The sequence below is a fragment of the Neisseria sp. 27098_8_139 genome (assembly GCF_041433195.1).
In the GTDB taxonomy this organism is placed as follows: Bacteria; Pseudomonadota; Gammaproteobacteria; order Burkholderiales; family Neisseriaceae; genus Neisseria; species Neisseria subflava.
In genome coordinates, this window is record NZ_JAPWBA010000003.1 from 1 (window position 1) to 57,671 (window position 57,671).

The 57,671-nt window shown below is 49.6% G+C and carries 48 protein-coding genes, 1 tRNA gene, 4 pseudogenes and 1 CRISPR repeat array (1 of these 54 running past the window's edge); of the genes and pseudogenes, 27 read left to right on the forward strand and 26 right to left on the reverse strand.

What is annotated here, in order from left to right; translation table 11 throughout:
* Positions 1-146: 146 nt before the first annotated feature.
* Positions 147-1,090: pseudogene (locus O3660_RS04505) on the reverse strand (IS5 family transposase).
* Between the two features lie 63 nt (positions 1,091-1,153).
* Between O3660_RS04505 and O3660_RS04510 the strand changes: the two are divergent.
* Positions 1,154-2,104: pseudogene (locus O3660_RS04510) on the forward strand (sigma 54-interacting transcriptional regulator); the annotation flags it as partial.
* A gap of 102 nt (positions 2,105-2,206) precedes the next feature.
* On the opposite strand, the gene fghA reads toward O3660_RS04510, so the two are convergent.
* From fghA to pip, 14 genes are all read right to left on the reverse strand, one after another.
* The gene (fghA, locus tag O3660_RS04515; protein ID WP_049351734.1) at positions 2,207-3,034 is read right to left on the reverse strand and encodes an S-formylglutathione hydrolase; all 828 of its coding nucleotides are present in this window, start codon (positions 3,032-3,034) and stop codon (positions 2,207-2,209) included.
* Between the two features lie 8 nt (positions 3,035-3,042).
* Complete coding sequence (locus O3660_RS04520; protein ID WP_308887407.1) at positions 3,043-4,152, reverse strand: S-(hydroxymethyl)glutathione dehydrogenase/class III alcohol dehydrogenase; 1,110 nt, start codon at positions 4,150-4,152, stop codon at positions 3,043-3,045.
* 273 nt (positions 4,153-4,425) lie between these two features.
* Positions 4,426-7,569: direct repeats of the CRISPR family, unit length 32 nt; unit sequence GTTTCAACACACAGCCGCCTGAAGGCGGCTGG.
* Positions 7,570-7,758: 189 nt separating this feature from the next.
* Positions 7,759-8,052 (reverse strand): CRISPR-associated endonuclease Cas2, encoded by a 294-nt coding sequence (gene cas2, locus O3660_RS04525; RefSeq protein WP_003685729.1) that lies wholly within the window; start codon positions 8,050-8,052, stop codon positions 7,759-7,761.
* Between the two features lie 74 nt (positions 8,053-8,126).
* A complete protein-coding gene (gene cas1c, locus O3660_RS04530) occupies positions 8,127-9,140 on the reverse strand; it encodes a type I-C CRISPR-associated endonuclease Cas1c (RefSeq protein WP_049351740.1) in 1,014 nt (337 codons plus the stop codon).
* A 108-nt stretch (positions 9,141-9,248) separates the two neighbouring features.
* On the reverse strand, positions 9,249-10,124 hold the full coding sequence (locus O3660_RS04535) for a toll/interleukin-1 receptor domain-containing protein (RefSeq protein WP_053090739.1): 876 nt from the start codon (positions 10,122-10,124) through the stop codon (positions 9,249-9,251).
* Between the two features lie 85 nt (positions 10,125-10,209).
* Positions 10,210-10,860, reverse strand: a complete 651-nt coding sequence (gene cas4 / locus O3660_RS04540; RefSeq protein ID WP_049351743.1) for a CRISPR-associated protein Cas4 — start codon at positions 10,858-10,860, stop codon at positions 10,210-10,212.
* Positions 10,861-10,874: 14 nt separating this feature from the next.
* Positions 10,875-11,747: a type I-C CRISPR-associated protein Cas7/Csd2 gene (gene cas7c / locus O3660_RS04545; RefSeq protein WP_049351748.1), complete on the reverse strand. Its 873-nt coding sequence runs from the start codon at positions 11,745-11,747 to the stop codon at positions 10,875-10,877.
* 11 nt (positions 11,748-11,758) lie between these two features.
* Positions 11,759-13,540, reverse strand: a complete 1,782-nt coding sequence (gene cas8c, locus O3660_RS04550; RefSeq protein WP_049351751.1) for a type I-C CRISPR-associated protein Cas8c/Csd1 — start codon at positions 13,538-13,540, stop codon at positions 11,759-11,761.
* Complete coding sequence (gene cas5c, locus O3660_RS04555; protein ID WP_049351754.1) at positions 13,537-14,211, reverse strand: type I-C CRISPR-associated protein Cas5c; 675 nt, start codon at positions 14,209-14,211, stop codon at positions 13,537-13,539. Before cas5c ends, cas8c begins: the two co-directional genes overlap by 4 nt.
* Before the next feature lie 77 nt (positions 14,212-14,288).
* Entirely contained in the window at positions 14,289-15,728 is a 1,440-nt protein-coding gene (locus O3660_RS04560) for an SIR2 family protein (RefSeq protein WP_049351756.1), read from the reverse strand.
* 57 nt (positions 15,729-15,785) lie between these two features.
* Positions 15,786-16,283: a toll/interleukin-1 receptor domain-containing protein gene (locus O3660_RS04565; protein WP_049351758.1), complete on the reverse strand. Its 498-nt coding sequence runs from the start codon at positions 16,281-16,283 to the stop codon at positions 15,786-15,788.
* Between the two features lie 10 nt (positions 16,284-16,293).
* Complete coding sequence (locus O3660_RS04570; RefSeq protein ID WP_049351761.1) at positions 16,294-16,911, reverse strand: TIR domain-containing protein; 618 nt, start codon at positions 16,909-16,911, stop codon at positions 16,294-16,296.
* Positions 16,912-16,993: 82 nt separating this feature from the next.
* Entirely contained in the window at positions 16,994-19,282 is a 2,289-nt protein-coding gene (locus tag O3660_RS04575) for a CRISPR-associated helicase/endonuclease Cas3 (protein ID WP_049351763.1), read from the reverse strand.
* Between the two features lie 121 nt (positions 19,283-19,403).
* Complete coding sequence (gene pip / locus O3660_RS04580) at positions 19,404-20,333, reverse strand: prolyl aminopeptidase (protein ID WP_049328689.1); 930 nt, start codon at positions 20,331-20,333, stop codon at positions 19,404-19,406.
* Between the two features lie 124 nt (positions 20,334-20,457).
* Here pip and yciA point away from each other — a divergent pair, with 124 nt between their 5' ends.
* Positions 20,458-20,892, forward strand: a complete 435-nt coding sequence (gene yciA / locus O3660_RS04585) for an acyl-CoA thioester hydrolase YciA (protein ID WP_003680677.1) — start codon at positions 20,458-20,460, stop codon at positions 20,890-20,892.
* A 246-nt stretch (positions 20,893-21,138) separates the two neighbouring features.
* Positions 21,139-21,929: pseudogene (locus O3660_RS04590) on the forward strand (formate/nitrite transporter family protein).
* A gap of 157 nt (positions 21,930-22,086) precedes the next feature.
* Here O3660_RS04590 and O3660_RS04595 read toward each other — a convergent pair.
* Positions 22,087-22,163 (reverse strand) — tRNA-Pro (locus O3660_RS04595).
* A 154-nt stretch (positions 22,164-22,317) separates the two neighbouring features.
* On the reverse strand, positions 22,318-23,841 hold the full coding sequence (locus tag O3660_RS04600) for a fumarate hydratase (RefSeq protein ID WP_003746217.1): 1,524 nt from the start codon (positions 23,839-23,841) through the stop codon (positions 22,318-22,320).
* 854 nt (positions 23,842-24,695) lie between these two features.
* Here O3660_RS04600 and O3660_RS04605 point away from each other — a divergent pair.
* The 5 genes and pseudogenes from O3660_RS04605 to trkA all read left to right on the forward strand — a co-directional run bounded on the left by O3660_RS04605 (position 24,696) and on the right by trkA (position 31,667).
* On the forward strand, positions 24,696-25,334 hold the full coding sequence (locus tag O3660_RS04605; protein WP_003761810.1) for a 2Fe-2S iron-sulfur cluster-binding protein: 639 nt from the start codon (positions 24,696-24,698) through the stop codon (positions 25,332-25,334).
* Positions 25,334-26,961: pseudogene (locus O3660_RS04610) on the forward strand (FAD-binding protein). Before O3660_RS04605 ends, O3660_RS04610 begins: the two are co-directional and overlap by 1 nt.
* The gene (locus O3660_RS04615) at positions 26,958-28,211 is read left to right on the forward strand and encodes an NADH-ubiquinone oxidoreductase-F iron-sulfur binding region domain-containing protein (protein WP_049351771.1); all 1,254 of its coding nucleotides are present in this window, start codon (positions 26,958-26,960) and stop codon (positions 28,209-28,211) included. The pseudogene O3660_RS04610 and the gene O3660_RS04615 overlap by 4 nt, the downstream one beginning before the upstream one ends.
* A 496-nt stretch (positions 28,212-28,707) precedes the next feature.
* Positions 28,708-30,159 carry a DASS family sodium-coupled anion symporter gene (locus tag O3660_RS04620; RefSeq protein WP_049351772.1) on the forward strand — a complete coding sequence of 484 codons (1,452 nt, stop codon included), beginning with the start codon at positions 28,708-28,710 and terminating at the stop codon, positions 30,157-30,159.
* Positions 30,160-30,254: 95 nt separating this feature from the next.
* Positions 30,255-31,667 (forward strand): Trk system potassium transporter TrkA, encoded by a 1,413-nt coding sequence (gene trkA / locus O3660_RS04625; protein WP_049351774.1) that lies wholly within the window; start codon positions 30,255-30,257, stop codon positions 31,665-31,667.
* Between the two features lie 77 nt (positions 31,668-31,744).
* Here trkA and lgt read toward each other — a convergent pair whose 3' ends face one another.
* On the reverse strand, positions 31,745-32,605 hold the full coding sequence (gene lgt / locus O3660_RS04630) for a prolipoprotein diacylglyceryl transferase (RefSeq protein WP_003746206.1): 861 nt from the start codon (positions 32,603-32,605) through the stop codon (positions 31,745-31,747).
* Positions 32,606-32,679: 74 nt separating this feature from the next.
* Positions 32,680-33,810, reverse strand: coding sequence for a M14-type cytosolic carboxypeptidase (locus tag O3660_RS04635; RefSeq protein ID WP_049351776.1), 1,131 nt, complete (start codon positions 33,808-33,810; stop codon positions 32,680-32,682).
* 173 nt (positions 33,811-33,983) lie between these two features.
* Between O3660_RS04635 and argB the strand changes: the two genes are divergently transcribed.
* From argB to O3660_RS04665, 6 genes are all read left to right on the forward strand, one after another.
* A complete protein-coding gene (argB, locus tag O3660_RS04640; RefSeq protein WP_049351778.1) occupies positions 33,984-34,871 on the forward strand; it encodes an acetylglutamate kinase in 888 nt (295 codons plus the stop codon).
* A gap of 62 nt (positions 34,872-34,933) precedes the next feature.
* On the forward strand, positions 34,934-35,092 hold the full coding sequence (locus O3660_RS04645; protein WP_318250450.1) for a hypothetical protein: 159 nt from the start codon (positions 34,934-34,936) through the stop codon (positions 35,090-35,092).
* Positions 35,093-35,132: 40 nt separating this feature from the next.
* The gene (gene eno / locus O3660_RS04650; RefSeq protein WP_049328681.1) at positions 35,133-36,419 is read left to right on the forward strand and encodes a phosphopyruvate hydratase; all 1,287 of its coding nucleotides are present in this window, start codon (positions 35,133-35,135) and stop codon (positions 36,417-36,419) included.
* Between the two features lie 23 nt (positions 36,420-36,442).
* Positions 36,443-36,718, forward strand: coding sequence for a cell division protein FtsB (gene ftsB, locus O3660_RS04655; protein ID WP_003679613.1), 276 nt, complete (start codon positions 36,443-36,445; stop codon positions 36,716-36,718).
* Positions 36,719-36,819: 101 nt separating this feature from the next.
* Positions 36,820-37,311 carry a DUF1841 family protein gene (locus O3660_RS04660; protein WP_049351781.1) on the forward strand — a complete coding sequence of 164 codons (492 nt, stop codon included), beginning with the start codon at positions 36,820-36,822 and terminating at the stop codon, positions 37,309-37,311.
* Between the two features lie 111 nt (positions 37,312-37,422).
* Positions 37,423-38,130, forward strand: coding sequence for an SIMPL domain-containing protein (locus O3660_RS04665; RefSeq protein ID WP_049351783.1), 708 nt, complete (start codon positions 37,423-37,425; stop codon positions 38,128-38,130).
* Positions 38,131-38,203: 73 nt separating this feature from the next.
* Here the strand turns inward: O3660_RS04665 and O3660_RS04670 are convergent, their stop codons facing one another.
* From O3660_RS04670 to O3660_RS04680, 3 genes are all read right to left on the reverse strand, one after another.
* Positions 38,204-38,731 (reverse strand): single-stranded DNA-binding protein, encoded by a 528-nt coding sequence (locus tag O3660_RS04670; protein WP_371464603.1) that lies wholly within the window; start codon positions 38,729-38,731, stop codon positions 38,204-38,206.
* A 1-nt stretch (position 38,732) separates the two neighbouring features.
* Positions 38,733-40,115: an MFS transporter gene (locus O3660_RS04675; protein ID WP_049351630.1), complete on the reverse strand. Its 1,383-nt coding sequence runs from the start codon at positions 40,113-40,115 to the stop codon at positions 38,733-38,735.
* A 201-nt stretch (positions 40,116-40,316) separates the two neighbouring features.
* Positions 40,317-40,940 (reverse strand): lytic transglycosylase domain-containing protein, encoded by a 624-nt coding sequence (locus O3660_RS04680; RefSeq protein WP_036473028.1) that lies wholly within the window; start codon positions 40,938-40,940, stop codon positions 40,317-40,319.
* 173 nt (positions 40,941-41,113) lie between these two features.
* On the opposite strand from O3660_RS04680, the gene ppx reads away from it, so the two are divergent.
* From ppx to O3660_RS04700, 4 genes are all read left to right on the forward strand, one after another.
* Positions 41,114-42,622 carry an exopolyphosphatase gene (gene ppx, locus O3660_RS04685; RefSeq protein WP_049351631.1) on the forward strand — a complete coding sequence of 503 codons (1,509 nt, stop codon included), beginning with the start codon at positions 41,114-41,116 and terminating at the stop codon, positions 42,620-42,622.
* 87 nt (positions 42,623-42,709) lie between these two features.
* A complete protein-coding gene (gene rbfA / locus O3660_RS04690) occupies positions 42,710-43,081 on the forward strand; it encodes a 30S ribosome-binding factor RbfA (protein WP_003685554.1) in 372 nt (123 codons plus the stop codon).
* A 67-nt stretch (positions 43,082-43,148) separates the two neighbouring features.
* Positions 43,149-44,063, forward strand: coding sequence for a tRNA pseudouridine(55) synthase TruB (truB, locus tag O3660_RS04695; RefSeq protein ID WP_049351632.1), 915 nt, complete (start codon positions 43,149-43,151; stop codon positions 44,061-44,063).
* Positions 44,064-44,085: 22 nt separating this feature from the next.
* A complete protein-coding gene (locus O3660_RS04700; RefSeq protein WP_049351633.1) occupies positions 44,086-44,712 on the forward strand; it encodes an NAD(P)H-hydrate epimerase in 627 nt (208 codons plus the stop codon).
* 49 nt (positions 44,713-44,761) lie between these two features.
* Here O3660_RS04700 and O3660_RS04705 read toward each other — a convergent pair whose 3' ends face one another.
* Positions 44,762-45,121 (reverse strand): CrcB family protein, encoded by a 360-nt coding sequence (locus tag O3660_RS04705; protein WP_049351634.1) that lies wholly within the window; start codon positions 45,119-45,121, stop codon positions 44,762-44,764.
* A gap of 81 nt (positions 45,122-45,202) precedes the next feature.
* On the reverse strand, positions 45,203-45,880 hold the full coding sequence (locus tag O3660_RS04710; RefSeq protein WP_049351635.1) for an energy-coupling factor ABC transporter permease: 678 nt from the start codon (positions 45,878-45,880) through the stop codon (positions 45,203-45,205).
* 164 nt (positions 45,881-46,044) lie between these two features.
* Here O3660_RS04710 and O3660_RS04715 point away from each other — a divergent pair, with 164 nt between their 5' ends.
* The 4 genes from O3660_RS04715 (at position 46,045) to O3660_RS04730 (ending at position 50,882) form a co-directional block, all read left to right on the forward strand.
* Entirely contained in the window at positions 46,045-49,098 is a 3,054-nt protein-coding gene (locus tag O3660_RS04715; RefSeq protein WP_049351636.1) for a DNA translocase FtsK, read from the forward strand.
* Positions 49,099-49,440: 342 nt separating this feature from the next.
* Complete coding sequence (gene aqpZ / locus O3660_RS04720; RefSeq protein WP_371464604.1) at positions 49,441-50,136, forward strand: aquaporin Z; 696 nt, start codon at positions 49,441-49,443, stop codon at positions 50,134-50,136.
* 147 nt (positions 50,137-50,283) lie between these two features.
* Entirely contained in the window at positions 50,284-50,616 is a 333-nt protein-coding gene (locus tag O3660_RS04725; RefSeq protein WP_049351639.1) for a hypothetical protein, read from the forward strand.
* Positions 50,604-50,882, forward strand: coding sequence for an NF038104 family lipoprotein (locus tag O3660_RS04730; RefSeq protein WP_049351638.1), 279 nt, complete (start codon positions 50,604-50,606; stop codon positions 50,880-50,882). The genes O3660_RS04725 and O3660_RS04730 overlap by 13 nt, the downstream gene beginning before the upstream one ends.
* 59 nt (positions 50,883-50,941) lie before the next feature.
* Here the strand turns inward: O3660_RS04730 and radC are convergent, their stop codons facing one another.
* Together radC and O3660_RS04740 are read right to left on the reverse strand one after the other, a co-directional pair.
* Positions 50,942-51,616: a DNA repair protein RadC gene (radC, locus tag O3660_RS04735; protein WP_039863560.1), complete on the reverse strand. Its 675-nt coding sequence runs from the start codon at positions 51,614-51,616 to the stop codon at positions 50,942-50,944.
* Positions 51,617-51,653: 37 nt separating this feature from the next.
* A complete protein-coding gene (locus tag O3660_RS04740; RefSeq protein ID WP_371464606.1) occupies positions 51,654-52,307 on the reverse strand; it encodes an IS1595 family transposase in 654 nt (217 codons plus the stop codon).
* A gap of 508 nt (positions 52,308-52,815) precedes the next feature.
* Between O3660_RS04740 and O3660_RS04745 the strand changes: the two genes are divergently transcribed.
* The 5 genes from O3660_RS04745 to trxB all read left to right on the forward strand — a co-directional run.
* The gene (locus O3660_RS04745) at positions 52,816-53,940 is read left to right on the forward strand and encodes an ABC transporter ATP-binding protein (protein ID WP_003685445.1); all 1,125 of its coding nucleotides are present in this window, start codon (positions 52,816-52,818) and stop codon (positions 53,938-53,940) included.
* Positions 53,941-53,955: 15 nt separating this feature from the next.
* Positions 53,956-54,921 (forward strand): ABC transporter permease subunit, encoded by a 966-nt coding sequence (locus O3660_RS04750; RefSeq protein ID WP_049352799.1) that lies wholly within the window; start codon positions 53,956-53,958, stop codon positions 54,919-54,921.
* Positions 54,921-55,808, forward strand: coding sequence for an ABC transporter permease subunit (locus tag O3660_RS04755; protein WP_049332683.1), 888 nt, complete (start codon positions 54,921-54,923; stop codon positions 55,806-55,808). Before O3660_RS04750 ends, O3660_RS04755 begins: the two co-directional genes overlap by 1 nt.
* A 149-nt stretch (positions 55,809-55,957) precedes the next feature.
* Positions 55,958-57,253 carry an FAD-binding oxidoreductase gene (locus O3660_RS04760; RefSeq protein WP_049352800.1) on the forward strand — a complete coding sequence of 432 codons (1,296 nt, stop codon included), beginning with the start codon at positions 55,958-55,960 and terminating at the stop codon, positions 57,251-57,253.
* A 108-nt stretch (positions 57,254-57,361) separates the two neighbouring features.
* On the forward strand, positions 57,362-57,671 hold the 5' end (the start) of the coding sequence (trxB, locus tag O3660_RS04765; protein ID WP_003685652.1) for a thioredoxin-disulfide reductase. The gene runs 641 nt beyond the window's last position; only the first 310 of its 951 coding nucleotides appear in the window; it begins with the start codon at positions 57,362-57,364; its stop codon lies beyond the right edge, outside the window.

A 57,671-nucleotide genomic window follows, 5' to 3' on the forward strand; every position in this document is an offset into this window, starting at 1 on the left:
GACCTTTGCAAAAAAGTCCTTCCCCCAACAGCCGAAACCTAAACACAGGTTTTCGGCTATTTCCCTCCCCAAATCACTCCTAATTCTACCCAAATACCCCCTTAATCCTCCCCGGATACCTGATAATCAGGCATCCGGGCCGCCTTTTAGGCGGCAACAGACACACTTAGCCTGTTAGCCGCTTTCAACAGGTTCAAACACATCGCCTTCAGATGGCTTTGCGCACTCACTTTAATCAGTCCGAAATAGGCTGCCCGGGCGTAGCGGAATTTACGGTGCAGCGTCCCGAAGCTCTGTTCGACCACATAACGGGTCTTCGACAAATACCGGTTACGCGGCGATCTTTCAGATGTTGCCGGTTTTCCGTACTGTCATAGCCTTTGTCGGCATAGACGGTCGTGCCTTCGGCAATACCCTCCAACAAAGGGGACAGGTGGTTGCACTCATGGGTATTGGCGGGGGTGATGTGCAGTTTCTCGATATAGCCTTCCTCATCGGTACGGGTATGTTGTTTGTAACCGAGTTTGTAGAGACCGTTTTTCTTTGTCCAACGGGCATCGCTGTCTTTGCTCGGTGTGGTTTGGCCGCTGACTTGTCCTTCTTCATCGACTTCTATAGCCTGACGCTGTTTGCTGCCGGCAGTTTGAATAATGGTGGCGTCAATGACGGCGGCGGATGCCTTCTCTACTTTTAGGTTTTTTTCGGTCAGTTGGCGGTTAATCAGTTCCAGCAATTCGGACAGGGTGTCGTCTTGCGCCAGCCAGTTACGGTAGCGGCATAAGGTGCTGTAATCGGGAATGCTCAACTCGTCAAAGCGGCAAAACAGGTTGAAGTCGATGCGGGTAATGAGGCTGTGTTCGAGCTCGGGATCGGAGAGGCTGTGCCATTGTCCGAGCAGGACGGCTTTGAACATGGACAACAGGGGATAGGCGGGACGGCCGCGGTGGTCTCTAAGGTAACGGGTTCTTTGACGATTCAGGTACTGTTCGATCGGCTGCCAATCAATCACTTGATCCAACTTCAATAGTGGGAAGCGGTCGATGTGTTTGGCGATCATGGCTTGTGCGGTTTGCTGGAAGAAGGTGCTCATGGAAAATCCCCTAAATGTCTTGGTGGGAATTTAGGGGATTTTGGGGAATTTTGCAAAGGTCTCAAATCCATGCTGGCACGCAGGATTTTTGAATTGAAAAAAGCGCGCCATCTGATTAAAGGCACATTTGTCGATGTAAACTGCGCCACTCTTCGCAGCGACGGCGCAGCATCTGCCCTGTTCGGCCACAAAAAAGGCGCCTTTACCGGCGCCGCAGAAAAACGTGAAGGCTATCTGAAAACTGCCGACGGCGGCGTATTGTTTTTAGACGAAATCGGAGAATTAGGCTTAGACGAGCAAGCCATGTTGCTCAAAGCCATTGAAGAAAAACACTTTTATCCCGTCGGCAGCGACAGCGAAGTCAAAAGCGACTTCCAACTCATCGCCGGCACCAACCGCGATCTACGCCACGAAATCCGCGCCGGACGCTTCCGCGAAGACCTGTTCGCCCGCATCAACATCTGGAATTACCCACTACCCGCACTCGCCAACCGCCGCGAAGACATCGAGCCCAACGTCGAACACCAGCTCGCCCTAGCCTCGCAAGAACTCGGCCGAACCACCCGCTTCAACAAAGAAGCCCTAGCCGCCTACCTTGACTTTGCCCACTCTAACCAAGCACCATGGCGCGGCAACTTCCGCGACCTCGCCGCCAGCATCATACGCCTGGCCACACTCGCGCCACAAGGCAGGATACAGGTAGAACAAGTCAAAGCTGAAATTGAACGCCTCAAATGGTTATGGTCGGAAGAACCCTTTTCAGACGGCCTCCTACATAAAAGGCCGTCTGAAAAAACACAAGACTACCCCGATAAAGTCGATTGGGATACATTGGATTTATTCGACAAGCTACAACTGCAACACGTTATCGACGAATGCCGCAAACATCCCAATATGGCCACCGCCGGCCGTGCATTGTTCAACGTCTCCCGAACAGAAAGGGCAAAAGTCAATGACAGCGACCGATTGAGGAAATATTTACAGCGATTCGGATTAGAATGGGGAGATATTTAAGTAGAGTAGGCAAGCTAGCTCATTTTGATAGCATTATTTTCGTTAACATAAAAATTAACGCTCACTCCAACGTTTGATCGATTCACAAATCACTTCTTCGACTTACTTCAAAAATGCCGCATGATAGGCAATATGCTCACCAATAAAACTGGCGATGAAATAATAGCTATGATCGTAGCCTTTATGGAAGCGCACATTGATCGGCTGATTTGCCGCACGACAGGTTTCAATAAAATCTTCGGTACGCAATTGTGTTGGCAAAAACTCATCTTCCAAGCCCTGATCAATGCGCATACCTTGCACTTTATAGCCTTGTTGAATGAGCGAGCCAGCATCATATTGCTGCCATTTTTCACGATCTTTTCCTAAATAAGCAGAAAAGGCTTTCTCCCCCCAAGGCACGAGACTGGGCGACAAAATGGGCGAAAAGGCAGAAACACTTTGATAACGTTCCCGGTTTCGCAATGCCAATACCAATGCACCGTGTCCGCCCATTGAATGTCCCATAATGGAACATTTACCGTTGGTAGGAAAATTTTCCTCAATCAGACGGGGCAACTCATTCAAAATATAATCATACATTTGATAATTCGTCGCCCAAGGCTGCTCGGTTGCATTAAGATAAAAGCCCGCACCTTGCCCTAAATCGTAAGCAGCATCGTTCGGCACTTGCTCTCCGCGAGGGCTGGTATCGGGAGCAACCACAATCACTTGATGTTCTGCCGCATAACGTTGAAAGCCTGATTTGGTAATGAAATTTTGTTCCGTACACGTCAAGCCGGAAAGCCAATAAATCACACCAAGCGATCGATTCTCCTGATTATCCGGCAAATAGACAGCAAATTTCATTTCGCATTGAAGCGTTTGGGCATGGTGTGCCCAAACTTGTTGCGAACCACCAAAAATTTGATGTTGTTCAATCAGTTTCATCTCGGGCCTTAGTAATGAATAACAGCGCGGATCGATTTACCTTCGTGCATCAACTCAAAGGCTTCATTGATTTGATCGAGTGTCATTGTATGGGTCACAAACGGTTCTAACTCAATGTCGCCTTTCATTGAATCTTCCACCATTTTCGGCAGTTCAGAGCGACCTTTCACACCACCAAACGCCGTACCTTTCCAAACGCGACCGGTCACCAACTGGAACGGACGAGTTGAAATTTCTTGTCCTGCACCCGCTACGCCTATGATAATGGATTGCCCCCAACCACGGTGCGCACTTTCTAATGCCTGACGCATTACATTTACATTGCCAATACATTCAAAGGTATGGTCAATGCCCCATTTATTGATGTCTAACAACACATCTTTAATCGGTTTATCGTAATCGTTCGGGTTTAAACAATCCGTTGCACCGAACTGTTTTGCCAACTCGAATTTTGCTGAATTAGTATCAATAGCGATAATGCGCCCCGCTTTGGCTTGACGCGCACCTTGCACGACAGCCAAACCAATCGCCCCCAAGCCAAACACGGCAACAGAGTCGCCTTCTTGCACTTTTGCCGTATTATGTACCGCACCAATACCTGTGGTAACGCCGCAGCCGAGTAAGCATACTTGTTCGTGGTTTGCTTCTGGGTTGATTTTTGCCAGTGAAACTTCTGCAACAACAGAGTATTCACTGAAAGTCGAACAGCCCATATAGTGATAGATCGGCTGACCTTGATAAGAAAAACGCGTTGTACCATCTGGCATTAAGCCTTTACCTTGCGTATCACGTACTGAGACACATAAGTTGGTTTTACCTGAACGACAAAACTCACATTCGCCACATTCAGCGGTATAAAGAGGAATGACGTGATCACCTGGTTTTACGCTCGACACACCTTCACCCACAGCAACGACTACACCCGCACCTTCATGTCCAAGCACCACAGGAAATACACCTTCAGGATCGCTTCCTGATAACGTAAATGCATCTGTATGGCACACGCCCGTGTGAGTGTTACGAATTAACACCTCGCCTTTTCGAGGCATTTCTACGTCGATTTCCACAATTTGTAAGGGTTGATTTGGGGCAAATGCTACCGCCGCACGAGATTTGATGGTCGAATTGGTTTGTTTATTTTCCATTATTTTTTCCTTTTAATTCATTAATTAAAGTTATCTAGCCTAAGAAAGAGAACAACAGCTTATACTTTGGAATTAACTATAAAGCAAGCATTTTTGCAATTTTCGCTCCGGCGGTAGCATGATCGACTGATGGGCCACCATACAATCGGCGGTTAAAGGCTTCCGAATGTTTCCCTAAGTCATGAAGCTGTCCCGTTTGGCAGGCAATTTCCTGCGCACCGAAGAAGAGTAGCCTGCTTGGACGATATTTGAACATACAGCCACCCAAAGGCGGCTGACGGAATAGGTCGTCATAGAGTTCGTAGTTACTAGAATTTCAGCACACAGCCGCCCGAAGGCGGCTGGCACCGCCTGCTGCGCTGATGGTCGCGCCGGTACGCCCGTTTCAACACACAGCCGCCTGAAGGCGGCTGGAAACTTTAGGAAAAATAACGCATGAAATCACTGAGTTTCAACACACAGCCGCCTGAAGGCGGCTGGATACGACATAATCAGTCGCAATTTCAGTTGACTGTTTCAACACACAGCCGCCTGAAGGCGGCTGGCCGTTTACCTGAAGATAAGGGATACCGTCTGATTAGTTTCAACACACAGCCGCCTGAAGGCGGCTGGCGCGCCTTTAAAGACAACGTTTATTACTCGGACGTTTCAACACACAGCCGCCTGAAGGCGGCTGGAGCAAGACCGAACTAGGCGTAAGGCGCAAACTAGTTTCAACACACAGCCGCCTGAAGGCGGCTGGAATCATGATTCAATCTCCCAAATATCGCGGCGGCGTTTCAACACACAGCCGCCTGAAGGCGGCTGGTTTACGTCAATGCAGTTGTTACTATTTAGACAAGGTTTCAACACACAGCCGCCTGAAGGCGGCTGGCCACTATGTCGGTCTGATTATCCGTTCAGACACAGTTTCAACACACAGCCGCCTGAAGGCGGCTGGGCTTGTGGGCTGTTCGGTACGAGGTCGGGACGTGGTTTCAACACACAGCCGCCTGAAGGCGGCTGGTTTTGCCCTAGATAGTGTTCAAATTCAGGTTATTAGTTTCAACACACAGCCGCCTGAAGGCGGCTGGCTCAAATAAAAAATCATCATGTGCTTTGGAAATGTTTCAACACACAGCCGCCTGAAGGCGGCTGGTTGCTGCGATTGGGAAAATCCATACTTGATAGAACTTGTTTCAACACACAGCCGCCTGAAGGCGGCTGGTGACCAGAATCATCACTAATTGGCTGAACATTTGTTTCAACACACAGCCGCCTGAAGGCGGCTGGGCATGCACAGGAGCTGACAGACCCAACGCGGAAGTTTCAACACACAGCCGCCTGAAGGCGGCTGGGTTGGTATGGCTTTGCTGTCGGTGTATGTGGTAATGTTTCAACACACAGCCGCCTGAAGGCGGCTGGCAGCCCAAAAAACTACTTAACGACCTTTTCAGGAGTTTCAACACACAGCCGCCTGAAGGCGGCTGGAACAACAACACCATCTTTCATTACGACAGAGACAGTTTCAACACACAGCCGCCTGAAGGCGGCTGGAAACATTGCCTTAAAACGGCAGATTCACGCGCTTGTTTCAACACACAGCCGCCTGAAGGCGGCTGGTTCCGTCTGCTTTCAGTTGGATATTCCTATCACTGTTTCAACACACAGCCGCCTGAAGGCGGCTGGTTGGCATAAGCCGCTCATATCGACCGTTGATGACGGGTTTCAACACACAGCCGCCTGAAGGCGGCTGGCCACACCCTGACACCGTGCGCCTTGATTGGCTAGTGTTTCAACACACAGCCGCCTGAAGGCGGCTGGTACTTCTGCCAAAGTGGATATTTTGGCTGATGCTGTTTCAACACACAGCCGCCTGAAGGCGGCTGGGGTAAAAAACGCCTGCTTCAAACCGCTGTCCACGGTTTCAACACACAGCCGCCTGAAGGCGGCTGGCTGTAACCTTGTTATCCGTCGGGTCTTCGTACAAGTTTCAACACACAGCCGCCTGAAGGCGGCTGGAGCCGTCCAATGCGTCCAGCTTCGCCCACAGCGCGGTTTCAACACACAGCCGCCTGAAGGCGGCTGGTATGGTCGCCGTTGTAATGCTTCAGCAACCATTGGTTTCAACACACAGCCGCCTGAAGGCGGCTGGACGATAATGCCAGTGTCGGTAATCTCAATAGCAGGTTTCAACACACAGCCGCCTGAAGGCGGCTGACGACCGACAGCGTTATATGGCACAGACTTAGCAGTTTCAACACACAGCCGCCTGAAGGCGGCTGGCTTTGCTCTCGAAGCGTTTCCGCAGTCGGCGGATTTGTTTCAACACACAGCCGCCTGAAGGCGGCTGGTTGCCAAGACCGAAAGCACAAATTAAAGGCATGGTTTCAACACACAGCCGCCTGAAGGCGGCTGGGCCCTCAATGGGCTGATTTACTCATTCAGGGCTTGTTTCAACACACAGCCGCCTGAAGGCGGCTGGCTTCTTGCAAAAAATCTACTATCGCCCTAGAAATGTTTCAACACACAGCCGCCTGAAGGCGGCTGGTTCAAGGAGTTTTTATGCGTTTGGTTATTGCCGCGTTTCAACACACAGCCGCCTGAAGGCGGCTGGCTCGTCAGCCGTGAAGACGGCGTCATCGCCGGCAGTTTCAACACACAGCCGCCTGAAGGCGGCTGGGGACGCTGCCCTCCGTGTAGTATTCCAGCGCGTGTTTCAACACACAGCCGCCTGAAGGCGGCTGGTTGTTGCGGTGATGGATTATTTACTAACCCTAAAGTTTCAACACACAGCCGCCTGAAGGCGGCTGGACCAGTTTCACAATAACGACAACTGCAAAAAGTGTTTCAACACACAGCCGCCTGAAGGCGGCTGGTTATTGCCAAGTCATGCAAGAGCTTGAGCAACAAGTTTCAACACACAGCCGCCTGAAGGCGGCTGGTAGCAGGAAAGCGCGGCTATCTAGGTGCTGCAATTGTTTCAACACACAGCCGCCTGAAGGCGGCTGGTTCTGATGATTTTGGCCGTCTGCAATCAAACAGCGTTTCAACACACAGCCGCCTGAAGGCGGCTGGTTTTGCCCCAGATAGTGTTCAAACTTAAGATGTACGTTTCAACACACAGCCGCCTGAAGGCGGCTGGCGTAATGCTTGCTCTCTACAAGAATGGAAAAGTAGTTTCAACACACAGCCGCCTGAAGGCGGCTGGTTTTTGTAGTACATTTGTACCTATAACAACATAAGGTTTCAACACACAGCCGCCTGAAGGCGGCTGGACGCAATGCTTCCATGCGAGGCTGACTATGACGACGTTTCAACACACAGCCGCCTGAAGGCGGCTGGAATTTGGGTCAACAAGCCGTCAAATTCCAAAATGGTTTCAACACACAGCCGCCTGAAGGCGGCTGGGGCCCCTCTTAAAAGCCTTGCTCCATCAGGTTTCGCAGCCCTGATTTCGCTAAGCTCCCAAGAAAAGCGCGAACACGAGTATAACACAGCCTTTTCTGTTACACCCGCATTCGCAATATCCTGATTGTTAAAGAACAATCCCAGTTCGCTAACCCTGCCGCATTTTCATGAGAACTGTAGGTTGGCGATTCACACAATCAACGTATCCTTAAACACATCCACTGCCGGTTTTGCGCCGTGATGTTCCACTTTGCGCCGCCATTTGCTGCCTAGATGGTAAAAGCGCAGGCTGTCGGTTTCGGGGTTGTAGGTTTTCAAGAGTTTGTCTTTTAAAACAACCCACTGGTCGGGCGCGATGTCGCATTCGAACACCGAATACTGCACGCGCACGCCGTAGTCCAGACACAATTTCGCCACACGCCGCAGCCTTGCCTGTCCTTCCGCGTCCTCCAGCGAAATATCGTAAGTAATCAACATCAGCATTTTATATTCCCATGTGCAGGCTGCTTTAGAGGTCGTCTGAAAACGTCCGACCTGTTTTCAGGCAGCCTGCAAACCTATCTCATCAAAAACGGCGGATATTCCGCCAAATCCCCGCGCAAATGGCGCGCCAACAGCATCGCCTGAATATACGGTAGTAGCCCGATTTCCACTTCTTCGCCTAAAAACGGATGGACAATTTTCTCTTGCTTTTTCGCCTGCAAGGCTTGGAACAGGAGCTTACGCGCATCGGCCTTCAGGCTCACCGCGCCGCTTGCCTCGGTAACGAAATCCTGTGGTTTGATTTGCCCTCGGTTAATCAGTGACAACACCAACCTGTCCGCCCACCACGCGCGGAATTCTTCCAAAATATCTTGAGCCAAACTGTCGCGCCCCGGCCGGTCGGCGTGCAGAAAGCCCACCTGCGGATCCAGCCCCACGCCTTGCAGCGCGCCGCTGATGTCCTTGCCCAGAATGCTGTAAACAAACGACAACAGCGCGTTCACCCCGTCTCTGGGCGGACGGCGGTTGCGCCCGTCAAAAGAAAAGCCGCTTTTTTCGCTCAAAAGCTGCCCGAACACGCCAAAATAACGCGCCGCCGCATCGCCCTCAATACCGCGCACCACGTCCAGCTCCGCCGCGCCCTTCAACTGCCGCAGCGAAATGTTCAAAGCATCGACCGCACTTTGAATCGCCGCATTCTCGCCGTAATTGCGAATCTGCCGCTGAAGCACCCGCTTACTCGCCTGAATCTTCGCCACAATGATATTGCGCGCAATCGGCACAGGATTTTGCTCCGACACCCGATACTGCGCCCGACGCAACAGCACATTACCGCTCTGCCGTCCCTGAAGCCGTCCCAAATAACGCCCATTTTCGGTAAAAAACGCCAAATTCACATTATTTTCACTGCAAAACTCCAGTAAAAACGGCGACACCAGCACATTCCCAAAACAGAAAATATGCCCGATAGAATGCACCGGCAATTGCACCACCTTCTTGCGCTCCTGCTCCACTACCAGCGTCTCCCGCTCCTTATGCAGATAGCTGCCTTGGGTGGTGATGTAGAGCGTGTTTTGTAATTTTCTCATGTGAAAAATGCCTTGGATTTTGACCGCTCTTTTGGGGGCGATGGTTGGGCTACTGAACGCTATTGGTAGGTTGAGTTAGGCACAATGCCGTAACCCAACCTATACTTGCTATTTAAATCGTATATCTCCCACTTCTAATGGTAATGCTTTTAATATTTCAGCAAGTGCAAGTAGATCATTTGCAGGCTCTTTCCAAACATATGGTTGTAACAGATTAGGTACAACACCTTTTTCTCCATTTTCATCTGAAAAAACCAATGTAATAATTGAGAACTTTTCATCTTGTCGTTTTCTTGAAATTGCATAATCAATTTCAGTGGCTAAGTACTTCTCATCTTTATAATCAGGAGTAATAAAAAATATAGCAGCGCATGAGTCAACCATTCCACTATGCAAAGATCGCTCTAAATTTGCTCCTGCACTCATTGCTTCTTCATCTAACCACGGGGAAAATCCTAATAGTTCAAGTATAGTTTTAAAGTTACGTACTTTATCCTTATTAATGCTCTTGTGGCTTAAAAATATTTTCATAGGTTCCATATTCATCACCATTTTGTGTTGTAAAAAATTTTCTTTCAAATCTCTTTCTAGATCAGCATTCCAATTACTGTAATTATTGGTATTATCAAACAAAAATATAGCATCTCGTTTTTTTAGATTTAGCAAACTAAATAATTCCTTCCGAATCATATTTGGATTAGTCCGATCTATTTCATTTAAATTTAGTTTAATATTACCAATACCTAATGTTTGTATGAAAGATGTCGGTCCCTGATCTATCAATACTACAACATAATATTTATCAAAATTTCCTATTTTATAATGTGTTCCAGCTATAACTGGCCAATATTCCACTAAGTCCGGGAAATAACTTTCTACATAAATTTTATACGCAAAAAATGCAATATCTTTTAAGTTTTTATTTCCACTATCTCTTACAGGAGCAAGCTCATATGCTTTATTCGCAATAGATTGAAAATCCATACTTAGGTAACCTCGAAATTAAATAATTGAATAAATTACATATTATAAACAAATGCCATTAAAAATGAGAGATTTAAACATCTCACTAGTTCCCAAACAATCCTTCCACATACCCCACGCTCCTATCCCGTTTCCCCAACAATTCCGGCTGACAAATCTCCACCAGCGAGCAGGCTTTGCAACGTTTGCCGTAGTTGGGCGGCGGGGTTTCGCCGCTGTTTAAGAGTTCGCGCACGGCGGCGATGGTGGCGAGCGTTTGGGTGCGCAGGTCGTCTGAAAACACGATAGAGACGCGGTGGCGGGTTTGCATATACCACAGCGCGCCCTCAGAGACGGTTTGCCCTGTCATTTCTTCCAAACACAAGCCTTGGGCGCAAAGCTGGATTTCGTCCATCGGGTCGGGTTTGGGCTTGCCGCGTTTGTATTCTACGGGTTTCAGACGGCCTGTTTTTGTATCCACTTCCACCAAATCCAATACGCCGCTGATGCCCAGTTTCTCCGCCGACACATGCACCGTCCGCTCAAAACGCACGCCCTTACGCGTTTCCGGCTCGCCCGAATCCACCCGCTCATGCAGTGCGTTGCCCTGCGCGGTTAAATAGTTCTCCGCCCACGCCTGCTCGTTGTGAATCAGCGCGCATTGACGCGGGCAAAAGGCGTAGTGTTGCAAGGCAGAAAGGGGAATCAGGCGCGTATCCTGATTTTCCCCTTGGCTTTCGGTTAAAAGTGCGGTCATCTTTTTAAGTGTTTTTACAGCAATTCTTCCACACTCACGCCATTTAAGCCGTCTGAAACTACGCTGATTTTGTAATCGTCAAAACCACTTGCCGGCGTACCTGATTCGCCGATTACGCGTTCGACTTTCACGGCATCAAACAGTTTATGTGCAGGCTGGCTGCCGAGTGCGCTGTCATGTTTGAAAACGATCAGTTTGCGCGCCGCCATTTCGCCACGGGCGGCTGAGCGGTCATGTTCAAACATTAGTTGTAGGGCTTGCCAGAGTTTGGCTAAGTCGTCGTCTGAAAAACCGGTTTTGGCGGCAAGGTTGGCGGAGATAAAGCCATGCACGCGGTAGAGCGCGTAAGGGACGATGTATTTACGCCCCATGGTGCGTTCTTTTTCCAAGTCTTTTTCGTTGGTGACCGCCATGCGGGTGATGGAAACTTCCAGCGGCACAATCGGGTCAATGGATTGGGCGAACGCCAGTTGCACCGGACCGCGTACTTGTCCGCTGTTAACTTCGGTGGTCATCACAGCGCCAAAGGTGCGGATATCGAAGAAGTTTTTGCACATCCACGCGGTAATGTCGCGAGCTTTGGCTTCGTCTTTTGGCAGTTTTTTTTCTTTAGTATTTGGTTCAATCCCTAAAGCCTCATAAGCGCGTTTGTTTTGCAGATTCAACACGCTTTTTTCTTTGACGTAGATTTCATAACCGGCTTCGTTTTCGCTGCTGATTTCTACAAAATTACGAATTTTGCGTTTTAAGCAGACATCGGTTACCAAGCCTTTGCTGGATTCGGGATCGAGGCGTGGCATATTGCCCGCATCGGGATCGCCGTTGGGGTTGCCGTTGGTTACGTCAAAAAAGTAAACAAATTCATAGCGGTTTTGAATGGCAGACATTTTCTGGCTCCTTAGTTTTCAATGGTTTCAGCGGTTTCTTTTTTAGCAAAATAGCTTTGTTTTTGATGGTAATAGCCGATGGCAAAGCGGCCTTGCTCGTCAATGCTCAAATGGCGCGGAAAGGTTTCGGGCAGTTTGGCAATGATTTCGCCCAAATCTTTATCCAAATTCACCGCCATGCCGGCTTTGTCTTTACGCAAGCGCGATAAATGGTGTTTTGCACCCGACAAAAGGCGCGGAAAAACCGAAAACGGCACGGCAGATGCAGAGCCGTAATAGCGGTCGGCAATACCGGCGTTTAATTCGCCCAACGCCTGATATTGAATGCGCTCCAACACGGCAAACAGCCGCCCTAAAAGATAGGCGCGATTCGGGCTTTCATTGTTCAAACTCATAGGAACTCCTTCTTCGATAAAACCTTTTCTAAAACGCCGCTGTAATACGGCTTTCATCATTGCCACGCGCAAGCCGTTTACATCGCCGTCGGCACGGATTCGGGTAATCAGTTGCGACAGCAAACTCAAGGGATACGGCGTGCCGCAAATCACGGCGCGGGTCATTTCGCCTGCCAATACGGGCGAGATGTTTTCGCTTTTGCCCAATACGGCAGTTTGCAATAAAAGTCGCCAAATCGACGGTGGCGTTTTCCATGCACAAGGCTCAATGGCTAAATCTTGCCAATGCTGCGCCAAATTTTCCGCTAGCTGCCCAAATGTGGTGTCTAGCCAAAACCGAACAGAAATCCGCGCGGCATTAGGGGCAAGCCCTAAGATGTAAAAACGGGTATTGGGAGACAGTTCGGGTGCAATTTCTTGCAGCGGACGGCCTTTGTTACTTATTTGTTTCAATACGTTGAAAATTTTGGCGCTTTCTTGTTCATCATCCGGCGGCGTGAATACTTGCGCGAAGAAGCCTTCGGCAGCCTGCGCCGTTGCGTTATCGTCGGCTTCCGCCCAAAAGACCGTGCTGGCATCGCCAATGGTCAGGCAGTGATTATTTTCGCGGCGCAAGAGATAGTTCAGCGCGGTGGTGTAGGCAAACGCGGATTGTTCGGAAACGGGTGCATTTGCGCCTTGCTCTTTACCAAAAGAGGCGAAGGCTTCTTTGTTGAACGAAATAATCGAACCACCGGAGCTTTGCCCGCCAAATACGCCTTTAATCGCCGGATGCAGCCGTGCAATCGGGGCGGTGTCGCCGCTAATTAAGCACAAGCCTTCAAGTGCTTCGTCGCTTTTCAGGCAGCCTGCCCACAAGGTTTGCGCAGCTTCGCGTTTATGAATAAGTGCGGTCGGTTTTTCAAGAGAAAATGCGATGTTGGCATCGAGCATTTCGGCAGGCAGATTTTCGGCAGCGAAATGTGCAGGCTGCCAGTTTTGCAAAAAACGGCACAAGGCTTGCAAGCCTTCATCTTCACTATTTTGCAGTAAATCGAGATGGTATTGCTTGAAGGCATCAAAGGTTTTTTCAGACGGCGTAAACGGTTTTTCTTTGGCTTCGGCTTTGTTTTTATTGGCTTCTACGCCAAGCGCGTAGGCGGTTTTATCCCACAAAAAATTCGGTTTGATACCCGACGTGCGTTTTTCAGGGCGCGGCACGCTCATCAGCTTCGGCTGCGGCTTTTTATCGGCGGTCAAATTCGGCACAGCGGTTTTCAGACGACCTTCTTTATCCAACACCAAAATCCAGCCGATTTTCTCCTCACTAAAGCCATAAGGCGGCACTTTCGGGTTGCCCATTTCATCGGTTTCCGCTGCCAAACGGCGGTAATAGCGGGCAAGGGATGCAAGAATCATGCTTTCACCTCCTCGGCGTAAAACGGCGGTACATCAATCACGCCGTCTTTCATTTGTGCGCGGAAAAAATGCGGCGTGTTGCCGTGATCAAAATCAATATCGTGCAGCATCCAGCCCAAATCGCGGTTTGCCTCGCTTTCGGATAACACCGACGGCGGCAGCGGCTCACCTTCGTCAATCAACGCAAAATCAGCAGGAAATTCACGCACGCCCAAACAAGGCTGCTGAAAGCATTGCCCCTTTTTCGCACGGCGTTTGAACATCTCTATATGCTTGGTAACGGTCTCATCCGCCCCCGCTTTTGCTGTCAGCACCGCATGGGCTTCAATCACATACGCCACGTCTTTAAGCACCGTCGCCGCGCGCTGCTGGCGGTCGTCTTCAATCAGCGTATATAAATCGGCAACGCTCTTGCGCTTCATCGCCCCGCTGACCTTACCCGCCGAAATCTTGCCGCCCAACTCATTGCGCCGCACCGACTCAAACCGAATCGGCTTCAACACATAAATCCTATCAATCACCCACCGAATCGCCGGCTTCCAATGCACCGCCGCCAAAATCCCGCGCGCCGCCGACGGCGTGATGACATCATAAGACACCCGCTCCACCTTCATCTCCGGACGGGTAAAACAGGCATAATCGCCCCAAATGTGTAGGCGGATTTGGTTCATTTGGTTCTCCTTTTGGTTGGAAAGTGCGGTTTCAGACGACGTTTTGAAAACGTTCAGGGAATTGACCGCACTTTTTTCTACATCTTTTGTAACTTATCAATGATAGAAAGCACAGTAGAAATAATTCCATCATTAGAAATATCAGATTGACCCAGCTTTTTTATTTCATTTATTAATGACTGATCATTAAAATATAGTTCGGTATGATTTTTTATAACATCATCCCAAAGTTCTTTAGATATTGAGCCAGTACAACCAATTGGAATTGGTATCACATTATGTTGTAAACAAATTTCAAATTCTTCTTTCATGCCATTAGAAAGAGTGATTTCTTCATTTTTATCCAATTTGTTTCCAAACATAAAAATAGCAATACCAGCTTGAGAAATGATTTCATTTCTGTAGTCAGTCCATCTTTCAGAAATAGATTTGTCTCCTGACTGTATTTGCGGAAATGGTCTTAAAATTAATAAATCGTCTAAATTGCGATAGTTTGACTGATATTTATATTCTAACGCTCCATTAATAACGATACTGCCAATGCCCAAGCCATATCCGGAAATAATCTTATATTCTTTCTCTGCCAGTTTATAACTAAGATTATGTATAAGTTCTTTAGCTCTATCCTCAGTAAATGGATCGTAATTATGCGCTGCACCTGAAATAAAAATATTGCTACATTTCAAGCGTCTTTCAATTTCTTTTAAAATAGCAGTAATGTCAGAATATTCCTGAATCATTATTGAATGAATGCCATACCTAATAAGATCTTCTATTTTTAATTCTTGCTTAACTTTGGCATATGTATAACTTTCCTCATCTTGGAAGTCATCTCTTGATACCTCTTTAAAAAAACAATAATGTGTTGGCGTATTGTTTTTTAATAAAACCTTAATACGTCCTAAAATATATTCTAAATTTGGATCATCAAAACTGAAGCCTATAAACAAAAATGTTTTTGAAAGCAAATCACCTCTTAGCGCGGTAGCAAATAATTCCTTCTTATCCTGATAGGTTTCATAATCATCTTTAATTAATACTGCTTCATCAGGTGAATCTTTATCACCATGCATTTTGTAAACAATGGCATCTTTCTTTTTGATATTTCTTGAAAAATCTTCATTTCTGATTTTTTTCTCTACTGTTTTTCCATCAGCCTCTAAAGTTTTTTCAATTAATTGATCATAGTTAGTTGTCCAAAATGTACTAATACCAATTTTAGAAAGTAACTTATGGTTATCTCCGCCTCGTCTTAATGTAGTAAACTCATTGATTATTTTGTTGTTTATTTTTCCTCTTTTATGCCGATTGAAATGATATTGAGCTACTCCAATTAGATCATGTTCTTTTTCAATATCAAGACCTAGTTCTTCTGCAAGATCTTTCAGCAAACCTTTCCAATTAACAAAACCTGCTAGAGCTGATAAGCCTGCCCCAGCAAAAATTGCAGCATCACCATTTTTGATCTCTACAACAAAATCAGTGATAAATTTTTTCTGTTCCTTGGTGAATTCCATAGCAACTCCAATAAACTCTTACACAGGGCTTTAGAAAGCCTCTAAAGCCCAAAATAATTAATCTAGAAATCTTTTTAATGCTTCTTTATCAAGCGCGGGATAAAGCCCTAAATACTCTTGCCCTCGGAATGAACTGGACTCAGAATCAACCAAAGGTAAAATAGCTACTTTTCCAGACTTCAATCCATCAAAGTATCCTAATTCCCAAGGCATCCATTTAGAAGATGAGGCATTATCCGTAGCTAAATACAGCAATTTAGAAGATTGCTTCATTCTATTCCGCAACGTTTCAGCAGTTTCTTTTGTTACAGAATCCCTGGAAAGCTGTTTATCAACTACCCAATCTATGTAAACTTTTTGCCCCATTTTTTCTAAGATATTTGCCACCCCGAGGACAAGCTCTGCATCCCTAATAGAATGTGATAGAAAAACATCAAATTGTCGTCGATAATTTTGACTTTCAACAATACTTTCCAGTTTACTTGAATAACTCTCAAATGATGCTGTAACACTTCTTGCATAGTTGCGAGCTTCCTGTTTGGTAAAATAAGCCATTTATATACTCCTAAACTTTAGTGTTGATAGCATACTTATCAGCATTTTCTTTAATTTCAATGGCGGCATTAATCCAACCATTGACATTTGAAATAAATTTATCCCAATTACACTTGAGCATATAAGACTGAGAACAATTAGGGGTTAAATAATTTGCTGGATATGAATATTTTAAATTGTTTCTATTATTGTTTATGATATTAAAATAGAAACTAGGTTGATCTGTATAATTATAATTACCGTTCCTGTCTGGCAAAGCCACTAATAAAATTGCATTTCGCTTGCTTGAAGATAATGCTCTTTTTTTGCTTTTAATAGAGTATGAAATTTCCCAAGGAATCCACTGTTCACTTTCAGAGCTCCACCATTCCTTCATGTTCGGTGAAAGCAAGACTATTGTTACTGAACTATCAAAAATCTTATCTGATAATTTTGTTTGAATAGTCTCATCTTTAAATTGAGCTAGACTTTCATTGTCTTTCTCTCCTTTGTTTATATGGATGCCATCTCTTTCTAATTTTGCTTGCAGAATATCAACATAATCTCGAGCTGTCGCTTCCTGATAAGGCGATAAGCGTTTTACAGATGAATCACTATATTTGTATGAAATAAAAATTTTACGTCCCATAGGAACTCTCCTTCTAATAAAATAGTTGCAGGTTAATTTCAATAAGTAGCCAAATGCTAAATAATTTAATCAAATTTAAATTTTAAAATATCAAGTTCTCCTCTTTTATAAAATTAGTATCCTCCCAAGAAAGCCCCGCCACTTCATCATACAAATCCAGCCCAATCAGCGTATAAAACTGTTTGCCGAAGTTTTTCTCGTTAATCGGTTCAACACGCCCTGCTTTATACAAAGCAGCGAGGGCTTTTTCGGGGATTTGGACGGTGTAGGGTTGCAGTTTGCGTAAGAGTCCGCCGATGTGGTCGGCGTGGTGCAGGCTGCTAATGAGGTTTTCGGCCTCATTGTCAAACGGAATAATCAGTGGCTGCATATGGCTTTCGATCATGCGGAATTTGTCGGCGATGGTTTGGAATGGGAAATTGAGGCTTTGCCCTGTATCGTTGTGCATTTTCAGGATTTTTTTATTATCCAGTTCGCTGCCTTTTAATTGATAAAGCTCGGCGAAGTAGGCGGCGACGGCTTGGGTGGATAAGAGGTCGTCTGAAAAGCTGTCGGCAGTCAGGCGCATAACGGCGGCTTGGGTAGCAAGTTCAGACGGGGCTTTCCATTGTTCTTCTGGCGTGAATATCCATACAAAGCTGTTTTCAGACGACCTTTTGCCTTCGCGGTTGCAGCGTCCGGCGGCTTGGGCAACGCTGTCTAAACCTGCTTCGGCGCGCATCACCAGCGGAAAATCCACATCGACGCCGGCTTCGATTAAGGAGGTGGCGATGACGCGGCAGGGTTTGCCCTTTTTCAGACGACCTCGAATCTCATCGAGCTTTTGGCTGCGGTGTTTGGCGCACATTAAGGTGGTCAGGTGGAACGTGCCGTCAAGGTGTTTGGCTTGGTCGTACAGGCTGCGGGCGTGGCGGCGGTTATTGACGATAACGAGCATTTGCGGGTGTTCGGCAAGTTTAGCGAACAAATCGGCGTCAGTTTGTGTGCCGATGTGCTGCACGGTGGTGCGGCGCAGTTTGTCGAAAAGTGCGGTCGGTTTTGGGGCGATTTCGCGCACGTTTTCAAAGCCGCGATAGAAGCCGTTTTCGGCTTGCACGGCAGGCTGGGTGGCGGTGCACATAACGACAGAGCAATGATAGTTTTGCGCCAATTCTTTGATGGTTTGCATGATGGGCAGCAACAGATTGAGCGGCAGCATTTGCGCTTCGTCGAGGATGATGACGGAACCCGCGATGTTATGCAGCTTGCGGCAGCGCGAAGAGCGGTCGGCAAAGAGGGACTCGAAGAATTGCACGGCGGTGGTCACGACAATCGGCGCGTCCCAGTTTTCCGAGGCAAGGCGCAATTTGTCTTTGGTGGCCTCGTTTTGTAGTTTGCCGTCGTCGAAGGTGCTGTGGTGTTCCAGCACGGCTTGTTCGCCCAATTCGCCAAAGGCTTTGCGAAATTCGGCGGCATTTTGTTCGATGATGCTGGTGAACGGGATGACGTAAATTACGCGCCGCATACCGTGCCGTTTGGCGTGTTCCAACGCAAAAGCCATGGAAGTGAAAGTTTTGCCGCCGCCGGTCGGCACGGTAAGCGTGAACAGCCCTTGCGGTTGTGCCGCTTGTTCTACGGCATGATCGAGAATTTCACTGCGCAAGCGGTTTAAGGCGGCATTGCGTTTTTCAGCTTCAGTTTTCTCTGGAGCTTGGGCGATACGTCGTCTGAAATCGTTGATAAATTGATTGAAATTGTGTTGTAGGGCGTTTAGATCGGGATAACCGCCGCGCTCGCTGGCTTTGTTTTCTAGGCTTGAATAAAAGGCTTCAGTATCAAGATAATCGGCATCCACCAAGCAAGAATAGAGCATTCGGGTAAAGAAGGCGTAGGAGAAAAAAGGATGATGCGCGTCGGCTTTGAGTGGCGGTGCTGACAGGTTTTGAGGGAGTTTGATTTCTTGTTGCCACAGGTTATCGAGGGCGGGAATATCTGCGCCGAATTGCAATGCTAAACGCTGCTTTAACGTACGGCGGTTATCACCTTCGCCATTGCCATTTGCAAGCCCCGCATGATGCCCCGCAATGCAAAACGCCATCAGCTTGCCGATAACATCCCCCCAACGCTTGACAGCAATTTTTGCTCCGGCGGTAGCGTGATCGACTGGAGGGCCGCCATGCAATCGGTGATTAAAGGCTTCTGAATATTTCCCCAAATCATGCAATTTCCCCGTCTGGCAGGCAATCTCCTGCGTACCAAATACCCGAGCAAACTCCGCCGCCATTTCACCAACATTTACCGAATGGCTTTGCAAGGTTTGCCAATGTTCGTAAGGTAAGAGATTGCCGAGTTTGTCTTGCGCGGAATGGGCGTAGTAAATTAGGGATTTCATATTGAAATTCTAAAAAATTCAGACTGATATCATGCAATGATAATATGATATTAAATTTAATATGTAAATAGAAAAAATGCCGTCTGAAACTTTTTCAGACGGCATTGTTATTTATTAAGCTTTATAACTTGTTTCTAATATCCTCCACTGCTTTCACTAATGCTTCGGAAAGCGAGGGATCAAAAGAAGAGTGGCCTGCTTGGACGATTCTCAATTCCGCTTCAGGGAAGGCTTGCGAGAGTTCCCACGCGCTTTGCATCGGGGTGCATAGGTCGTAGCGGCCTTGAACGATGATGGTTGGGATATGGCGGATTTTATCGATGTTTGCCAAAATGGCTTTATCGCCCTGCAACCAGCCTTCGTTCACGAAGTAATGGTTTTCCATTCTTGCAATAGCAAGGGAGGCTTGCGGATCTTCATCCACGTCTTTAGGTTCAAACTGAATAAGGTAGCTTTCCCAATCTGCCCATGATTTGGCCGCTTTGAGGCGTGTGGCTTCATCTTCGCTAAACAGCATTTCATGGTAGGCTTTAATTAGGGCTTGGCGTTTGTTTTCGGCCACGGGGGCAATGAATTTTTGCCATTGCGCCGGATAAATTTGGCTGACGCCGCCTGCTTCGTTCAACCATGCCATTTCAGACGGCCTACACAGGAAAATACCGCGCAAAACTAAGCCGCTGACGCGTTCGGGATGGGTTTCGGCATAAGTCAGCGACAAGGTGCTGCCCCATGAGCCGCCGAAAACTAACCATTTTTGAATACCGAGCATTTCGCGTACTTTTTCAATATCGGCAACCAAGTCCCAAGTGGTGTTGTCTTCGATACAGGCATAGGGTTTGGAGCGTCCGCAACCGCGCTGATCGATAATGACGATGCGGAAATGCTCTGGATTGAAAAAGCCGCGACAGGCAGGTGATGCGCCTGCTCCGGGGCCACCATGCAGGAAAATCACGGGGTGGCCATCAGGATTGCCTGATTCTTCCCAGTAGATTTCGTGAATGTCGGATACGCGCAAAAGGCCGCTATTTCTTGGTTCTTGAATCGGATGCATGAACTTTCTCCTTTGTCTGATGAATATGTTGATTGTAACACTTTGCCTGCTGATTTTTCAGACGGCCTACATAGGTTTATTGCTACAAATGGCGTAAAATAGCACTTTTTTGACAGGATTATTTATGTCTGACAACAAACAAACACATGCTGCACCAGAAGGACAACTTTTATTGCGTACGGTAGCCATGCCGCGCGATACCAATCCTAATCAGGATATCTTCGGCGGCTGGATTATGTCGCAAATGGATCTGGGCGGCGGTATTTTGGCGGCAGAAATCGCACAGGGACGAATTGTAACCGTGGCCGTTCAAGAAATGAATTTCATCAGACCAGTAAAGGTCGGCAACGTCGTATGCTGCTACGGTCATTGCGTCCGCGTAGGCAATACTTCTTTGCAACTGAAAATCGAAGTGTGGGTGAAGACTTTGATGAACGATATGGTAACGGAAGACCGCCAACTGGTCACCGAAGCCGTATTCACTTACGTCGCCATCGATTCACAAGGCAATCCGCGCCCTATTCCTCGCGAAGGCAATGCAAAGCTGGCACATTTGTAAGTTTAAAAAATCAAAACAAGGCCGTCTGAAACCTCAACGTTCAGACGGCCTTTTTTAATACAGAAGCTAAATGTAATAATATTTCTTTTGAGCTAAAGCAAGGTGAAGTATCTGTTTTTTATGTTTAATTCAGGCTGATTGATAAAACAAAGACCGTACACCGGCTCCTTATAACACTGCCCTACCGCGACAGTTTGCGCCATTTTTGAAACGGCATTTCCTCCTCAACCCACTTTCAGGAACATCATGGCTTCGCGCGATTTATACCCACAGGAAATTTTACAGGTTGTTCTCGACAAAAGCTGCGCCAAAGCACAATCCAGCATTCCCACACTGGCAATCTTGAGCGTTTTAGCCGGCGGATACATCGGCTTTGGATATCTTGCCTATTTAAAAGTAGTCAGCGGCATACCTCATGAATGGAGTGGTTTTGCCACTTTACTCGGTGCAGCCGTGTTCCCTATCGCCTTGATTTGTATCCTACTTGGCGGCGGCGAGCTGGTAACCAGTAACATGATGATCATGTCTTTAGGCAGATTGGCCGGACGGATTTCCTCCAAAATGCTGCTGCGCAACAGGGTTATCGTCTGCATGGGCAATTTGGTGGGTACGCTGGCGATGGCGTTTTTCCTCGGATACTATGTCGGCATGATTGAAGGCAGCGTAGCAGAAAAACCATTGTCGTCGCGGAAGCAAAAGTCCATATGGATTTCGGTCGCGCTTTTGTATCGGCGGTCGCATGTAACTGGATGGTCTGCATGGGCGCGTGGCTGCACTTTGCCGCTAAAAACACAACCGGACGAATGCTGGCTATTTGGTTCCCCGTCATGATTTTCGTATTAAACGGCTTCCAACACCTTGTCGCCAATATGTTCGTTATCCCCGCAGGTATTTTGGCAGGCGCAAACATCACATGGGGACAATTTTTCTTCAATATGATTCCCGTATTCTTGGGCAATGTCGTCGGTGGCGCATCCTTTGTCGGCGCATCTTATCTTTATACCTATAAAGACACGCTGAAAGATAGTACCAAATAGCCCTGCTTTATAATAAACAACAAAACCTGCTTTGAGAAAGCAGGTTTTGTTTCAGACGGCATTGGTATTAAGTTTTAAAATCCATTCGGATACATTATTCAGATAAATCATCCAAACGAAAAAAGAGCCGTTTTTAAAACGGCTCTTTCCAATTCTTTGGTCGGAGTGAAAGGATTCGAACCTTCGACCCCTTGCACCCCATGCAAGTGCGCTACCAGACTGCGCCACACTCCGACTCGATAAGCCGTGAATTTTAGTTTCAAACGCTGATTTTGACAAGTGCTTTTTAAAAAGGGAAATTTACTCGTTTGAAAACATTTGAATTATTTGTAAACAAAAAAAGGCCGTCTGAAATCGTTCAGACGGCCTTTGATTATTCAGTCAAATATCAAGCTTCGACCGGAATAATACCGATTTTGGCCTGCCATTGTTTTGGCGCAATGGCGTGAACCGATTCGCCGTTGCTATCCACCGCAACGGTCACAGGCATGTCTTTGACTTCAAATTCGTAAATCGCTTCCATACCTAATTCTGGGAACGCCAAGACTTTAGATGCTTTAATGGCTTTGGCAACCAAATATGCCGCGCCGCCGACAGCCATCAGGTAAACAGCTTTGTTATCGGCAATGGCTTGACAAGTCGCTGCGCCGCGTTCGGATTTACCGATCATACCCAGGAGGCCGGTTTGTTCCAGCATTTGGCGGGTAAATTTATCCATACGAGTGGAAGTAGTCGGACCGGCCGGGCCAACAACTTCGTCACGGACTGGATCAACCGGACCGACGTAGTAAATCAGTTTGTTGGTGAAATCTACCGGCAATTCTTCGCCTTTGTTGAGCATATCAACCAAACGTTTGTGTGCGGCATCGCGGCCGGTCAGGATTTTACCGTTTAGCAACAATACGTCGCCGGTTTTCCATGTGGCCACTTCTTCTTTGGTCAGGTTGTTGACATCGACACGTTTACCGTTGTCAGGGCTGTAAGTCAGATCCGGCCAATCTTCCAGAGATGGGGCTTCCAATTTAGCCGGGCCTGAGCCGTCCAATTCAAATTCGATGTGGCGGGTTGCCGCGCAGTTTGGAATCATGGCAATCGGTTTGGAAGCCGCGTGGGTTGGGTAGTCAAGGATTTTGACATCCAACACGGTGCTCAAACCGCCCAAACCTTGTGCGCCGATGCCCAAGGCATTTACTTTTTTGTAAAGTTCCAAGCGCAGGGCTTCGGTAGTAGACAATTCTGCACCGGAATCGGCTTTTTCTTTGAGTTCCTGAATATCGATATGGCTCATCAGGCTCTCTTTTGCCATCAACACTGCTTTTTCTGGCGTACCGCCGATGCCGATACCCAAGATACCCGGAGGACACCAGCCTGCACCCATTTGTGGAACGGTTTTCAATACCCAATCAACGATATTGTCTGAAGGGTTGAGCATGGCAACTTTGGTTTTGTTTTCAGAACCGCCGCCTTTGGCTGCGCAAGTGACTTCAACTTTATCGCCTTTTACGATTTCCATGTGTACAACGGCAGGGGTGTTGTCTTTGGTATTTTGACGTTTGCCAGCCGGGTCGGCCAATACAGAGGCACGCAGTTTGTTGTCAGGATAGGTGTATGCACGGCGTACGCCTTCGTTAACCATTTCCTGTACGCTCATCTCGGCATCCCACTGCACATCCATACCCACTTTCAAGAATACGGTCGCAATACCGGTATCCTGACAAATCGGACGATGGCCTTCAGCACACATACGGCTATTGACCAAAATTTGCGCCATCGCATCTTTGGCGGCAGGGTTTTCTTCTTTTTGATAAGCCTTATACAAAGCCTGAATGTAGTCTTTAGGATGGTAGTAGCTGATGAATTGGAAAGCGTCAAAAATACTTTGGATAAAGTCTTCTTGCTTGATGACGGTCATGATTGTGTTCCTTTTCGGAGTCATGGTAGGGAGGATTTGTTTATTTCTTTAAGAGACCGATTTTTTCAGACGGCCTTCAATAGTGTAATAGTGCTTTCAAATGAATGACCCAGACAATATCATTTTCATACCTTATTGATTTAAGTGAAATTTAATATCGCATTAAATTACTTGGTTATTGATAATCTATATCCACTAGCCATTCACTTAAATAGAAGTAAAATTACATTGTTTTTAAATGATAATCTTATTGCAAGGCCGTCTGAAAATATTTGCCTTAAGTATCTGAGAAAGAAATTTAGTAGCTTGTATTTAAAAGGAAACTACCAAAATTTCAGACAGCCTTTCTTATTTTCCAATACAATACACAATTGTAAAATCCGTGTCATTTTCTCCCTCAATCTTCTTGACTGATATCAAACTTGTTTGATTTTATGAAATTTTATAACAGTCTTTTCACTTGCTTACGCAACAAAATATTATTCAATATATACAACAATCTATGCAAAATTATCTAATATATAACAATGATTTTTACTAGCAAATAGACGAATATTTTAAAATTTATACTAAAAAAGTAATTTTATTTTATATTTAAAATCAAATAATTGAAATAAATTTGTCTGAATAATAGGCATATTTTGTTTACAATCATTCCTCTATAAAACCTTAGGTTATCCCTATCATCAAAACCACTAAATTCTAATACACTTCAACTCATACAGATAAATATTGATTTTAAAAGAATTTCTGAGTAAATAACTTGGATATTTCCTCACACGCAATAAATGTAATAAAAATACAATTAATTAAATTATCCACTATTCCAACTTCCAATTTCACAGGAACAAACCATGAGTGAAAATTTGTTAACCCTGACCATAGACGGCCATGAAGTCAAAGCTTCCGCCGACTCGTCAATCATCCAAGCCTATGCCCGTGCCGGCAGCGCGATTACCGCCAACGTCGGCTGTATGGGGCAAGGCGTGTGCGGTTCGTGCCGCTGCATGATCCGCAAGGAAGGCGAGCGTGAGGTAACGACTGCGTTGGCGTGTGAAACCAAAGTCGAAGAAGGGATGCAGGTCAGCTTCTTGGACTACTTCATTCCCGAGCATATCCAATATTACGACGTGAGCGAGGTCGGCGACGGCTGGAACTGGCTGGACGACACCGCCAAAGCCTTCCCCGAAGCGCAACACTGCCGTCATTGCGGCGGCTGCAACCGCGCCTGCCCCAAAGGTTTGGAAGTGGAAAACGGCGTGGCGCAAGTGGTATCCGGCGATTTCGGCGCGGCTGCGCTGACCTTCGACCAATGCGTGATGTGCAACCTCTGCACCCTTTCCTGCCCCGAACACATCCGTCCGAACCACTTAGGCCTGTTCGCCCGCCGCATGAAAGCGGCGCGTACGCTGCGTCCGGTGGATTTGATGCGCCGCCTGCGCGAAATCGACAGCGGCAAAATGAAAGTCGAATTTGAAGAGGAGGCAATGTGATGGCGAACGAAATCCAAGGCATAGACTATGAAACCGCCCTTGCCAACCTGCGCGCTTCCTCATTGGAACTGCGCGGCGACCTGCCGGAAAAAAACGAATTGTTGAGTCAGTTTCACACCGACTATCAAGCCAATGCGCGCGTCAAACTGCCTATCGGCCCGAACACGGGCGATTACTGCCATCCTGATTTGGCAAAACTGCTGATCAGTCATCCTCTGATTGACGACTATGATTTGTCGGGCGCGGAACACTTGAACACCGACGTGCTGGTTATCGGCGGCGGCGGTGCCGGTGCGGCGGCGGCATTGTCTGCAACCGAAGCAGGCGCGCGCGTGATTATGGCGAACAAGCTGCGTATCGGCGACAGCAATACCGTGATGGCCGAAGGCGGCATTCAGGCGGCAGTCGGCGCAGAAGACAGCTTGCAGCAGCATTTGACGACACCATCAAAGGCGGACACAACGCAGGCAAAAAAGAATTGGTGGCGCAAATGGTTACCGACGCACCGTCCGCCATCCGCTGGCTGATTGGTTTGGGCATGACTTTCGACCTTACCAAAGGCGCGGACAGCAACGGCATGTTGAGCCGCAAGCGCGCAGGCGGTACGACCGTGCCGCGCATCCTGAGCTACCGCGACTTTACCGGCCTCGAAATGATGCGCGTACTGCGCGAGGCGGTCGAACTTGACGAAAACATCACCCAGCTCAACCGCCACCCCGCCATCGAATTATTGTCGGACGAACACGGTCGCTGCGTCGGCGCGATTTTGTACGATTTGGAAAAACGCTCTTTGGTATTGGTTCACGCCAAAGCCGTGGTCTTGGCAACCGGCGGCAGCGGACGGCTGCATTTACAGGGTTTCGCCACTTCCAACCACTACGGCGCAACCGCCGACGGTCTGGTGATGGCATACCGCATCGGCGCGAAACTGCGCGACATCGATTCCTTCCAATACCATCCGACCGGCGTCGCCCATCCGCCGCACTTGGCAGGCGCACTGATTTCCGAAGCCGTGCGCTCCGCAGGCACCAAACTGGTCAACGGTTTGGGCGAACGTTTCGTTGACGAATTACAGCCGCGCGACGTCGTTGCCGCTGCCATCTTGCGCGAGTGCCGCGAAGGCCGCGGCGTGGTGCGCGACGGACAAGTCGGCGTGTTCCTCGATACCCCGCGCCTGATTGAAAACGATCCTGATGTGTTGAACCGTTTGGTTACGCTCGGCCACGTTGCCCACAAATGCGGCATCGACCCCGCCGTCGAACCCGTGATGATTCATCCGACCCTGCACTATCAAAACGGCGGCGTCGAAATCAACGGCGACGGCGCAACCTGCGTCGAAGGCCTATATTGCGCCGGCGAAGTAACCGGCGGTATTCACGGCCGCAACCGCCTGATGGGCAACGCGCTTCTGGACATCATCAGCTTTGGCCGCCGCGCGGGTAAAGCCGCCGCCGGTTGCGGCCTGCCGCTGAAAAAAGTGCGCGGCGGTGTCGGACACGTCCACGATCTGCAACGCGAAATGACCCGCGCCGGACTGACCAGCGACATCAAAGCCCCCGTTTTATATCCCGACTACGGCAAATTCGATTTGCGCGAACACGCCGGTTTGCAGGAGCAACAATCATGAACCAAGCCAATCAAAACTTACTGCACCCGTCCCGCCAAGTCGGCGCGGATTTGGCCGCGTGGCGCAAAGTCGGCGGCGGCGAAGGCCTGCTGGCAGCGCTTGCCGATCCTCAAAGCATCGTTTCCAAGCTGCAAGACGCCAACCTCTGCGGCATGGGCGGCGCTGGTTTCCCGACCTGGCACAAATGGGAGGCGGCCGTCGCAGCCCAAAGCAAACACGGCGACAAATACGTCGTCTGTAACGCCAACGAAGACGAACCGGGTACGTTCAAAGACCGCGTATTGCTGGCGAAAACGCCGCACCAAGTCATCGAAGGCGTTCTGATTGCCTCCGTCGCCTGCCGCGCCAACAAAGCGATTATGTATGTCAACCCGCACCAGACCGAATCTGTCGCCGCCATCGTGCCCGCCATCGAGCAATGGAAAAAAAGCGATTTGTTCATCCGCATCGAAAACTATCTGGGCAAACCTTTAGACCTGAAATTGGTCGAAACTTCAGGCCGCTACATCGGCGGCGAAGAAACCGCCGTGATTTCATGGTTGGAAGGCGGTTTCCCGTTCCCGCGCCGCAAGCCGCCGTTCCCCGCCGAAAGCGGCGTAGAAGGCGAACCGACCTTAATCAACAACACCGAAACCTTCGCCAACATCCCGCAAATCCTTGCCAAAGGCGCGGAATGGTACAAATCGCTGGGTTTGGGCGATGCCGCAGGCACGAAACTCTACTCGCTTTCCGGCGACGTATTGAATCCGGGTCTGTACGAACTGCCGATGGGCACAACCTTGCAATCGCTGATTTTCGACCACGGCGGCGGTATGCTCGAGGGCCGCACGTTTAAAGCCGTCTTCACCGGCGGCCCGTCAAACACGCTTCTGACCGCGAAAGATTTGGACGTACCTTTGGACTTCGTGTCCGTGCGCGAACGCAAATCCAGCCTCGGTACGGGTGCGATGATTGTGATTTCCGAAGGCACCAGCGTCGTGCGCAAAGTGTCCGAGTATGTGGAATTTTTTGCCTCCAACTCATGCGGACAATGCCCGCCGTGCAAAGGCGGCACGTTCCAACTTTCACGCTTGCTCAACCGCGTGGATACCGGCATCGGCACTTCAGACGATCTCCGCGCCCTGCAAAGCCTGTGCCAACTGCTGCCCCGAAGCGGCCGCTGCGGCCTGATCGACGGCGCGGTTACCGTGTTGCAAAGCTCGCTGCGCACCTTCCCCGAAGAGTACGGCCTGCCTGCAGAGCAGGATTAATCCGATACGAGGTTTCAGACGACCTTTTGTATTATGGGAGGTCGTCTGAAAAATACCTGTAGCAACTGTATTTTTCCCCCGTCAGACAAAAATACAGTTGCTACTAAAACTGAAGTTTTGCCCTCTCCCTAACCCTCTCCCACGGGGAGAGGGGACGGATTGCAGAAAATCTGATAAAGGTTGATTTTCAGCGCCATTATCCCCTCTCCCGCAGGTAGAGGGGACAGATTGCAGAAAATCTGATAACGGTTGATTTTCAGCGCCATTATCCCCTCTCCCCGTGGGAGAGGGTTAGGGAGAGGGCAAAACGCAATAACCTAAAAAAACGTCGTCTGAAAAAGTTGGCAACAAAAAATACGCATTACCCAAACCACCAAAAGAAAAACATAAAAAACAACTACTGCCAAATACGTTTCAGACGACCTGTTCCCACCAAAATCAGGCACACGTCGTCTGAAACCCGATTTCCCCGATACCTCAAACTAGGAGACTCAACATGGGCTTCAAGCCAATTCCTGCGGCGGTTGCGCTCGCGCTGACGCTGATTATCTGGTTCGTCATACCCGTGCCGCAGGGCGTATCGCCCGACGCATGGCACCTTTTGGCGTTGTTCGTCGGCATCATCGCCGGCATCATCGGCAAAGCCATGCCCATCGGCGCAATGGCGATTTTGGGCATTACCTTGGTTGCACTGACCGGCGTAACCAACGAAAAAGCCGCCGACGCAACCAAAGACGCTTTGAGCAGCCTCAACAACTCACTCATCTGGATGATCGGTATCGCCATCATCATCTCGCGCGGCCTGTTGAAAACCGGCTTGGGTATGCGTATCGGCTATCTCTTGATCTCCCTCTTCGGCAAACGCACGCTGGGCGTAGGTTACAGCTTAGCGCTTGCCGACTTGGTCATCGGTCCGGTAACGCCGAGTAATACCGCGCGCGGCGGTGCGATCGTGCATCCGATTATGAAATCCATCGCACTGAGCTTCGACTCCGACCCTGAAAAAGGCACGGAAGGCAAAATCGGTAAATACCTTTCACTGGTCAACTTCCACTCCAACGTAATTACCTGTCTGATTTTTATCACTGCTACCGCACCTAATCCGCTGGTAGTCGAATTGGTTGCCAAAGCCACCAATTCGCAAATCCAACTCTCTTGGGGTACTTGGTTCCTGGCGATGGTCGTACCCGGCCTGCTTGCCATGCTGCTGATGCCGCTGGTGCTGTATTTCCTGTATCCGCCTGAAATCAAACAAACCCCTAACGCTACTGCATTGGCAAAAGAGCATTTGGCTGCTATGGGGCCGATGAAGCGTGAAGAAAAAATCATGCTCGGCATTTTCCTGGTTCTGCTGCTGTTGTGGGCGGGTATTCCCGAGATGCTGTTCGGAGTGAAAGTTGATGCTACCGCCACCACCTTCCTCGGCTTGAGCCTGTGCCTTTTGACCGGCGTACTGACTTGGGAAGATGCGCTGAAAGAAAAAAGCGCGTGGGACACCATCGTTTGGTTTGCGGCCTTGGTTATGATGGCAAACTTCCTCAACAAACTGGGCCTCATCAGCTGGTTGTCCGACTCCATGCAAAGCGGTATCGCCCACATGGGCTTGGGTTGGGAAGCCGGTTGTGCCCTGTTGATGCTTGCCTATCTCTACGCCCACTACGTTTTCGCCAGCGGCACGGCACACGTTACCGCCATGTTCGGCGCATTCTACGGCGCAGGCTTGGCCTTGGGTGCACCACCAATGCTGTTTGCCCTGGTTATGGCATCCGCTACCGGCATCATGATGTCACTGACCCACTACGCCACTGGTTCCGCTCCTGTCATTTACTGCTCCAACTATGTGACCATGACCGAATGGTGGAAAGCCGGCTTCATCATGAGTGTGCTTGAAATCCTGATATTCTGCACTGTCGGTATCTTGTGGTGGAAAGTTTTGGGCTACTGGTAACCCTCTGGCTTATTTAAAACACAGGCCGTCTGAAAACTCCAATTTCAGACGGCCTTTTGTTACAATTTCATTTTTACCGAACACACTCAATTACCGTGAAAATACTCATCCTCGGCAGCGGCCAAGTCGGTTCGACCGTCGCCCAAAACCTTGCCTCCGTTCCCAGCAACGACGTCACTATTATCGACATCGACGAAAAAGCGCTCAACCGTATCAGCAGCCGTCTCGATGTCCAAACCATCGTCGGCAACGGCGCATCGCCCTTTACCCTCGAACAGGCAGGTGCGGCGGACTCCGACCTCCTGCTTGCCCTGACCCGCAGCGACGAAACCAACATCGTTGCCTCCAAAATCGCCGCCGACCTGTTCAACATCCCCGGCCGCATCGCACGCGTGCGCTCAAGCGAATACCTCGAATATCCGGTTGCCGGCAGCGACAAACCCGAAGAAGGCAGCCTCAACATCTTCGGCATTACCGAAACCATCAGCCCCGAACAACTGGTTACCGAACAACTTGTCGGACTGCTCAGCTACACCAGCGCATTGCAGGTACTCAGCTTTGCCAACGACCAAGTCCGCATGGTGATTGTTCAAGCCCGCAAAGGCGGTTTGCTGATCGGCCGTGAAATTACCGACATCAACCAGCACCTGCCCGAAGGTGTGGACTGCCAAATCTGCGCCATCTACCGCAACAACCGCCTGATCGTCCCCACCCCGCAAACCGTCATCATCGAAGGCGATGAAGTCCTGTTTGCCGCCGACATCAACAGCGTTGAAGCCATCATGCGCGAATTGCGTCCGAAAGAAGCGCGTACCCGCCGCATCATGATCGCCGGCGGTGGCAACATCGGCTACCGCCTCGCCAAGCAGCTCGAATCGAAATACGACATCAAAATCATCGAATACAAACCCCAGCGCGCCGAATGGCTGGCCGAGAATCTGGACAACACCCTCGTCCTGCAAGGTTCCGCCACCGACGAAACTCTGCTGGACGAAGAGTACATCGACGAAATCGACGTCTTCTGCGCGCTGACCAACGATGACGAAAACAACATCATGTCCAGCCTGTTGGCGAAAAACCTTGGTGCCAAACGCGTAATTACCATCGTCAACCGCTCAAGCTACGTCGATTTGCTTGAAGGTAACAAAATCGATATCGTTGTTTCCCCCCATCTGATTACCATCGGCTCCATTCTCGCCCACATCCGCCGCGGCGACATCGTCGCCGTCCATCCTTTGCGCCGCGGTACGGCCGAAGCCATTGAAGTGGTGGTACACGGCGATAAAAATACTTCCGCCATCGTCGGCCGCCGTATCAGCGGCATTAAATGGCCGAGCGACTGCCACATTGCCGCCATCGTCCGCGGCGAAACCGGCGAAGTCATCATGGGACACCACACTGAAACCATCCTGCAAGACGGCGACCACATTATCTTCTTCGTTTCACGCCGCCGCGTCCTGCCGGAGTTGGAAAAACTCATTCAAGTCAAAATGGGCTTTTTCGGTTAAACCCGAAATCCGTTTGCTTGAAGCCATAAAAAGGCCGTCTGAAAAGGTTTTCAGACGGTCTTTATTTATTGTTTTATTTATGCTTTGGCAACACTGTTTTTACGTCCAAACCAAACAAAACCAATCACACCCAATACAATCATCGGTACGCTCAACCATTGACCCATGGACAAACCCAAAGTCAACAGGCCGAGATAGTCGTCAGGTTGACGAGCAAATTCGGCAATAAAGCGGAACAAACCGTAACCGCCCAAGAACAATGCCGCCGTTTGGCCGGCCGGGCGCGGTTTTTTCGAAAAAATCCAAACGATGACAAACAGGCAAATGCCTTCAAGGGCAAACTGGTAAAGCTGAGACGGATGGCGCGGCAGCATACCGTATTGTTGCAGCCATTCGGCCCACAAAGGATTGTGCGCTGCAGCTTCCGCATCTTCGTAACGCGCTTGCGGGAAACCCATTGCCCAGAAAGCATTGAGCTCGGTCACGCGTCCCCAAAGTTCGCCGTTGATAAAGTTGCCGATACGGCCGGAAGCCAAGCCCAGCGGTACGAGCGGCGCAACGGTATCCATCAATTTTAAAATGCTGATGTTGTGCTTGCGGCCAAACAGCCACATGGCAACGACCACACCCAAGAAGCCGCCATGAAACGACATACCGCCTTCCCATACTTTGAAAATATCCAACGGGTTGGCCAGATAGTCAGAAAATTTATAAAACAAAACGTAGCCGATACGGCCGCCCAAGATGACGCCCAAGATACCCCAAGTCAGGAAATCGTCGAGTGTTTCTTTGGTAAACACAGAATTGCCCTGCGCGATACGGCGACGGCCCAAAATCGTAAACAGGATAAAGCCAACAATATAGCTCAAGGCATACCAGCGGATGGCAAGCGGGCCGATGCTGATCAGCACCGGATCAAACTGGGGATGTATCATCATAATGTGTGTTCCTTATCTCAAAGGCCGTCTGAAAGCCTGAACTTTCAGACGGCCTGTATGCAGTATCGGACGATTTAACGCAAATCGCCAACCACATTCAAAATAGCAGACAACATTGCCTCACCCAAGCGCAGCGAGCGTTGACCGTTCCAGCCGAAATCGTCGTCCGGCAGGTTGGCATTGTCTTTAAACGGCATTTCCAAAGTATAGGCAAGGCAGTTGAAATGATTGCCGACCCAGTTGGTCGCCAAAGTCATGTTTGCCTGACCCGGCGCATCTTTGTCATAGCCGTAATCGTCTTGGAAATCTGGGCTGGCATTGAGCAACGCCAGTTTGAATTGATCTTCTAAGGCTTCGATGCGCTCGTTGTAATTCGGCACGCCTTCGGTACCGGCCACAAAGACAAACGGCAGGCCTTCATCGCCGTGAATATCCAAGAACAAATCCACGCCGGTTTCCATCATTTTTTCGCGGACGGCAAAGACTTCGGGGCTTCGCTCCAAAGTCGGGGTTTCCCATTCGCGGTTGAGGTTGGCACCGGCGGCATTGGTGCGCAGATTACCCAAAACCGAGCCGTCCGGATTCATATTCGGCACAATGTAAAAAGTCGCACGGTCAAGCAGCATACGCGCGGTCGGATCTTGCGGATCAAGCAGGCGGCCCAGCAAACCTTCGACAAACCATTCCGCCATGGTTTCGCCCGGATGTTGACGGGCGATAATCCAGACTTTCATGTCGCTTTCGACTTGGTTGCCGATGGTCAAAAGATTGATGTCGCGGCCTTGAACAGTGCTGCCCAAATCATCGATACGGCACAAACCGCTGCCCTGCGCATCGCCCAAAAGGTTCAAATGTTGCTCGTGGGAATAAGGCTCGAAATAAGCGTAGTAAACGCTATTGGACAAAGGCGTATGGTTGATGGTCAACACGCCGTTTTCGTAGCTTGTCGGCACGCGGAACCAATTTTGGCGGTCATAAGAGGCGCAAGCCTGATAGTCCTCCCAGCCCAAAGGATACGCAGCGTCCGCCGCATTTTCAAAATGCATCACGCAGTTTTGATAGGCCGCACCCTGCAAACGGAAGTAAAACCATTGGGCAAACTCCGAAGCATTGTCGGGACGCAGGGCGAGACGGATATCGGCAGGGTTGCTCAAGTCTTTGACAACGACCGAACCGGCATCGAATTGGGTGCTGATTTTCATCATGGGTATCCTTAGTAATCGGCGAAGAGGCCGAAGCAAACCGTCATTTTACCGTTTGCATGAGGCTGGTTTCAACCATTTAACTGATTTAACAGGATTTCAAGCGCTTGGAAACATTGTTTCAGACGGCCTTTGGGATTAAGATAAGGCCGAAATCATGAAACAAGGTTGAAACCATGACCCAGCAACAATCTGTCTCCCCTGCCATCAAGGCGCGCGTCCTTGCCGAATCTTTACCTTATATCCGCCGTTTTTCCGGCTCCATCATCGTCATCAAATACGGCGGCAACGCCATGACCGAACCTGCTTTAAAAGAGGGTTTCGCACGCGATGTCGTCCTGCTCAAACTAATCGGCCTGCATCCCGTCATCGTTCACGGCGGCGGCCCGCAAATCAATGAGATGTTGGAAAAAGTCGGCAAAAAAGGAGAGTTTGTTCAAGGCATGCGCGTAACCGACAGCGAAACCATGGACATCGTAGAAATGGTTTTGGGCGGACACGTCAATAAAGAAATTGTTTCCATGATTACCACCTTCGGCGGTCGTGCCGTCGGCATTACCGGCCGGGACAACCACTTCATCAAAGCGGAAAAACTCCTGATCGACACGCCCGAACAAAAAGGTGTGGACATCGGCCAAGTCGGCACAGTGGCCGACATCGATACCCGTTTAGTGGAAGGCCTGGTCGAGCGCGGCTGCATTCCTGTCATCGCACCCATCGGCGTAGGTCAAAACGACGAAGCGTTCAACATCAATGCCGACTTGGTTGCCGGTAAACTAGCGGAAAAACTTCAGGCCGAAAAACTGCTGATGATGACCAATATCCCCGGCGTACTGGATAAAGAAGGCAAATTATTGACCACCCTGACGCCAAGCCGCATTGATGAACTGATTGAAGACGGTACGCTGTACGGCGGTATGCTGCCTAAAATTGCCTCTGCCGTAGAAGCCGCCAAAAGCGGCGTCAAAGCCACGCATATCATAGACGGCCGTGTTCCCAACGCCCTGCTCTTGGAAGTGCTGACCGATGACGGCGTAGGCTCGATGATTTTGGGCGAAGGCTAATCTGGTTTTCAGACGGCCTTATGCCTTATTTAATCAGCTTTTCACCCTAAAAAGGGTAAAAAATGTTACACTATACAGCTTATGTTTGTTTGAGCGATATTGACGTGAAACAAACTTACAGTCAGTTTCATACCGACTCCGATGCCATGCTCGGCAAAGACGGCATAACGTCTGCATTCATCAGACTTCGGCAATCATCTTTAAGGCCGTCTGAAACGTAACAAAGCTACTTTTCTTTTACCATCCTATTTGGAGATATTCATGAGCGCAATCGTTGATATTTTTGCACGCGAAATTTTGGACTCCCGCGGCAACCCTACCGTAGAGTGTGACGTATTGTTGGAATCCGGCGTCATGGGACGCGCAGCCGTACCAAGCGGCGCATCAACCGGCCAAAAAGAAGCTTTGGAACTGCGTGACGGCGACAAATCCCGTTACTTGGGCAAAGGCGTATTGAAAGCCGTTGACCACGTCAACAACCAAATCGCGCAAGCCCTCATCGGTATCGATGCCAACGAACAATCTTATATCGACCAAATCATGATCGAATTGGACGGTACTGAAAACAAAGGCAACTTGGGTGCCAACGCTACTTTGGCCGTTTCTATGGCCGTAGCACGCGCAGCTGCTGAAGATGCAGGCCTGCCTCTGTATCGCTACTTGGGCGGCGCAGGCCCAATGGCTCTGCCTGTTCCGATGATGAACGTTATCAACGGCGGCGAACATGCCAACAACAGCCTGAACATCCAAGAATTCATGATCATGCCTGTCGGCGCAAAATCTTTCCGCGAAGCCCTGCGTTGCGGCGCCGAAATTTTCCACGCACTGAAAAAACTGTGTGATGCCAAAGGCTTCCCAACCACCGTTGGCGACGAAGGCGGTTTCGCACCTAACCTGAACAGCCACAAAGAAGCCCTGCAACTGATCGTCGAAGCAACCGAAGCCGCAGGCTACAAAGCAGGCGAAGACGTATTGTTCGCCCTGGACTGCGCATCCAGCGAGTTCTACAAAGACGGCCAATACCATCTGGAAGCCGAAGGCCGCTCTTACACCAGCGCAGAATTTGCCGAATACTTGGAAGGCCTGGTTAACGAATTCCCAATCGTTTCCATCGAAGACGGCATGGACGAAAACGACTGGGAAGGCTGGAAACTGTTGACCGAAAAATTGGGCGGCCGAGTTCAATTGGTCGGCGACGACTTGTTCGTAACCAATCCAAAAATCTTGGCTGAAGGCATCGAAAAAGGTGTGGCAAACGCATTGCTGGTTAAAGTAAACCAAATCGGTACTTTGAGCGAAACCCTGAAAGCCGTTGACTTGGCCAAACGCAACCGCTACACCAGCGTGATGAGCCACCGTTCCGGCGAAACCGAAGACAGCACCATTGCCGACTTGGCCGTTGCCACCAACTGTATGCAAATCAAAACCGGCTCCCTGTCCCGTTCTGACCGCATGGCGAAATACAACCAATTGTTGCGTATTGAAGAAGAATTGGCCGAAGCCGCTTACTACCCTGGCAAAGCCGCATTCTACCAACTGGGCAAATAAGCAGAATATAGGATATTGATTGTATGAAGTGGGTGACTTTTGTTTTAACCTTCGCACTTTTGTGCTGTCAGTACAGCCTTTGGTTTGGTAAAGGCAGCGTCGGGCATACGGAAGAATTGCAGGAGCAGCTCGTCCGTCAGGAGGAAAAAAACCAAACGCTCACTTTGCGCAACAATTTCCTTAATGCGGAAGTTGAAGATTTGGCACACGGACAAGAGGCCATCGCCGAAATTGCCCGCGTCGAATTGGGCTATGTCCAAGACGGCGAAGTGTATTACCGAATCATCGACCGCCGCTAAAGCCTGCAAAACAAAGGCCGTCTGAAAACATATTGTTCAGACGGCCTTTTTTATCGTAATCGCTATATAATCACATATCCCAAAATCAAATTACACCCATCATGTATGACGTAAACACCCACGATGTCCGCCGATTCTTTGCACACGTCTGGCAACACAGGCTCGCACCACTCCAATTGGACGGCCTGCAACAAAAAGCTTTGCGCATTATCGAAGCCCATCCCGAATACGGACACTATCTCGAAGACATCGAACAATATTTAGATAAAGAATGGTTGCCCGAAGACGGCGAAAGCAACCCATTCCTGCACATGTCGCTACACCTTTCCCTACAAGAACAAAGCGCCATTGATCAGCCCTCGGGCATCCGTGCCATCCACCAACAACTTTGCGCCCGTTACAACGGCGACTGGGTCAAAGCCGAACACGATATGATGGAAGCCTTGGCAGAAACCATCTGGGAAGCACAACGCTACGAACGGGGCCTTGATGTCAACGCCTACATGACCCGCTTGCGGAAATTGGTCGGCTTAGGTCAAGAAGAAAAAGCCCGCCCCAATCCCCATGAAGTCGGCTTGATGGATACAAAATAACTTCTTTTCAGACGGCCTCAACCCAGACAAATCCTTACGCTTGCCAAAGCCAACGTTTCCATCTTTCATGCTAAATTACTTTTTTAAAATCCGCATCACAAGGAAAACAAAATGCTCCGCCCAACCCTTACCGCCCTACTCCTAGCCGCCTCCCTGCCCGTTGCAGCAGAAAGCCTCAACTACAACATCGTTGAATTTTCCGAATCCGCCAACATGGAAGTGCCACGGGATATCATGACCGCGCATTTCAGCATCAACGCAGAAGGCAAAGACCGTCAAGCCGTCAACCAAGCCTTCATGAAGAAATTCAACCAGTTCAACAAAATCTCCCAAAACAGCAAATTCAAAGCCGAGCTGATGGAGCGCAACGCATCCCCGCGCTATCAATACACCAACGGCAAGCGCACCCAAACCGGCTGGGAAGAACACGCCTACTTCAAAGTAGAAAGCAAAGACTTTGAAGCACTCAACCGCCTGATTACCAACAGCATCAATATCGCCGTTTTGGAAAGCTCCTCATTTTCCGTATCCAAAGAAAAACGCGAAGAAACCGTCGACCAACTGAGCAAGGCCGTCATCCTGCGCTTCAAAGACCGCGCCCAAAACCTCGCCCAAACACTCGGCTTCTCCAGCTACAAAATCGTTAAACTCAACTTGGGCCATATCGGCAACCGCCAAGTCGGCGGCGACTTTGCACACGCCAAAATGCTGCGTGCAATCCCCGCCGCAGAGATGGCGGCAGGAATAGAAGATGGCATACCTGCCTCCCCCGGTTCGGAAGAGATCAGCCTGACCGTCAGCGGCTCGGTGCAAATGTAGGATTTTCTTTTAAATCATTTTAAAGGCCGTCTGAAAGTATATTTTTCAGACGGCTTTTTTATTTGCCCAATAATTAGAACGGAATATCGTCGTCGATATCATCAACCGGAGCGGCCGGTTGTGCCGGAGCAGGACGACGGGCCGGGGCGGCTGGGGGTTCTTGAGCCGGGGCAGATTGGTATTGCTGCTGTGGCGCTTGTTGGTAGCTGCTTTGGCTTGAATGACCGCCTTGATTATAGCCGTCATCGTATGGTGCGCCGCCGCTGTTGTCGTTGCGGCTGCCGAGCATTTTCATCTCATTGGCAATGATGTCGTAAGCGGTGCGCTCGATGCCGTCTTTGCCTTGGTATTTTCGGCTTTGGATACGGCCTTCCAGATACACTTGGCTGCCTTTACGCAGGTATTGACCGGCGATCTCGGCGAGTTTGCGGTACATGGTGATGTTGTGCCATTCGGTACGTTCTACGCGTTGGCCGTTGCGGTCGTTCCACGTTTCGCTGGTGGCAATGCTGAAGTTACAGACGGCCTCACCGTTGGGCATATAGCGGACTTCCGGGTCGCGGCCGAGACGGCCGATGAGGATAACTTTATTCAATGACATTTTACACTCCTGTGATAATTTTTTCGGCGGCCTCTTGGTCAAATCCTTTTTGCAAGGCCTTGATATAAATGGTTTGTTTGTCTGCGCTAAAGCTAATGCTTTCAACGCCTTCAATTTCGGTCAATTTTTGGTAGAGCAAATCCGGATTTTGTTGCCATTCGGCGTTAAGCGGGTAGCTGAGGTTTTTGACGGGTTTCGGTGCAGGCGAAATGACTGCCAATACCAGCCACAGCAACATCAATACGCTACAAAAGGCAAATACGCCTACAAAACCGTATTTTTGGAACAATAAACCACCGGTTGCGCCGCCGACAAACAAGCCGACCGACTGCATGGTGTTATACACGCCCATAGCGGTGCCTTTCAAATCGGACGGAGCGATTTTCGACACCATAGACGGCAGGCTGGCTTCCAATACATTAAAACCAATAAAGTAAACAATCAGATAAGCGGTAATCAACCACACCGAGTGCATGCCAAACAGCAAGCCGATTTGCGCCGCGGCAATGCAGACGATACCCAGGATAAACACTTGTTTGAGTTTGTTGCGCGTTTCGCCGACGATAATCAGCGGCACCATAATAATCAGGCCGGTAATGGTTGAAGGCAGATAGACTCGCCAGTGATGGATTTTTTCCAAACCCAACTGCGTCATGGCAAACGGCAATGCGGTAAATAAAGCCATTTGCGCCGCATGCAAGGCAAAAATACCGAAGTCGAGATTGAGCAGTTGGCGGTTTTTCAATACCTCGCCCATACGAGAAGGCTGCGCCTGCGTGTCTTCGTGCATTTTTGACACTTCCGGATCAGGCGTCATCCAGGCAACCACGCCGATACTGATTACCGTCAGAATACCGGTCAGCGCAAACAGGCCGGATACGCCGATAAAGCCGGCAATCATCGGCGCAAGCACTAGGCTGACGGAAAAGGTCAAGCCGATACTCAGACCGATCATCGCCATCGCACGCGTCCGCACTTCGTTACGGGTCAAATCTGCTAGCAAAGCCGTTACCGCCGCGCTGACGGCACCTGCGCCTTGAATGGCACGCGCGGCAACCAACATCTGCAGGCTATCGGCAACTGCGGCCAAAAAACTACCTGCCGCAAACACAATCAAGCCGGCATAAATCACTTTTTTACGACCGAACTTGTCGGAAGCCATACCCAAAGGCAGCTGCAGCAAAGCCTGTGTCAGCCCGTAAATACCCATCGCCATACCGACCAGCGCTTTATTGTTTTCTGCGCCGGGCAACGAAGCGGCATACATCGCCAAGACAGGCAACACCAAAAACATCCCCAACATACGCAGTGCGTAAACACCGGAAAGTGTGGTACTGGCACGCCACTCGTGCGGAAACATTTGAATGCGGTTATCTCTTGCCATAAATAATGTTTCAGACGGCCTTAAGTTTGCGAAAGGCCGTCTGAAAGTGTGAATTAACAGATTTTCTGATTATACAGGATTCAAAGGAATTGCATGGGGTCAAATCGCAAGCTGTTTATCGCAAACCTGCTTCATCGGTATAAAACGGTTTTAACAAAAAACAACGTCACGCAAGATCTGCCCTATCCCATTTATCCCTAATCAACCCCACTGCCATCTATTTCGCCACGCGCCTAACACGGCGTTCGGATATTTATTACTGCCCAAGCTGCCGTTAAACCTTGCCAAAGAGCGGACAATATTGCCTTTTTCGATATTATTGTAATGGCGCAGAATGGTGCAGCCATAGCGCAGATTGGTGCGGATATCGAAAAGGTTGTGCGACGGATTGCCGATATAGTTTTTCCAAAACGGCATCACCTGCATCAAACCGCGCGCACCCACGCCGCTGATGGCATATTGGCGAAACGCACTTTCCACTTCAATCAAGCCCAAAATCACTTGAGTATTGAGTCCGGCACGACTGCTTTCATATTGAATATTAACCAACAGGCGGCGGCGCTCGCCCTCATCGGGAATGAAACGTGCCAATCGGGAAGACATCGCCGCCAACCAACGCTCCCCTTCCCTCGAATCGGCAAACACCAGCCGCGCAGGGCTGGCGCTATTAATCGAACTGCGCATCACGGAAGCCACATCATCGGCCAGCGTTTCTTCACGTTGCGCCCCCGCCCATGCGGTCGCAGGCGTCAAAAGCATGGCTCCGCCGACTTGCAACAGGCGGCGGCGCGATAAAAATAAGGAATCTTGGTTTTCCGATTTCATGTGTTTTCTCTTTTTAGGCCGTCTGAAAAGTTCAGACGGCCTTTGATATATTGGCTTAAAATCAGCATTATAAAATACATCTATGAGCAGAATCAAAGAGCTGTATACCTTTTATTGTCAAGTAATACCGCCTCAAGTAACATTTAGGTTTTTCTAATCAACCGGTATTTTTTATGACCACCACTCCCGCCAACGTTTTAGCCTCCGTCGACTTGGGTTCCAACAGTTTCCGCTTGCAAATTTGTGAAAACAACAACGGCCAGCTGAAAGTCATCGACTCGTTCAAACAAATGGTTCGCTTTGCCGCCGGCTTGGACGAACAAAAAAACCTGAGCGAAGCCTCTCAAGAACAAGCCTTGGAATGTTTGGCGAAATTTGGCGAACGCCTGCGCGGATTCCAACCCGAAAACGTGCGCGTGGTGGCCACCAACACTTTCCGCGTCGCCAAAAACATCGCCCAATTCCTGCCCCGTGCCGAAGCGGCGCTGGGTTTTCCCATCGAAGTCATCGCCGGCCGTGAAGAAGCGCGTCTGATTTACACCGGCGTAGTGCATACCCTGCCGCCCAAAGGCGACAAAATGCTGGTTATCGACATCGGCGGCGGTTCGACCGAATTTGTTATCGGCTCGGATTTGCAACCGCTGACCACAGAAAGCCTGCCTTTGGGCTGCGTAACGTACAGCATGCGCTTCTTCCAAAACAAAGTGACCGCCAAAGATTTCCAAGCCGCCGTTTCCGCCGCGCGTATCGAAATCCAGCGCATCAGCAAAATGATGAAGCGTACCGGTTGGGATTTCGCCATCGGCACCTCCGGTTCGGCAAAATCCATACGCGACGTTTTGGCGGTCGAATTGCCACAAGAAGCCGACATTACCGCCCAAGGCATGCGTTATCTTGCCGATAGGATTATCGAAGCCGGTTCGGTTAAAAAAGCCAAATTTGAAAACCTCAAACCCGAACGCATTGAAGTTTTTGCGGGCGGATTGGCCGTGATGATGGCGGCTTTTGAAGAACTCTCGCTGACTAAAATGACCGTTACCGAGGCCGCACTCCGCGACGGTGTGTTCTACGACTTAATCGGCCGCAGCCTCAATGTCGATATGCGCGAACAGACAACGGCAGAGTTCCAAAAACGCTACCACGTCAGCCTCAACCAAGCCAAACGCGTTGCCGATACCGCGCAAGCCTTTATGAACAGCCTGTGCCACGCCAAAAACGTAACCGTTCAAGAGCTTGCCCTGTGGAACCAATACCTCAGCCGCGCAGGCCGTCTGCATGAAATCGGCTTGGATATTGCCCATACCGGTTATCACAAACACTCCGCCTACATTCTCGAAAACGCCGATATGCCGGGCTTCTCACGCAAAGAGCAAACCATTTTGGCACAACTGGTTATCGGCCATCGCGGCGACCTCAAGAAAATGGCGGACATTATCGGCAACAACGAAATCATGTGGTGTGCCGTGTTGTCCCTGCGCCTGGCCGCCCTCTTCTGCCGTTCACGCCTGCCACTTGATTTGCCGCCGCAAACCCAGCTTCGCGTCGATGAAAACAACCACAGCTTCATCTTGCGCATCAACGCCCAATGGCTGGAACAACATCCCCTCATCGCCGATGCGCTGGACTACGAAAGCGCGCAATGGCAAAAAATCGATATGCCTTTCTCGGTTCAAGCACAATAAACCGCGCTCCGTTATAATAGGCAGCTTTTCAAAATCCAAACCGCAGGCCATCTGAAAACGACAGCCTGCCATACATCAAGGAAAACCATGAGAAAACCACAACGCGGCTACGCCCGCCAAGACCGTGTCAAAGAACAAATCATGCGCGAGCTTGCCGAACTCGTCCGCACCGGCCTGAAAGATCCGCGTGCAGGCTTCATCACCATCAACGAAGTCGAAGTCACCCGCGATTACAGCCACGCAACCGTGTTTTACACCGTCCTTGACGACAGCACACGCGACATTACCGAAGAAGCTTTGGAACACGCCAAAGGCCATTTGCGCAGCGAATTGGCCAAACGCATCAAACTCTTCAAAACGCCTGAGCTGCACTTCAAATACGACGAATCACTCGAACGCGGCATGAGCATTTCCAGCCTGATCGACCAAGTGGCGGCGGAAAAACCGGTTGAAGACTGATTGATTAAAACACGCAGGCCGTCTGAACCCTTTCAGACGGCCTGAACATTAATATTCCCTAATTAATATGACCAATAAACCCACCAAACGCCCGGTCAACGGCGTTCTTCTCCTCGACAAACCTGAAGGCCTTTCCAGCAACACCGCCCTGCAAAAAGCGCGGCGTTTGTTCCGTGCCGAAAAAGCCGGGCATACCGGCGTACTCGATCCTTTGGCCACAGGGCTTTTGCCTGTTTGCTTCGGAGAAGCGACCAAGTTCGCCCAATATCTGATTGATGCCGACAAAGCCTATACGGCCACGCTGAAACTGGGCGAAGCCAGCAGTACGGGCGATGCCGGAGGAGAAATCATTGCCACCGCACGCGCCAATATTTCATTGTCCGAATTTCAGACGGCCTGCCAAGCGTTAACAGGCGACATCCGCCAAGTGCCGCCCATGTTTTCCGCCCTCAAACACGAAGGCAAACCGCTGTACGAATACGCACGCAAAGGCATCGTTATCGAACGCAAAGCGCGCGATATTACGATTTACTCCATTGATATTACTGAATTTGATGCGCCTAAAGCCGTAATAGACGTACGTTGCAGCAAGGGCACTTACATCCGCACCCTCAGCGAAGACATCGCCAAACACATCGGCACATTCGCCCACCTGACCGCCCTGCGCCGTACCGAAACCGCAGGCTTTACCATTGCCCAAAGCCACACGCTCGAAGCTTTGGCAGAATTGGACGAAGCCGAACGCGATGCCCTGCTGCTGCCTTGCGATATTTTGGTACAACATTTCCCCAAACTTGAGTTAAACGACTACGCCGTTACCATGCTCAAACACGGCCAACGTCCCCAGTTTACCGAAGACATTTCCTCCGGGCAGCCCTTCCGTGTGTACAGCCGAGACGGCACATTTATCGGACTGGTGGAATATCAAAAAGAAATAGGCCGTCTGAAAGCCTTGCGCCTGATGAATACCGCCGACAAATAACTTCCTGCAAAGAGAGCCGATCATGAAAGTCTATACTGCCGCCCAGATGCGCGAACGCGAGCAAGCAGCCGTCGATAAAGGCACAAGCTTCGACCAACTGATGGAAAACGCCGGCAGCTCTGCCGCCCGAGACCTCATGCAGCGTCATCCCCAAGCCGGACGCGCCCTGATCGTTTGCGGCAAAGGCAACAACGGCGGCGACGGCCTAGTCATGGCAAGATATATGCAGGCGCAAGGTTGGCACATCGATATTCTGTTTTCACTCGGAGAAAACCTCTCTCCCTTGGCTCAAACCAATCGAGAACGCCTCAACGGTTTGCCCCATATTGAATTTATTACCAAGCAAGAGCTGGAATGCCGTCTGAAAAAAGGTTACGACATCATTATCGAAGGCATATTCGGCACAGGCTTCAGCGGCGCACTTCCCGCAGAAATTGCCGTCCTCTGCCGCCAACTCAATCATTCAGACGGCCTGAAAGTCGCCCTCGATATTCCCACCGGCCTCAACTGCGACACCGCCGAAGCCGATCCCGATACATTCCGCGCAGACCTTACCTACACCTTTGCCGCCTACAAACCGGCACACTTAAGCGAGTCCGGCAAAACCTATTGTCAAGAAACTGTCTGTTTACCTATTGGCATTGATTAAATACCTATAAAAAATAACAGGGTGCAATTTTGCACCCTGTTATTTTTGTTTACTTCCAAATCTGCGCCAATTTAATCCCCAGCGCCGTCAAACCAAACGAACCGAAAACATGCAGACAGGTTGCCATCGCAGCCATGCCCCAACGTTGCGCCTGCATCAAACCCACCATTTCCACTGAAAAACCTGAAAATGTGGTTAAGCTGCCGAGAAAGCCGGTAATCCAAAGCAAACGCCATTGCGGATCGGTTAAGAGTTCCGCCAATACACCGATCAGCAGCGCGCCCAGCCAGTTTGCCGCCAATGTACCGATAGAAAAAGGCGCAGAAGACACCAGCAACAAGCCAAACAGCCAACGCAATACAGCCCCGACAGCGGCACCGCAAACAATGGGAAAAATATAAGTAAACATAACAAGTTAAAAATTTAATTCAAAAAACAGGCTATCCGGCCATTAGGCCGTCTGAAAACCAAGCAAGGATGCCTTCATGTCTTACTGCCAAATCTTAGGCGCGGATTTCAAATACCTGTCGTCATCGAAAGTACAAATCCATTGCGGCTTGAGCGCGATAAAAATGGCTGTTGAAATACCGCTCAAAAATGCCTCTGCCCAAGCGATTAAGAAGAAAACAGGAAAAGCGGTTTTCCACAATACCGACGTATCAAACACATCCACCCAGTCCAACAAACCAACCAAAATTACGCCGGTAAACACCATGCCGACCGCCGCAGCCCAAAAACCATTCAGAAAAATAAAGATAAAGATATTGGCAGGCAAACGCGATACCCAATGGCGGAAACCCAAGTTTACCAACAAAGGCGGAAGCAATACGGACAAGGCGTTGATGGGAAATATATGCCAATCGCCCCAAAGCCACAAATATGGAAAAAACAGTAAAACGCCAAGGCAGAACGCGGCAGAGGTGCCCAGCATTAAAGCCGTCAGGTTCAAGGCAAGCAGATGATAGCTCATACCGGCCAGTTGTCCGCTTTCAGGAGAAGCATTCAAGCTCCAAGCCAGTGGCAACATCACGGCAGCCACCAAAAATGCGGAACGATGCTGCGATACCGACACCCATGCCTGCTTTGCACACAAAGCAAAAATCACCAGCAACACAGGCCATGCCGCCATCACGACACCAACGGGAAACCATCCGTTTTGAAAAATCATCATCTCATCCGCAAAATGTTCAGACGGCCTATTATACGCGTCTCAAGCCACAGCTTTGACAATCCTGTTTGCCTTTGCCGTTAAAGCTTGTTTCGGCTGGTTTTGTTTACCCGAAAAAAGCGTTAGAATAACGGACTTTGCCGTTTAATTAAGGGGATGGACGCATGCTTTGGACAATATTGGCTTTAATTCTGCTGGCTGTCATAGCCGGCTTGTTCTGGTGGCGCCAGAAACAAGAGCAAAAGTGGCGCCAAGAATTGGCCCGACTCAGTGGCGACGAACAAGAAATAAACGAAGAAGACAGCCCGGTCGGTTTTTTCGACCAACTGGACAGCCTGAAACGTTTGTTCAGCATGAACAAGCGCACTGCCGACAACCATAAAATTGCCCGCATCCGCCTGCTTTCCGTGCTCGAACACAATAAAATGAAACGCGCCGAAACAAACGAAGAGCACGCAGCAGAACCGTTTACCGAAGAGCTGGAACACATCACAGCTACCGAAGAAGAAATCAAAGTTGCGCCTAAAACCCGCAAATCTGCCAAACCGGAACGTATTCCTAAAATCACGCCGTTTGCACAAATGGAAACGCCCGAATACAGCCCGTCTTTGGTGCAAAACAGCAATTTTGAAGAAATCACATTAGAAGAAGCCACCCGTTCCCTGCACGAAGCAGCGGTTGAAGAATGGAACGAGCATTTGGCCGAAAAAAATGCGCCAATTTACAAAGACGAAGTCGAAACCCCATTATTGCGCGCTTCATCCCTGCCGATGACCGGCATGGAAATCATCGACTATAACGACCCTATCTTGCGCCGCACACGCGAACGTGCCTTGGCGCGTGCCAATAATGTCCGCGTGGCAGAAGCCAATGCGCCGCATATCGAAACCGTTCAGACGGCCTTAAGAACTGCCGAAAAAGAAGCCATCCTCCCCTATACTTCCATGCAGGCATTCCCTTCTGAAATCCAAGCGGAAGATATTCACAACAACCTTGCCCGCCGCACCGCCGCCCGCCACAAACTGGCCGAGGCCGTCGCCCCATTACGCGGCTACTCTCCGCGCACCATCGAAAATGACGAAATTTTGGCCAACTTGGGACAAATCAGCCGTCCTGCCAGCTTGCGCCGTCAAGTTCGCTATACCGAAGCGGCCGCCGAAAGATGGGCGCGTAAACAAGCTGCCACGGAAGCTGTTGCACCACGACCTGCCGCACCGGCAACGCCGTCCCGTCCGAAACCGGCTGCGCCTGTTAAAAAATCCCCTTATATCTCCCGACCTGCCGCGCCAAACGCAACCGTAGTCGAGCCGCCTGCCGTACCGGTTGTCCCTATGGCTAAAACCGATATTCCTGAACCGCCTGTTTTCCAAACCTCGATTGCGCCGATTGATATCCCCGAACCGCCTGCTTTTGAACATAAAATCCAAGTACCGATTTTTGATGCACAAGTCAATGCACATGTCAGCAATCAGCCTGAACGCAGTATCCGTGATTATTTAATCAGCGAATCTGCCGTCGAAGAAGCGGAATTCGATAGTGAGCCGGAAGCTCCTGTACAACCGGACACAGAAGCTATTCAAGCGGTTGAAGCTATTGAACCCGTTGAATCCGTTGAAACAATCGCAAGACCGTCTGAATATACACAGACAGTCGTTGAAACGCCTATTCAAACCGTAGAACCAAGCGTTCCAGAGAATACATCAAACGTAGTTCTTCCGACTTCGGCAACACTTACCGATGCACGCCTGCCGACTACCGCCCTGCTTCTGCCGCCGCAGTTTGACCCAAGCGCATCGCAAACTGAAGAACAGTTGTTGGAAAACAGCATTACCATCGAAGAAAAACTGGCCGAGTTCAAAGTTAAAGTCAAAGTGATGGACTCCTATTCCGGCCCGGTCATTACGCGCTACGAAATCGAGCCTGATGTCGGCGTGCGCGGCAGTGCCGTTTTGAACCTCGAAAAAGACTTGGCGCGCTCGCTTGGTGTGGCTTCTATCCGCGTGGTGGAAACCATCCCCGGCAAAACCTGCATGGGCTTGGAATTACCCAATCCGAAACGCCAAATGATCCGCCTGAGCGAAATCTTCAATTCGCCTGCGTTTACCGAATCTAAATCCAAACTGACTCTCGCTCTCGGCCAAGACATTACCGGCCAGCCTGTTGTGACAGACTTGGCCAAAGCACCGCATCTGCTGGTTGCCGGTACGACCGGTTCGGGTAAATCCGTAGGCGTGAACGCCATGATTCTGTCCATGCTCTTCAAAGCAACGCCTGAAGACGTGCGCATGATTATGATTGATCCGAAAATGCTGGAGCTGAGCATTTACGAAGGCATTCCGCACCTGCTCGCCCCCGTCGTAACCGATATGAAGCTGGCCGCAAACGCCCTGAACTGGTGCGTCAACGAAATGGAAAAACGCTACCGCCTGATGAGCTTTATGGGCGTGCGCAATCTTGCCGGTTTCAACCAAAAAATTGCCGAAACCGCCGCACGTGGCAAAAAAATCGGCAGCCCGTTCAGCCTCACGCCTGAAAACCCTGAGCCATTAGAGAAACTGCCGTTTATCGTGGTCGTGGTAGATGAATTTGCCGACCTGATGATGACTGCAGGCAAGAAAATTGAAGAACTGATTGCCCGTCTTGCCCAAAAAGCCCGCGCAGCCGGTATCCATTTGATTCTTGCCACCCAACGCCCAAGCGTGGATGTCATTACCGGCCTGATTAAAGCCAATATTCCGACACGCATTGCCTTCCAAGTGTCCAGCAAAATCGACAGTCGCACGATTCTCGACCAAATGGGTGCGGAAAACCTGCTCGGCCAAGGCGATATGCTGTTCCTGCCGCCCGGCACCGGTTATCCGCAACGCGTACACGGCGCATTCGCATCCGACAATGAAGTACACCGCGTAGTGGAATACTTGAAACAATTCAGCGCACCTGACTATATCGACGATATTTTGAGCAACGGTTCCACTGAAGACTTTACCGGCACCAGCCGTAGCAACGACAGCGACTTCGACCCCATGTATGACGAAGCCGTTTCCATTGTCTTAAAATCGCGTAAGGCCAGCATTTCCAATATCCAACGCCAACTGCGCATCGGCTACAACCGCGCCGCCCGCCTGATTGACCAAATGGAAGCCGACGGTATTGTTTCCCCTGCGGAAAACAACGGCAACCGCACCATCTTGGCGCAAAGCAGCGACCATCTGGATTAATTTATCCTCGCTTAAATCAAGGCCGTCTGAAAATTTTTCAGACGGCCTTTTTAAATCAGATAATGAGTTCAAAGATTCCGATCAAATTAATAATCTGTGAATAATATTACCTACAAAACCAAATGCTTTTGCATTAACGGTATTTGCTTCTCTATCAAATAAACTCAGCCTCAATAAACAAAATTCGACCTGCAAGATATATCCCTCTATCCATTTGTCGCCCTTTTCAGACGGCCTTTTGTCAAGACCGGAAAAAAACAGGTAAATCCGTTTTTCGATTAAAAGCAATATTATTATGATTCATGCCTTCGGCAATACCCCACCCTTTACGAGGAAAAACAAATGAAAAAATATTTTGCAGAATTTTTCGGCACTTTCTGGCTGGTATTCGGCGGCTGCAGCAGCTCGGTTTTGGCAGCAGCTTACCCTGAGCTTGGCATTGGCTTTGCCGGTGTCGCTTTAGCATTCGGTTTGACCGTACTGACCATGGCTTACGCTGTCGGCCACATTTCCGGCGGCCACTTCAACCCTGCCGTTTCCGTCGGCCTTTTCATCGGCGGCCGTTTCAACGGTAAAGACTTGTTGCCTTACATCGTATCCCAAGTGATTGGTGCGATTGCTGCTGCGGGCGTTCTGTATCTGATTGCTTCCGGTAAAACCGGTTTTGATGCTGTTGCTTCCGGCTTTGCCAGCAACGGTTTCGGCGAGCACTCTCCTAACGGTTACGACATGATGGCCGCTTTGCTGATCGAATTCGTCCTGACCACATTCTTCCTGATCATCATTATGGGTTCTACCGACAAACTGGCTCCAGCCGGCTTTGCCCCTATCGCCATCGGCCTGGGTCTGATCCTGATTCACTTGATCAGCATTCCTGTCACCAATACTTCCGTTAACCCTGCACGTTCTACCGGTGTTGCCTTGTTTCAAGGCGGCTGGGCTGTTGAACAGCTGTGGTTGTTCTGGTTGGCTCCTATTGCCGGCGCAGCAGTTGGCGCGGCTATTTACCGCTTCGTGTTGGCTAACGACGACAAATAATCTTGACGGAATGACATTCCCGGTGTGGCTGACTCCACAAACCGACCGCACCCAAGTTGCCGAGATACAAACGTACCGCCTGACTCAGACGGTGCGTTTGTTTTTGCCATGTTACAATACTTTCTTTTCTCACATTCTCAAACCATCATGCAAACCTTACCTTTTCAAACCGATATCGCTGACAGAATGCTGGTCAATACCGAAAACGAAACCATCCATCCCGATGCCGTATTCGTACAAACGCAAAACGGCTACTGGATTGCTTGGCACGACCAACAAGCCGCCCTGCTTGCCCCCGACACACCGCCCGATATTCCCTGCTTTTGGGTAGAAGGCGCAGAAAGCTTGGAAGAGCTGGTAAGCATGGTAGAAAACGGCGAATTTGACGAAGTTGAAGAATTTGACGGTGATGATGATGCTTGGCAAGAAGCACTCGGATGCGGCCATCATCATGAAGGACGCTGCGGATGCAGTCATTGAGATGCACAAAACGTCTGATTCCGGCACTTGCCTTTTGCCTGACGCTTAACGGCTGCGTTGTAGGTGCGGCTGTCGATTTGGCCACCACAACCGTCCTGACTGCCGGAAAATTGGTTGTCAAAGGAACGGGGGCAGTGATTGATGCCGCCATTCCCGACGGTAAAAAAGACAAGGATAAAGAAAAAGAGAAGGAAAAGAGCAAAGAAAAGCCAAAATCGGAAGAAATCATCTATAAGGAAGAGTCCTCCAACGAAGTAACGCAATAATCCTTCAGACGGCCTCAGTAAGGTAACCAATCCTACTGAGGCCGTCTGAACATTCATCCTTACATATAGCCCTGTTCGCGCAAAGAGCAGGTTTCTTTTGCCGTCACGATAAAATGGTCCAACAGCGTAATATCGACCAAACTTAAAGCCTGTTTCAAACGCTCTGTAAACTGTACATCAGATTCAGACGGCCTTGCCGAACCGCCCGGATGGTTGTGTGCCAAAATCAAACTGTCGGCATATTCATCCAATGCCAATTTGACGATTTCACGGATATAAACCGTATTTTCCGCTACCGTACCGCGCGACAATTCCCGTACCGCAATCAATTGATTTTGACGATTGAGCAGCAAAGCAACACTGACCTCGATTTTTTCATGCCCAAGGTGCAGGCGCAGATAATCCGCAACCGATTTCGGATTTGACAAAACAATCTGCTCCTGCAAATCTTCACCCAAAATCCGCCGCCCGATTTCTTTGACCACGGCAAACTGAGTATAGCTCGCCAAACCCATGCCCTTATAAGCAGCGAGTGTTTTGGCATCCGCACTCATCAGCTTCCCCAAGCTGCCAAATTCACCCAACAAATAACGCGCCAAATCAACCGCGCTCATACCGCGCGTTCCAACACGCAATAAAATTGCCAGCAACTCCGCATCACTCAACGCCGCCGCACCATGCGCCAAGAGCTTCTCGCGCGGCCGCTCCCCCTCGGGCCATTCTTTGATACTCATATTTTCCCTTTTATTTTGGGGCTGACGTAGATTAGCCCTAAATTCCACACCAATCCCGCAGGATTTTAAGCTGTTGAGACGGTGTGCCGAAGTTAAATCGAAATTCGCATTCTTTCAAGAACAGCGGGAAAGATTTGCGATCGATTCCGTTGTATTTTCGCAAGACACGTTTTGCCTGATTCCAAAAATTCTCAATGCCGTTAATGTGGTTCTGACGGTCGGCAAATTCCTTGGAATGGTTGATGCGGTAATGGATGAAACCGCTCACATCCAACTTGTCGTAGCTGCTCAGGCTATCCGTGTAAACAATGCTGTCCGGCATGATTTTCTTTTTGATGACGGGGAGTAACGTTTCAGACTTGGCATTATCCACCACAACGGTATAGACCCGTCCGTTGCGTTTCAGAATACCAAAGACAACCACTTTTCCTGCCGCGCCGCGACCACGTCTGCCTTTACGCCGTCCGCCGAAATAGCTTTCGTCCAACTCGACAGGGCCCTCAAAAACCTCATCGGCAACCAAGGCCAGATAATGGCTGATAACCATACGAATTTTGCGGTAGAACAGAATAGCGGAGTTGGGCTGAATGCCCAAAATATCGGCAGCGGAACGGGCGGTAACTTGGAGTACAAAAAATTCAAGTAGTTTCTTTTGAACTCTCTTTCTTAATTTACAATTGGTTATCTGCATTTTCGTAGCCTAGCATAACTGCTAATCTACGTCAGTCCCTTTATTTTTTATATAGCGGATTTAGTTTCAATTTTGAGCAAACCGCCCCGCCCGATATAAAACGTAATCCATTATGGTTTTAGCAAATAAATGCAATTTGCGTATTTTATTCTATTTTGAATAATTATTTAAGACATATAAATAACAATTAAGCCACTTTGTGCAGAAAAACAACGTTACCCATTTTCGCTATCCTGTTCCCCTGCCTGCCTTTCCTTTCATATTTGTTTCAAATCAGTCGATACAAGCAATTTCATATTGCCCCTATGAGGCTTAGGCTAATATAATATCGAGTTTGCCGAGAGCAAAAGCTTAGGCTTAAACTGCTTTCTATCCACGCTGCCCGTGCGCTTTACAAGAGTTTCAGACGGCCTCCGTCTGACTCCCGCCAGCAATCAAACAGCTTTTTATCACCCATTCGAAAATCCGTTTTGCCGGTACTCGTCTTTCTTTTTGGAGTATTGCCATTATGACCGCAACCACTGCGTCTTCAGCCAAACCTTATCTGCAAATCCAAGGCTTGGTGAAAAAGTTTGGTGACAATTACGCTGTCGATAACATCGACTTGGACATTTACCAACATGAAATCTTTGCCCTTTTGGGCAGCTCAGGCAGTGGCAAATCCACGCTGCTGCGCATGTTGGCAGGCATGGAAAGCCCCAATCAGGGCAAAATCATTCTCGACGGCCAGGACATTACCAAGCTTGCTCCGTACGAGCGCCCAATCAACATGATGTTCCAAAGCTATGCCCTGTTCCCGCACATGAGCGTTGAGCAAAACATCGCTTTCGGTCTGAAACAAGACAAAATGCCTAAAGGCGAAATCGATGCCCGTGTGGAAGAAATGCTGCGCCTGGTGCAAATGACCAAATACGCCAAACGCAAGCCACACCAACTCTCCGGCGGCCAGCAACAACGTATCGCTTTGGCGCGCAGCCTGGCGAAACGTCCTAAAATCCTGCTGCTTGACGAACCTTTGGGCGCACTCGATAAAAAACTGCGCCAACAAACCCAACTGGAATTGGTCAACACGCTGGAACAAGTCGGCGTAACCTGCATCATGGTTACCCACGACCAAGAAGAAGCGATGACCATGGCTACCCGTATCGCCATTATGTCTGACGGCCAATTGCGACAAGTCGGTACGCCTAGCGACGTGTACGATTATCCTAATAGTCGCTTTACTGCCGAATTTATCGGCGAAACCAATATTTTTGACGGCGTCGTTGTTGATGACCGCGCCGATTTCTCCATCGTCAAATGTGACGGCTTGGAAAACCACGTCCGCATCGACCACGGCTTGGGCGTTCCGAACGACCATGAAATTTGGATCAGCATCCGCCCTGAAGACATTGATTTGCACAAAGAAAAACCAGAACACTTAGGCGCGCACAACTGGGCTCAAGGCACAGTCAAAGAGATTGCCTACCTGGGCAGCTTTGCGATTTACCACATCAAACTCGCCAACGGCCGCGTCGTCAAGAGCCAAGTTCCCGCACCTTATTGGTATGTGCGTAACATTACGCCGCCGACTTGGGATGAAACCGTCTATATCAGCTGGCCTGAAAACCAACCGACACCTCTGTTCAGTTAATTTGAGGGAAATGCGATGAACCTTAAAAAACTGAAAAATAAACTGTTCCGCCGCCCTGGACAGCGTGCAGTGATTGCCGTGCCGTATATCTGGCTCTTGGTGCTGTTTCTGATTCCGTTCGCCATCGTCTTGAAAATCAGCTTTGCCGAACAAGAAATCGCCATTCCGCCATTTACGCCGTTGACAACGATTGATGAAGATTTAGGCCGTCTGAACATTGCCATCAGCTATCAGAACTACGCCGACATTTTCCAAAACTTTTGGAATACGCTCAATCCGTTTGGCGACAGTGAAAACAGCAATATCTATCTGATGACCTACTGGTCTTCGATTAAGACGGCGCTGACGACGACCATCATCTGCCTGCTGATTGGTTATCCGACCGCTTATGCCATTTCACGCGCGAATCCGGCTGCGCGCAACGGCCTGCTGTTGGCAATCATGCTGCCTTTCTGGACCTCTTTCCTGTTGCGTGTTTACGCATGGATGGGCTTATTGGGACACAACGGCATCATCAATAATTTCTTAATCAAATATGGAATCATCAGCGAGCCTTTAGACCTGTTCTACAATTCTTTCTCGCTGAATTTGGTGATGGTTTACGCCTATTTGCCGTTTATGATTTTGCCGCTGTACACACAATTGGTAAAACTGGACAACCGTCTGCTCGAAGCCGCTTCCGACTTGGGTGCGGGTCCGATCAAATCGTTCTTTACCATTACCCTGCCTTTGTCCAAAACCGGCATCATCGCAGGCTCTATGCTGGTCTTCGTTCCGGCCGTCGGTGAATTTGTGATTCCTGAATTGGTGGGCGGTTCTGAAAACCTGATGATCGGTAAAGTATTGTGGCAGGCATTCTTCGACCAAAACAACTGGCCGCTGGCTTCTGCCGTTGCTGTCGTCATGGTTGCCCTGTTGGTTGTACCGATTGCCCTGTTCCAACACTATGAAAACCGCGAATTGGAAGAAGGAGGCAAATAATGCAGAAAACCAAATTATCCTGGTTCTTGAAACTGATGCTCCTGCTCTCGCTGGCATTCCTCTATATTCCGCTGGTGGTTTTGGTCATCTATTCTTTCAATGAATCCAAGCTGGTTACCGTTTGGGGCGGTTTCTCGACCAAATGGTATGGCGCATTGATGGAAAACGACACCATCTTGGAAGCGGCCTGGCTGTCATTGCGTATCGCCATCGTTTCCTCGCTTGCTGCCGTGGCACTCGGCACATTGGCAGGCTACGCTATGGCACGGATTAAACGCTTCCGCGGCAGCACCCTGTTTGCCGGTATGATTTCCGCGCCTATGGTGATGCCTGACGTGATTACCGGTTTGTCCATGCTGCTGCTGATTATTCAGGTTCAAATGTTCCTGCAAGGCAGTGAATTGCTGCAATCGCTCTACTTCGATCGCGGCTTCTTTACTATCTTCCTCGGCCACACCACGCTTTGTATGGCGTACATTACCGTCGTTATCCGCTCGCGCTTGGTGGAATTGGATCAATCCTTGGAAGAAGCTGCAATGGACTTGGGTGCCCGTCCGCTGAAGATTTTCTTCGTGATTACCCTGCCGCTGATTGCCCCTGCGATTGCTTCCGGCTTCCTCTTGGGCATTACCCTGTCTTTGGACGACTTGGTGATTACCTCCTTCCTGTCAGGCCCGGGTTCATCGACATTGCCGCAAGTGATTTTCTCCAAAATCAAACTCGGCCTTGACCCTCAGATGAACGTTTTGGCAACTATCCTGATCGGCATCATTGGTACGCTGGTGATTGTCGCCAACTACTGGATGATGCGTCAGGCAACCAAACGTGAACGCGAGGCTGCCGAAGCCTACCGCCAAGAAAAATTGGCAGCCGAGAAAGCCGCCTAATATGCAGACAGGCTGTCCGATAAAGCGTCGGAACAGCCTGTTTTATTAACTGCATCTTATCCTTTCAGACGGTCTGAACCCAAACCCACATTCCAGGCCGTCTGAAAACCTATTTTCAATGAAGTGAAAACCAACCTAAAGCTCAAATCATGATTAATCCCAGCTTCAAAGAATACCTTCCTTCCTACTATGTCAGCACGGCCAATCCCCATCCGTCTTATCCGACGCTTGAAGGCCGTCTGAAAACTGAAACCTGCGTTATCGGCGGCGGCCTGTCCGGTTTATGCACCGCCCTACCGCTTGCCGAAAACGGCCATGACGTCATTGTGCTTGAAGCCGCCCGTATCGGTTTCGGCGCATCAGGCCGCAGCGGCGGACAAGTCATCAGCGACTTTGCCTGCGGCATGGAAGAAATCGAAAAACAAGTCGGCTTGGAACAGGCACAATGGTTCTGGCAGCAATCTCTGCAAGCCGTTGAACTGGTTGACTCGCGCATTCAAAAACACAATATCCAATGCGATTGGCAACGCGGCTACGCTACCGTCGCCGTCCGTCCTCAGCATTGGGAAGAATTGCAACAATGGCACGAACACGCCCAAAAACATTATGGTGCAAGCCATTACCAGCTTTGGGATAAAGCCACGCTAAAGCAGCAACTTGCCAGCGATATGTATCAAGGCGCGCAATTTGATCCTTTATCAGGCCACTTACACCCGCTCAATTACACCCTGGGCATTGCTAAAGCGGCAGCAGATGCAGGCGCACAACTTTTTGAGCAATCCCCGATGACGCGTATCGAGCCATGCGATAACGGCTGGCTGGTTCATACGCCCAATGGCAGCGTTGAATGCAAAAACCTCGTTTATGCCGTCAACACTTATGCAGGCTTACACCCGAAATTCAAAGTATTGGAACAAAAAGCCATTGCAGTCAGCACCTTTATCATCGCCACCGAGCCTCTGGGTGAGCGTGCCAAAGACCTGATCCGCAACAATATGGCCATCTGCGACAACCGCCACGTCCTCGACTACTATCGCCTCAGCGCCGACGGCCGCCTGCTCTTCGGCGGCAAAGACAACGAGTTTATCGATGACCCTGACCGCATGACCGAACTCGTCCGTCAAGACATGCTGAAAGTTTTCCCGCAACTTGCCAATGTCAGAATCGAGCATTCTTGGGGCGGCGAATGCGACATCACGCGCAATCTCGCCCCACACTTCGGCCGCCTCGCCCCTACTGTTTTCTACGCCCAAGGCTATTCCGGACACGGCATGGCGATTACCGGCATTGCCGGTTTGGCGATTGCCGAAGCCATCATGGGCGATGAGGGCCGTCTGAAACCTTTTGAGCAACTTCGCCACAGCAATATCATTACCCAGCCTTTCCTGCGCAAACTCGGCTCTTTCCTCGGCTCAAAATACTATCAATGGAAAGACAGCCACTAAACCCAAACAACAAACATATTTCAGACGGCGGCAGATTCAAGTAAAATTCAGGCCGTCTGAAAGCTTAGATACGACAAAATTCAATCATTTATCAGCAAGGAAACCATCATGAGCAACCATCACAAACTCATCATCCTCGGCTCCGGCCCTGCCGGCTATACTGCCGCCGTCTATGCCGCCCGTGCCAACCTCAACCCTGTGATCATTACCGGCGTTGAGCAAGGCGGACAACTGATGACCACCACCGAAGTGGACAACTGGCCTGCCGATGCAGGAGGCGTACAAGGTCCGGAACTGATGGCACGTTTCCAAGCTCATGCTGAACGCTTCGGTACTGAAATGATTTTCGACCAAATCCATACCGTTGATTTGCAAAACCGTCCTTTCACCCTCAAAGGCGATATGGGCGAATACACCT

Coding starts and splice junctions, on each gene's coding strand:
- O3660_RS04750 (WP_049352799.1), top strand. CDS start 53,956: ATGAACCTTAAAAAACTGAAAAATAAACTGTTCCGCCGCCCTGGACAG.
- O3660_RS04560 (WP_049351756.1), bottom strand. CDS start 15,728: ATGGAATTCACCAAGGAACAGAAAAAATTTATCACTGATTTTGTTGTA.
- O3660_RS04605 (WP_003761810.1), top strand. CDS start 24,696: ATGAGTGAAAATTTGTTAACCCTGACCATAGACGGCCATGAAGTCAAA.
- O3660_RS04600 (WP_003746217.1), bottom strand. CDS start 23,841: ATGACCGTCATCAAGCAAGAAGACTTTATCCAAAGTATTTTTGACGCT.
- O3660_RS04645 (WP_318250450.1), top strand. CDS start 34,934: ATGTTACACTATACAGCTTATGTTTGTTTGAGCGATATTGACGTGAAA.
- O3660_RS04715 (WP_049351636.1), top strand. CDS start 46,045: ATGCTTTGGACAATATTGGCTTTAATTCTGCTGGCTGTCATAGCCGGC.
- O3660_RS04700 (WP_049351633.1), top strand. CDS start 44,086: ATGAAAGTCTATACTGCCGCCCAGATGCGCGAACGCGAGCAAGCAGCC.
- yciA (WP_003680677.1), top strand. CDS start 20,458: ATGTCTGACAACAAACAAACACATGCTGCACCAGAAGGACAACTTTTA.
- cas5c (WP_049351754.1), bottom strand. CDS start 14,211: ATGAACCAAATCCGCCTACACATTTGGGGCGATTATGCCTGTTTTACC.
- radC (WP_039863560.1), bottom strand. CDS start 51,616: ATGAGTATCAAAGAATGGCCCGAGGGGGAGCGGCCGCGCGAGAAGCTC.
- cas1c (WP_049351740.1), bottom strand. CDS start 9,140: ATGAGAAAATTACAAAACACGCTCTACATCACCACCCAAGGCAGCTAT.
- O3660_RS04660 (WP_049351781.1), top strand. CDS start 36,820: ATGTATGACGTAAACACCCACGATGTCCGCCGATTCTTTGCACACGTC.
- O3660_RS04570 (WP_049351761.1), bottom strand. CDS start 16,911: ATGGGACGTAAAATTTTTATTTCATACAAATATAGTGATTCATCTGTA.
- O3660_RS04615 (WP_049351771.1), top strand. CDS start 26,958: ATGAACCAAGCCAATCAAAACTTACTGCACCCGTCCCGCCAAGTCGGC.
- cas4 (WP_049351743.1), bottom strand. CDS start 10,860: ATGACCGCACTTTTAACCGAAAGCCAAGGGGAAAATCAGGATACGCGC.
- O3660_RS04730 (WP_049351638.1), top strand. CDS start 50,604: ATGCAGTCATTGAGATGCACAAAACGTCTGATTCCGGCACTTGCCTTT.
- ppx (WP_049351631.1), top strand. CDS start 41,114: ATGACCACCACTCCCGCCAACGTTTTAGCCTCCGTCGACTTGGGTTCC.
- fghA (WP_049351734.1), bottom strand. CDS start 3,034: ATGAAACTGATTGAACAACATCAAATTTTTGGTGGTTCGCAACAAGTT.
- eno (WP_049328681.1), top strand. CDS start 35,133: ATGAGCGCAATCGTTGATATTTTTGCACGCGAAATTTTGGACTCCCGC.
- O3660_RS04620 (WP_049351772.1), top strand. CDS start 28,708: ATGGGCTTCAAGCCAATTCCTGCGGCGGTTGCGCTCGCGCTGACGCTG.
- O3660_RS04760 (WP_049352800.1), top strand. CDS start 55,958: ATGATTAATCCCAGCTTCAAAGAATACCTTCCTTCCTACTATGTCAGC.
- O3660_RS04710 (WP_049351635.1), bottom strand. CDS start 45,880: ATGATTTTTCAAAACGGATGGTTTCCCGTTGGTGTCGTGATGGCGGCA.
- O3660_RS04535 (WP_053090739.1), bottom strand. CDS start 10,124: ATGGATTTTCAATCTATTGCGAATAAAGCATATGAGCTTGCTCCTGTA.
- aqpZ (WP_371464604.1), top strand. CDS start 49,441: ATGAAAAAATATTTTGCAGAATTTTTCGGCACTTTCTGGCTGGTATTC.
- O3660_RS04725 (WP_049351639.1), top strand. CDS start 50,284: ATGCAAACCTTACCTTTTCAAACCGATATCGCTGACAGAATGCTGGTC.
- pip (WP_049328689.1), bottom strand. CDS start 20,333: ATGCATCCGATTCAAGAACCAAGAAATAGCGGCCTTTTGCGCGTATCC.
- cas8c (WP_049351751.1), bottom strand. CDS start 13,540: ATGATTCTTGCATCCCTTGCCCGCTATTACCGCCGTTTGGCAGCGGAA.
- rbfA (WP_003685554.1), top strand. CDS start 42,710: ATGAGAAAACCACAACGCGGCTACGCCCGCCAAGACCGTGTCAAAGAA.
- O3660_RS04740 (WP_371464606.1), bottom strand. CDS start 52,307: ATGCAGATAACCAATTGTAAATTAAGAAAGAGAGTTCAAAAGAAACTA.
- O3660_RS04705 (WP_049351634.1), bottom strand. CDS start 45,121: ATGTTTACTTATATTTTTCCCATTGTTTGCGGTGCCGCTGTCGGGGCT.
- O3660_RS04635 (WP_049351776.1), bottom strand. CDS start 33,810: ATGATGAAAATCAGCACCCAATTCGATGCCGGTTCGGTCGTTGTCAAA.
- O3660_RS04755 (WP_049332683.1), top strand. CDS start 54,921: ATGCAGAAAACCAAATTATCCTGGTTCTTGAAACTGATGCTCCTGCTC.
- cas2 (WP_003685729.1), bottom strand. CDS start 8,052: ATGCTGATGTTGATTACTTACGATATTTCGCTGGAGGACGCGGAAGGA.
- O3660_RS04575 (WP_049351763.1), bottom strand. CDS start 19,282: ATGAAATCCCTAATTTACTACGCCCATTCCGCGCAAGACAAACTCGGC.
- O3660_RS04745 (WP_003685445.1), top strand. CDS start 52,816: ATGACCGCAACCACTGCGTCTTCAGCCAAACCTTATCTGCAAATCCAA.
- O3660_RS04565 (WP_049351758.1), bottom strand. CDS start 16,283: ATGGCTTATTTTACCAAACAGGAAGCTCGCAACTATGCAAGAAGTGTT.
- truB (WP_049351632.1), top strand. CDS start 43,149: ATGACCAATAAACCCACCAAACGCCCGGTCAACGGCGTTCTTCTCCTC.
- cas7c (WP_049351748.1), bottom strand. CDS start 11,747: ATGTCTGCCATTCAAAACCGCTATGAATTTGTTTACTTTTTTGACGTA.
- ftsB (WP_003679613.1), top strand. CDS start 36,443: ATGAAGTGGGTGACTTTTGTTTTAACCTTCGCACTTTTGTGCTGTCAG.
- lgt (WP_003746206.1), bottom strand. CDS start 32,605: ATGATGATACATCCCCAGTTTGATCCGGTGCTGATCAGCATCGGCCCG.
- argB (WP_049351778.1), top strand. CDS start 33,984: ATGACCCAGCAACAATCTGTCTCCCCTGCCATCAAGGCGCGCGTCCTT.
- O3660_RS04665 (WP_049351783.1), top strand. CDS start 37,423: ATGCTCCGCCCAACCCTTACCGCCCTACTCCTAGCCGCCTCCCTGCCC.
- O3660_RS04680 (WP_036473028.1), bottom strand. CDS start 40,940: ATGAAATCGGAAAACCAAGATTCCTTATTTTTATCGCGCCGCCGCCTG.
- O3660_RS04675 (WP_049351630.1), bottom strand. CDS start 40,115: ATGGCAAGAGATAACCGCATTCAAATGTTTCCGCACGAGTGGCGTGCC.
- O3660_RS04670 (WP_371464603.1), bottom strand. CDS start 38,731: ATGTCATTGAATAAAGTTATCCTCATCGGCCGTCTCGGCCGCGACCCG.